The organism is Burkholderia sp. MSMB2157WGS (assembly GCF_001532755.1).
Classification (GTDB): Bacteria; Pseudomonadota; Gammaproteobacteria; order Burkholderiales; family Burkholderiaceae; genus Burkholderia.
On the sequence record NZ_LPJG01000007.1, the window covers coordinates 1 to 57671 of the forward strand.

Genomic DNA, 57671 nt, shown 5'->3' on the forward strand with positions numbered 1-57671 from the left:
TGCAAGACCTGCGACATCAAGGACCCGACGCAGAACATCGTGTGGGTCACGCCCGAAGGCGGCGGCGGGCCGAATTACCCGAACATGTAAGCTGCCGGAACGCGCCGCCACGAGCGGCGCGTTTCGTCTGGTCGCCGCACACCGCCGCAAACGAAACGGGGCGCTGCATCACGCAGCGCCCCGCTTGCATTCGTCGTTCGACGGTCGAGACGGTGCGCGCTGCGCCCCGCCCGCTCGTATCAGGTCGCGCTGCCGGCGATCTTCGGCGTCGGCGTCTCGACGTCGCCGCACTGCGCGCGGTGACGCAGCGCATGATCGATCAGCACCAGCGCGAGCATCGATTCGGCGATCGGCGTCGCACGAATGCCGACGCACGGATCGTGGCGACCGAAGGTTTCGACCGTCGCCTCTTCACCGCTCTTCGTGATCGAGCGGCGCGGCGTGCGGATGCTCGACGTCGGCTTGATCGCGATCGACACGGTAATGTCCTGCCCCGTCGAAATCCCGCCGAGCACGCCGCCTGCATGGTTGCCGACGAAGCCGGCCGGCGTCAGTTCGTCGCCGTGCACCGAGCCGCGCTGCGCGACGCTGTCGAAGCCCGCGCCGATCTCGACGCCCTTCACCGCGTTGATGCTCATCATCGCCTTCGCGATATCGGCGTCGAGCCGGTCGAACACCGGTTCGCCCCAGCCGACCGGCACGCCCGACGCGACGACGTCGATGCGCGCGCCGATCGAATCGCCGTCCTTGCGCAGCGCGTCCATGTACGCCTCGAGCTCCGGCACGACCGCCGCGTTCGGCGAGAAGAACGGGTTCTCGTGCACGTGCGACCAGTCGACGAACGGCACGTCGATTTCGCCGAGGCCGCTCATGTAGCCGCGCACCTCGACCCCGAAGCGCTCGCGCAGCCACTTCTTCGCGACCGCGCCGGCGCCGACGATCGGCGCGGTCAGGCGTGCGGACGAGCGGCCGCCGCCGCGGTAGTCGCGGATGCCGTATTTCTGCCAGTAGGTGTAGTCGGCGTGGCCGGGACGGAACGTCTCGACGATGTTGCCGTAATCCTTGCTGCGCTGGTCGGTGTTGCGGATCAGCAGCGCGATCGGCGTACCGGTCGTCACGCCTTCGAACACGCCCGACAGGATCTCGACCTCGTCGGCCTCCTGGCGTTGCGTCACGTGCCGCGACGTGCCCGGCTTGCGGCGATCGAGCTCGACCTGGATGTCGGCTTCGGTCAGCCCCATCCCCGGCGGGCAGCCGTCGATCACGCAGCCGATCGCGGGACCGTGCGATTCGCCGAAGGTCGTGACAGTGAAAAGCGTGCCGAGGGTATTGCCGGACATGATGGAACCGCCCAAAGAGAAATGGGCAAACCGATGCGCTGCCGGGGCCGCAGGCAGGTCGATCGTTTGCCGGTCGAGAAAAGAGGTAAACCGCTATTATGCCAGCCGTCCCGGACCCGCGGGCCGCCTGACCGCCGGCCGCGCCTAGGCATGCGTGCATGCGCGGCCCACGAAAGCGCATCCGGGCGCCCGCCCCAGCCCGGACGCAGCCGAATTCCCGCGCGTTGCCGGGTCCAGCGCTCGCCTACTTCCGCGCGCCGCGCAGCTCCGTCACCGCCGCCTGCAACGCCTCGGGCGTCGCCACCGACGCCGGGACCGGCTCGCCGACCGCCAGCGTCAGCCGGCTCATCACGCCGCGCTTGATGGGACGCGGCATCCGCGCATCGGTATGCCGCGAAAAATAGCTGCCCCACAGCCCGCGCAATGCCATCGGGATCACCGGCGCCGGCGTGCGGTTCAGGATCTCGGTGATGCCGTGGTGGAACGTGTTGATGTCGCCCGTCTTCGTCAGCTTGCCCTCGGGGAAGATGCACACGAGCTCGCCGTCCTTCAGCGCGGCCTCGCACAGGTCGTACGCGCGCGCGAGCATCGCGGGATCCTCGTGACGCGGCGCGATCGGGATCGCCTTCGCATGCCGGAATACCCAGCTCGCGAAACGCGTCTTGAAGATCCGGTGATCCATCACGAAACGAATCGGGCGCGGGCTCGCGGCGGCCAGCACGAGCGCGTCGACGTAGCTGACGTGGTTGCACACGAGTACCGCGGCCCCTTCCGCCGGGATTCGCTCCGCGTGCACGAGGCGAATCCGGTAGAAGGTGTGCACGAGCACCCACGCGACGAAGCGCAGCAGGAACTCGGGCACGAGCAGGTAGATATACGTCGCGACGACCACGTTCAGCAGCGCGGTGACGAGGAACAGCCCGGGAATGTCGACACCGGCCTTGGTCAACCCCATCGCCATCACGGCCGACAGGATCATGAACAGCGCGTTCAGGATGTTGTTCGCGGCGATGATCCGCGCGCGGTGGGTCGGCGCGCTGCGGCTCTGGATCAGCGCGTACAGCGGCACGCTGTAGAAGCCGCCGAACATCGCGAGCAGGAACAGGTCGGCCAGGATGCGCCAGTGGCGCGCACCGGCCAGGAATTCGCCGACCGACAGCAGATGGCCGGGCGACGGCAGCGCGTGGCTCGCGAAATACAGCTCGATCGCGAACACGCTGATGCCGATCGAGCCGAGCGGCACGAGGCCGATCTCGACGCGCCGCTGCGACAGCCGCTCGCACAGCAGCGAACCGAGGCCGATGCCGACCGAGAACGTCGCGAGCAGGATCGTGACGACGTCGGGGCTCGCGGACAGCACGTCCTTCGCGAAATTGAAGAACGACGTGAGGAACGTCGCGCCGACGAACCACAGCCACGAGATGCCGAGCAGGCTCAGGAACACCGTGCGGTTCTGGTGCGCGAGGCCGAGGTTGCGCCAGGTCTCGCTGACCGGGTTCCAGTTGATCACGAGGTCGGGCTGCGGCGCGGGCGTCGACGGCACGCGCTGCGCGACGAGCCGCCCGGCCAGCGCGATGACGACGACACTCACCGCGAGCACGCGCTCGCCGCTGCCTTCGATGCCGGCCGCCGCGCCGCCGATGATCGTGCCGATCAGGATCGCGATGAACGTGCCCATCTCGACGAGGCCGTTGCCGCCGACCAGCTCGTGTTCGCCGAGATGCTGCGGCAGGTACGAATACTTGACGGGCCCGAACAGCGTCGAGTGCATCCCCATCATGAACGTGCACAGATACAGCAGCGTCGCGCTGTGCGTGACGAAGCCGGCTGCGCCGACCACCATCAGCACGATCTCGAAGGACTTCACGAAGCGCGTGAGGGTCGCCTTGTCGTATTTGTCGGCGATCTGGCCGGACGTCGCCGAGAACAGCACGAACGGCAAAATGAAGATCGCGGAAATCAGGAACGCGGCCGTTTTCGCATCGACGCCGGAGAACCGCGCGGTGTGATACGTGACGAGCGACGTGAAGCCGATCTTGAAGACGTTGTCGTTCAGCGCGCCGAGGAACTGGGTCGTGAAGAACGGCGCGAAGCGACGCTCGCGCAGCAGGTCGAACTGCGATGCGTGTGCGCGCCGTTCGTCGCGCCGCCCGGAAGTGGCTTGCGTGTGATCGCTCATGCGGAATACGCGCGCATCGTCTGGGCGAAGCTGCGCGGGCCTCGTGTTGTTGTCGTTGAAAAAAAGGCGGCGCAGGACAAACCTGCGCCGCCGCATGCCGGATGGCGGCGCCCATGCATCGAGGTGCCGGGCGCGGCGGAATTCACGGCTTGTGCGCTTCGGCTTCCGATTCCGGCCAGTCGCGGATGTACGCCTTCAGCATCCGGTTCTCGAAGCTCTGCGCCTCGACGACCGTCTTCGCGACGTCGTAGAACGAAATGACGCCCATCAGCACCTTCTTGTCGAGCACCGGCATGTAGCGTGCGTGACGCTCGAGCATCATCCGGCGCACTTCGTTGACGTCGGTTTCCGGCGTGCACGTGAGCGGCTCGTCCATCACCTTGCGCACCTGCACGTCGCCGATCGCGCCGCCGTTTTCGCGCAGGCGCAGGATGATCTCGCGAAACGTCAGCATCCCGACGAGATCGCCGTACTCCATCACGACGAGCGAACCGATGTCGTGTTCGGCCATCGTATCGACCGCTTCGCGCAGCGGCTTATCGGGCGTCACGGTAAACAGCGTGTTGCCCTTCACTTTCAGAATATCGCTGACGCGCATCGTAGTCCCCTCATGCTTGAATGCAAAATCTCTTTCGATCCTATCGGAAAGCCTGTCAAAAGGAAAGCACGGGCCGGCGCGGCGGGCCGCCGCCGCTTGCGGACCCGGGCCGCCGGCCGCACAATGGCCTCATGAACGGCGGCCCGAGGAGACGGCCATGGCGCATACGCATACGGAGCAATTCGCCCGCTTCGCTGACTTCTACCCGTATTACCTGAACGAGCACCAGAACCTGACGTCGCGGCGGCTGCACTTCATCGGCTCGCTCGGCGTGATCGGCTGCGTCGCGATGGCGGTCGCGACCGGCTACTGGCTGTGGCTGCCGGCGGCGGTCGTCTGCGGCTACGGGTTCGCGTGGGTCGGACACTTCTTCTTCGAGAAGAACCGCCCGGCCACGTTCCGGCACCCCGTCTACAGCCTGATGGGCGACTGGGTGATGTTCAAGGACATCTGCACCGGCAAGATCCCGCTGTAACCGCCGGGCCCCGCCGTCAGGCAGGCCGCGGCGGCCGCGCGTGCGGGTCTGCCACGCCCGGCGCCGCACCGGCGCCGCCGGCCGGCTCCGCGCCCGCGAGCCGGTGCGCGGCGATCAGCGACGCGAGCGTCACGTCGAACCGGTCGCTCGACAGCACCGCGAGCAGCGCTGCGCCGTCGACGTGGCTGCGGCGCCGCTGGAGCTGGTAGGTCAGCTCCGTGCGATCGATCACCAGCACGTCGAACAGCTGCGCGAGCGTCAATTGTTCCGGGTTCGCGAGCAGGATGTAGCGCGGCGTGGCCTCGCCGTCGCCGTCGAGCCGCGCCACCCATTCCCGCTCCTCCATCGTCGTCAGCAGCCGCTGCGCGGTTTCCATGTCGCAGCGCAGCATCGTCGCGAGCCGGATCGCCGTGTGGCCGCGCTTGCCGGCCGCGCGCGCGTCGGCAAGCCGCGCGAGCAGCTCGAGCGCGTCGAGCAGGTCGCTGCCCGGATAGTGGATGCGGTGGAACTGGCCGACACGAATCGCGGGCAGCGCCGACGCGACCATCGCGCCGAGCAGCGCGATGAACCAGCTCAAATACACCCACAGCAGGAACACCGGCAGCGCCGCGAACGCGCCATAGACGGCCGTATAGGTCGGAATGCGCCGGACGTAGTAGCCGAAGCCGCGCTTCGCGAGTTCGAACGCGATGGCCGCGAACAGGCCGCCGATCACCGCGTCGCGCCATGCGACCGCGCAGTTCGGCAGGTACACGTACAGCAGCGTGAACGCGAGCACCGTCAACGGCAGCGACGCAAGCGCGAGCAGCCACTCGACGATCGACGTGGACGGCCCCGCGCCGGTGAACGCGAGCGACTGCGTGAACAGGTACGACGAGATCGACAGGCTCACGCCGAACAGCAACGGCCCGAGCGTGATCAGCGCCCAGTACGCGAGCACGCGCTGCGCGAACGGCCTGGGCTTGCGCACGCGCCAGATCAGGTTGAACGCCGATTCGATCGTCATCATGGTCATCACCGACGTGACGACGAGCACGATCAGGCCGGCCGTCGTCAGCCCCTTGGCCTTCGACGCGAACTGGTTCAGGTACTTGAAGATCTGGATGTTGAACTGCGCGGGCATCAGGTGATCCGCGAGAAACCCCTGCAGCGAGATCTGGAACGACGCGAACATCGGGAACGCGGTGAACAACGCGAACGCGACCGTCAGCAGCGGCACGAGCGACAGCATCGTCGTGAAGGTCAGGCTGCCCGCCACTTGCGGGATGCGATCCTCGGCGCTGCGCCGGGCCGCGAACTGCGCGAGGCGCTTGATGGTGACGAGATCGACGCTCAACTTCGGCAAACGGCTTCTCCTTCTTGATGCTGCGCGCGTCACGGCGCGCCGCCGCGCTGCGCGACGGCTTCAGCCCCTATAATAGCCGCTCGATTCCAGCAGGGGCCGACTGCACCGGGCACGCGCGCGGCCGCACGCGGCCCCGTCGCCCATGAAAGACATCCTCGTCCTCTATTACAGCCGTCACGGCGCCACGCGCGATCTCGCGCTCGCGATCGCGAACGGCATCGACAGCGTGCCGGGCATGCAGGCCCGCATCCGCACCGTGCCGCCCGTGTCGGCCGTCTGCGAAGCCACCGCCCCCGACATCCCGGCCGACGGCCCGCCGTACGCGGAACTGCGCGACCTCGAAGAATGCGCGGGCCTCGCGCTCGGCTCGCCGACCCGCTTCGGCAACATGGCCGCGTCGCTCAAGTATTTCCTCGACGGCACGACGCCGCAATGGCTGTCGGGCGCGCTGACCGGCAAGCCTGCGAGCGTGTTCACGTCGACGGGCAGCCTGCACGGCGGCCAAGAATCGACGCTGTTGTCGATGATGCTGCCGCTGCTGCATCACGGGATGATGATCGTCGGGATCCCGTACACCGAATCCGCCCTCAGCACGACGCGTACGGGCGGCACGCCGTACGGCGCGTCGCACGTCGCGCAGCACGACCGCGCGGCGTCCGGCGGGCTGTCGGCGGACGAGAAGGCGCTCGCGGCCGCGCTCGGCGTACGGCTCGCGCGCGCCGCCGCGGCCCTCGCCGGCGCCCGGGCCGCCGAGGCGGCATGAGCGCCCCCGCCCGCCCCGCCGTCGCGTCCCGGCCGCGCCATGCGCGGGCCGCCGCCGCGTGTCTCGTCGCGCTGATCGCGCTGTCGCTCGCGTGGGAGCTGTGGCTCGCGCCGTTGCGCCCCGGCGGCTCCGCGCTGATGCTCAAGGCCGTGCCGCTCGCGCTCGCGCTGCCCGGCGTCTGGCGGCGTAACATCTATACGATGCAGTGGGCGAGCATGCTGATCCTCGTCTATCTTGCAGAAGGCATCGTGCGCGGCATGTCCGATCGCGGGCTGTCCGCGACGCTCGGCTGGTGCGAGACCGCGCTGGCCGTCGGCTTCTTCGTGGCGGCGCTGGCTTACGTCGCGCCGTTCAAGCGCGCGGCGAAAAAGCCGCGCACCACGTCCTGACCCTTACGCGACAAGGTGATGATGTCCTCCGAAGCTTTCGTTTCCGCGTGCCGCGACGCGATCGGCGCCGACCACGTGCTGACCGATCCGCACGATACCGAACCGTTCCTGACCGACTGGCGCCGCCGCTACAAGGGCGCGGCATGCGCGGTGCTGAAACCCGCGAACACGGCCGAAGTCGCCGCGCTCGTGAAGCTCGCCAACGCGCACGGCGTCGCGCTCGTGCCGCAAGGCGGCAATACGGGCCTCGCCGGCGGCGCGACGCCCGATGCGAGCGGCAGCCAGGCCGTGCTGAGCGTCGCGCGCCTGAACCGCGTGCGCGCACTCGATCCGCACAACAACACGATCACCGTCGAAGCCGGCGTGATCCTCGCCGACGTGCAGGCGCGCGCCCGCGAAGGCGGCCGGCTGTTCGCGCTGAGCCTCGCGGCGGAAGGCAGCTGCACGATCGGCGGCAACCTGTCGACCAATGCGGGCGGCACCGCGGTGCTGCGCTACGGCAATGCGCGCGAGCTGTGCCTCGGGCTCGAGGTCGTGACGCCGCAGGGCGAGATCTGGGACGGGCTGCGCGGACTGCGCAAGGACAACACGGGCTACGACCTGCGCGACCTGTTCATCGGCGCCGAAGGCACGCTCGGCATCATCACGGCGGCGGTGATGAAGCTGCATCCGCTGCCGGCGGCACAGGTCACGGCGCTGGCCGCGCTCGAATCGCCGCATGCGGCGCTCGATTTCCTCGCGCTGGCGCAGCGGGCGGCCGGGCCGCTGTTGACCGGCTTCGAGCTGATGTCGGATTTCTGTATGCAGCTGGTCGGCAAGCACTATCCGCAACTGCGTTACCCGTTCGCGCAGACCCATGCGCAAACGGTGCTGCTGGAGCTGTCCGACAACGAAAGCGAAGCGCATGCGCGCGCGCTGTTCGAGAAGCTGATGGAAGAAGCATTCGAGGCCGGGCTCGTGGTCGACGCGGTGGTCGCGGAGAACCTCGCGCAATCGCGTGCGTTCTGGGATCTGCGCGAGCACATCCCGCTCGCGCAAGCCGACGAAGGGCTCAACATCAAGCACGACATCGCGGTGCCGATCTCGTCGATCGCCCGCTTCATCGACGAGACCGACGCAGCGATCCAGCAGGCCGCGCCGGGCGCGCGCATGGTGACGTTCGGTCACCTCGGCGACGGCAACCTGCACTACAACGTGCAGATGCCCGAAGGCGGCGATGCGAAGGCGTTCCTCGCCGCGTTCCAGGCGCCGATCAACCGGATCGTCTACGACAACGTGCACCGCCACCACGGCACGATCAGCGCGGAGCACGGCATCGGCCAGTTGAAGATCGACGACGCGCAGCGCTACAAGTCGCCGGTCGAAACGACGCTGATGCGCACGCTGAAGACCGCGCTCGATCCGCGCGGCCTGATGAATCCCGGCAAGGTCCTGCGCTGAAGCCGCCTGCTCCGGAGCGAATCCCGTGAAAGTCCGCGTCCTGTCCGACCTGCATCTCGAAAGCAACCTGCCCGACGCGATCCCGTATGCAGACGCCGATCTCGTCGTGCTGGCCGGCGACATCCACAATCACGCGGAGGGCCTGCGCTGGGCCGCCGAAACGTTCGACCCGGCCGTGCCGGTGATCTACGTACCGGGCAACCACGAGTACTACGACGGGGAATTCGGCGCGCTGGAGACGGCGATGCGCGACGCGGCGCACGCGCTCGACAACGTGCATTACCTGAACAACGGCGTCTACGTCGATCCCGCCCAACGCTTCCGCGTGCTGGGCACGACGCTCTGGACCGATTTTTCGCTGTTCGGCCGGGACGAAGCCAGCGTCGCGCGCGCGACCGACGCCGGCCTGCGCGTGATGCTCGATTTCAAGGGATTGATCCAGGTGACCTGGCCGCACGACGCGGCGGTGCATGCGACGGCAGAGGCGCCGGAACGGGATTTCGCGCCGGCCGACGCGATCGCGCTGCACCGGCAAGGCCGTGCATGGCTGGAAGCGCAGCTGGCGGCGCCGTTCGCGGGCAGGACGATCGTCGTCACCCATCATGCGCCGCACCGCCGCTCGCTGGCGGAACGCTATGCGGAAGATCTGGCGTCGGCGGGGTTCGTCACGGACATGGCGGAACTGGTGCGGCCGCCGGTGGACCTGTGGCTGCACGGCCACACGCATACGTCATTCGACTACGCTGCGGACGGCGGCACGCGCGTGGTGTGCAATCCGCGCGGCTACCTTCACCGGCGCACCGGCGAATGGGAAAACCCCGCGTTCGCGTGGGACAAGGTCGTCGAACTGGACTGAGCGCCAGCCGGGCGGCCGCATGGCGCGGCCTTCCCGACCTGGGGCGCGACGACAGGCTCGATCAGCGGCCGGGGCGGCGCGGGTCGCGCACGCGGACCGGCACGGGCTTCATCTGCGCCTTCGCCTTCATCGCACGCAGCAGGTCGCGGGTCGCCGCGGCGGCAGCCGCGCCCAGCAGGACGCCAAGGCCGATCATCAGGTGCGTATCCATCGCTACTCCGGTGTGGTGTATCTCGTTAACTTCAACAGTATCAAACTGTCCGACACACGTTCGTAAAAAAATGTTGCGTGAAGGACAAATCTCGTCAGATTGCGGTCGACTGCGCGGTCATGTCGCACGCGTGTACTGTTCGAGCTCGGCTTCGTCGGCTTCGAGCGTGAGCGGCAATTCCTCGCGCAGGAAATCGACCCAGGTCCGGATTTTCGCGTCGAGGTACTGGCGCGACGGATACAGCGCGTAGATGTTCATCACGTGCGACCGGTACTCGGGCATCACGCGCACGATGTGCCCGCTGCGCAGCCAGCCGATTGCCGAATAGACCGGCAACCCGCCGACGCCCATCCCCTCCCGCACGGCCACCGCGAGCGCCTCGGCGACGTTCACGCGGAACGGCGGCGCCGTGATCGACACGACCTCGTCGCCGTTCGGCCCCGCCAGCGCCCATTCGTCGAAGTGAAAGCCCGGCGCGACCATCCCGAGGCACACGTGCTGCGCGAGATCGGCCGGCCGCTGCGGCACGCCGTGCGACTCGACGTAGCCCGGCGACGCACACACGACGCTATAGCTCTCGCCGAGCCGCTGCGACACGAGCCCCGAATCGGGCAGATCGCGGCCGACGACGATCGCGACGTCGTACCCCTCGTCGAGCAGGTCGGGCATGCGCTGCGCGAGCGTCAGCTCGACGTGCACGTCCGGGTAGCGCTCGCGGTAGCGCGCGATGGCCGGCACCAGATAGTGCTGGCCGAGGCTCGTGAAGCAATGGACCTTCAGCTTGCCGGACGGGCGCGCATGCGCGTCGCCCGCCTCGGCTTCGGCCTGGTCGACGTACGCGAGGATCTGTTCGCAGCGTTGCAGATAGCGCTCGCCGGCTTCGGTCAGCGCGATCCGGCGCGTCGTGCGGTTCAGGAGACGCGTGCGCAGGTGTGCCTCGAGATCCGAGACCGCGCGCGACGCGTAGGCGGTGGTCGAATTCATCTGCTGGGCGGCCGCGGTAAAGCTGCCCGCGTCGACCACGCGGACGAATACCCGCATGTTTTGTAGCGTATCCATCCTGTTACCCCTGTGAATCCGGAGGGATTGTTGCACAGGGCCCAACAAATATTATCTCAAGATTCGTAAAAATGACTTGCACCGTTGTCCGTATATTCAGGAATCGCTGAAAAATATAATCGCTTCCGACTCATCTATATCCGAAAGGGAGAAAATCGTGCAGTCTCCGGCGACAAAAGGGACGCTCGCACTGGCGGTTCTTGCAGTCTCATTAATAATGGCCGGTTGCGCGAGCATGGGCGACAACACAACCCAGTCCACCCGTATCGACGCGAACGCGCTCGATGCCGGCGCGGCGATCCGCGCGGCCGACCGCGACGCGGGCTGGCCCGCCGCGGACTGGTGGCGCGCGTACCGCGATCCGCAGCTCGATGCGTGGATCGCCGCCGCCCAGGCCGGCAACCCGACCCTCGCGGCCGCCGAGGCCCGCGTGCGCGAAGCGCAGGCGATGGCGCGCGTCGCGCGTTCGGCCGAACTGCCGCAGATCAACGGCAACCTGTCGCTGATGCGCGAGCACTGGCCGGACAACGTGTACTACGGCCCGGGCCCGCTCGCGAACGCCGACACCTGGAACAACACCGGCACGCTCGGCCTGTCGTACCACCTCGATCTGTGGGGCAAGGACAAGAACGCGACCGAGCGCGCGCTCGACACCGCGCACGCGAGCGCCGCCGACGCACGGGCGGCGAAGCTCGAACTCGAGGTCAACGTCGTACGCGCGTATGTCGGCCTGTCGATGAACTACGCGCTGCTCGATCTCGCGCACGAAACCTTCGAACGCCAGCGCGCGCTCGCCGATCTCGCACGCAAGCGGCTGCAGGCCGGCCTCGGCACGCAGCTCGACGTGAGCCAGGCGGAATCGACGCTGCCCGACTATGAGCGCCAGATCGACAGCTACGAAGAAGCGATCCAGCTCGCGCGCCACCAGCTCGCCGCCCTCGCCGGCAAGGGCCCGGGCGCCGGCGACGCCATCAAGCGGCCGCAGCTTGCGCTCGACGCGCCGGCCAGCCTGCCGTCGGCGCTGCCGACCGACCTGCTCGGCCGCCGCCCCGACGTCGTCGCGGCGCGCTGGACGGTCGACGCGCAGGCGCGCGGCATCGACGTCGCGAAAGCGTCGTTCTACCCGAACATCGACCTGCTCGCGACGGTCGGCGGCTTCGGCGTGACCGCGCCGTTCACCGACTTCCTGCGCGCGATGAACGGCGGCTGGACGGCCGGCCCCGCGCTGTCGCTGCCGATCTTCGAAGGCGGCCGGCTGCGCGCGCAGCTCGGCGCCGCGAATGCCGGCTACGACCAGGCGGTCGAGCGCTACAACCAGACGATCGTCGGCGCGCTCAAGGACATCGCCGATCAGGTCGTGCGGATCCGCTCGCTCGATACGCAGAAGAAGGACGCCGCGCGGTCGGTGGCGGCCAACGATCGCAGCTATCGACTGTCGCGCGAAGGCTTCCGCCGCGGGCTGACCGATTACGTGAACGTGCTGGTCGCGCAGCAGCAACTGCTGCGCGCGCAGGAAACGGCCGCCCGCATCGACGCGGAACGCCTCGCCGCGCACGCGCAGTTGATGGCCGCGCTCGGCGGCGGGATCGAGACGGGCAAGGACGTTCCGGCGAACGACCGGCCCGCCGACGGCGCCAACCCGTCGGGCACGGCGCCCGCGGCGGCGGTTGCCCGGCCCGCGGAAGTCGCCGCCGCCGGCACGTCCGGGACGCCCCGGACGCCCGCCGTGCCGGCCGCACGGTAACGCGGAGCGCGCGCCATGTCAGCCTCCTCTCCCGCTTCCACGCCCGCCGGCGGTCCGCTCGCGGCCTGGTACGCCGCGTTCGGCGACTGGGCCCGCACCGACGGCGCCGCCTGGCTCTATCTGTTCAAGGCGCTGCTCGCCGCGTTCATCGCGACCGGCGTGTCGATGCGGCTCGACCTGCCCGCGCCGAAAACGGCGATGACGACGGTGTTCATCGTGATGCAGCCGCAAAGCGGCGCGGTGCTCGCAAAAAGCTTCTACCGCGTCGCCGGCACGATCTTCGGGCTGATCGCGACGCTCACCTTCGTCGGGCTGTTCCCGCAGCAGCCGCAACTGTTCCTGCTGGCGGTCGCGCTGTGGGTCGCACTGTGCACGGCCGGCGCCGCGCGCAACCGCAACTTCCGCAGCTACGGCTTCCTGCTGGCCGGCTACACGACCGCGCTGATCGGGCTACCTGCGTCGCAGCACCCGGACGGCGCGTTCATGAGCGCGATGACGCGGGTGGCTGAAATCATGGTCGGGATCGTGTCGGCCGGCGTGGTCAGCGCGCTCGTGTTTCCGCAGACCACCGGCGAGCAGATGCGCACGACGGTGCGCAAGCGCTTCGGCAGCTTCGTCGACTACGTCGCGGCGGCGCTGTCGGGCCAACTCGACCGCGCGCATATCGAAACCATCCATACGCGCTTCGTCGCAGACGTGGTCGGGTTCGAGGCCGCGCGCAGCATGGCCGTGTTCGAGGATCCGGACACGCGGATGCGCAGCGGCCGCCTCGCGCGGCTGAACAGCGAGTTCATGAGCGCGTCGAGCCGGTTCCATGCGCTGCACCAGTTGATGAACCGGCTGCATGCGGCCGGCGCGCAGGCCGCGATCGACGCGATCGAGCCGTACTTCCGCGAGATCGCACCGCTGCTGCTGACGCCCGCCGGCGAACCGGTGCGCACGTCGGCCGATGCGGGCCACGCGGCCGCGCAACTGCTCGCGTGGCGCGACGCGCTGCCGCGCCGCATCCGCGCGACGCGCGCCGCGCTCGAAACGCAGCCGGACTTTCCTCTGCTCGACTTCGACACGGCCGCCGAACTGCTGTACCGCTTCATCACCGACCTGCACGAGTACGCGGCCACCTATGCGTCGCTGTCGACCGCGACGCACGAGCGCGAACGCTGGATCGAGCGCTACGAGCCGCGCACCAATGCGACGGCGATGGTGATCGCGGCGATTCGCACCGCGACCGTGATTCTCGTGCTCGGCTGGTTCTGGATCGAGACCGCGTGGCCGAGCGGCGTGACGATGACGCTGACGGCGGCGGCCACCTGCGCGCTCGCGTCGTCGACGCCGCGCCCGACCGCGATGTCCGCGCAGATGGGCATGGGCACGGCGCTCGCCGTCTGCACGGGCTTCCTGCTGACGTTCGGCATCTATCCGCACATCGACGGCTTTGCGCTGCTGTGCGTCGCGCTCGCGCCGCTGCTCGCGATCGGCATCTTCATGACGCTGAAGCCGAAGCTCGCCGGCTACGGAATGGGCTACCTGATCTTCTTCAGCTTCCTCGCCGGCCCGGACAACATCACGCACTACGATCCGACCGGTTTCATGAACGATTCGCTCGCGCTCGTGCTGTCGATGCTGGTGTCGGCGATCGCGTTCGCGGTGCTGTTCCCGCCCACCGCGCCGTGGCTCAAGAAGCGGCTGTTCGCGGACCTGCGCCACCAGGCCGTCGCGGCCGGCCACGCGCGGCTCGCGGGCTTGCGCACGCGCTTCGAGAGCGGTGCGCGCGACCTGATGTACCAGGCGCACACGCTGTCGGCCGACCAGCCCGACGTGCAGCGCGACGCGCTGCGCTGGATGTTCGCGGTGCTCGAAGCCGGCAACGCGACGATCGACCTGCGTCACGAGCTCGCGACGCTGCCGTCCGAGCCGCGCTATGCGCCCGCGATGCCGTGGCGGCGCGCGATCGAGACGATGCGCACCGCGCTGTCGGCGCTGTTCTCGAAGCCGAGCGCCGCGCGTTTCGATGCGACGCTCGCCGCGACCAACGCGGCGATCGACGCGACCCGGCAAACGCTCGATGCGTTCGAGCCGTCGCGTGACGAGCGCCACCGGCTGCAGCGCATCCTGAGCCATCTGCATTTCGTACGGACCGCGCTGCTCGACCCGGAATCGCCGCTCGAGCCGCTCAACCGCAACCGCCCCGTGCGTCCTCAACCCGGAGCCTCGTCATGATGCCGCGTGAAATCGCCATTCTCGATGCCTACATGCCCACGGTGGTGCTGATGTTCGCGCTCGGCGCGATCGCGACCTGGGCCGTCGATCGCTTGCTCGCCTATACGGGCCTCTACCGTCTCGTCTGGCACCCGTCGCTGTTCCGGGCCTGCCTTCTCGTCTGCATTTGCGGCGGACTGAGTCTTGCCGTTTACCGTTGATTCCGAACCATCATGATGCTCAGAAAACTCCTCGGCTTCGTCGCGACCGCCGTCATCCTTCTCGTCGCGATCCTGATCGGGCGCTCGCTGTGGGTGCACTACATGGACGATCCCTGGACGCGCGACGGACGTGTGCGCGCCGAGATCGTCAACGTCGCGCCGGACGTGTCGGGCGCGATCGTCGACCTGCCGGTGCATGACAACCAGCTGGTGAAGAAAGGCGACCTGATCATGCAGATCGACCCGTCGCACTACCGGATCGCGGTCGAGCAGGCGCAGGCGGCGGTGGCCGCCCGTCGTGCGGAACTGCAGATGCGCCGCGACGACGCGGCCCGCCGCGCGGACCTCGACGCGCTCGTCGTGTCGAAGGAAAACCGCGAGAACGCGGTGCACAGCGCGTCGAGCGCCGATGCGCAGTACCAGCAGGCCGTCGCCGCGCTCGACGCCGCGAAGCTCAACCTCGAACGCACGCGCGTCGTCGCGCCGGTCGACGGCTACATCACGAACCTGCAGACGTTCAAGGGCAACTATGCGGTGGCCGGCCAGGCGAAGCTCGCGATCGTCGACAGCCACTCGTTCTGGGTCTACGGCTACTTCGAGGAAACCAAGCTGCCGCGCGTGAAGATCGGCGCGCCGGCCGAGATGCGGCTGATGAGCGGCGGCGTGATGAAGGGCCACGTCGAGAGCATCTCGCGCGGCATCTACGATCGCGACAACCCGCAAAGCCGCGACCTCGTCGCGGACGTGAACCCGACCTTCAACTGGGTGCGGCTCGCGCAGCGCGTGCCGGTGCGCATCCGGATCGACGAAGTGCCGGCCGACGTGGTGCTGTCGGCGGGCACGACCTGCACGGTCATCATCGATCCGGATCGGCGGAAGAAGTCGTGATCGCCCGGGCGCGCCGCGCGCTCACGCCGCGATACGGAAACGCCCGACCAACGCCTTCAACGCCTGTGCCTGCTCGTCGAGCGCGTTCGCGGCAGCGGCCGCCTGTTCGACGAGCGCCGCGTTCTGCTGGGTGCCGGCGTCCATCTGCGTGACCGCGCGGCCGATCTCGTCGATCCCCGCGCTCTGCTCGTCCGACGCCGCCGAGATCTCGCCGATGATGTCGGTCACGCGCTTGACCGCGCGTACCACGTCGCCCATCGTGCGGCCCGCGTCGTGCGCGAGCGCCGCGCCGTTCGCCACGCGCTCGACCGACGCGCCGATCAGTTCCCGAATCTCCTTGGCCGCCGTCGCCGAGCGCTGCGCGAGCAGCCGCACCTCGCCCGCGACCACCGAGAAGCCGCGCCCCTGCTCGCCGGCGCGCGCGGCCTCGACCGCCGCGTTCAGCGCGAGAATGTTGGTCTGGAATGCGATCCCCTCGATCGTGCCGATGATGTCGCGAATGTTCTTCGCGCTGTCGTCGATCTCGCTCATCGTCGCGACCACGCGCCCGACCACCTCCCCGCCCGTCTCCGCGACCGCCGACGCATTGGCCGCGAGCGTGCTCGCCTGCCGCGCGTTCTCGGCGTTCTGCCGCACGGTCGACGTGAGCTGCTCCATGCTGGCCGCGGTGCGCTCGAGCGCGACGGCCTGCTGTTCGGTACGCCGCGACAGGTCGAGGTTGCCGGTCGAGATTTCGCCGGACGCGGCCGCGATCGCCTCGGCGCTCACCGCGATCTCGCCCACGGTGGCCGCGAGCCCCGTCTGCATCTCGGCCAGCGCGCGCACCATGCTGTCGCGGTCGTGGCGGCCGAGCGCGATCGGCCGCGTCAGGTCGCCGCGCGCGATGTCCGCGGCAATCTCCTTCGCGTGCGCGGGCTCGCCGCCGAGCTGCGACGCGAGGCGCCGCACGACGCGCTCGGCGATCGCGACGGCCAGCACGATCAGCGCGGCCGTCATCGCCGCGATCATCGCGAACGACGACGAAAAAATGGTCGCGGACGCATCGAGCGTCGCCTTCGACTTTTCGCCGCGCGTCTTCACGAGTTCGGCGACGAGCTTTTCGAGCTTGCCGGTTTCGACCAGCAGCGACACGTCCTGCGTGCCGACCTGCCAGTTCATCTGCGACAGGTCGAGCGGCTGAGCACGCACGAGCGTGACGAAATCGCGCAGATGCGCGCTCCACGTGCCGACCGCCGTCGAGAATGCGTGCAGCCGCGCCGAATCGCCGGCATCGGCCGGATCCGCGTAGCGCTGCAGCGTGCCGAGCGCCTGGCCGATCGACGCGAGTCCCGCACTCACGTCGGCGCCGAGTTCGTCGCGCTCCTTCGCGGTGGTCGCGGTCAGCAGCATCTTCTGCGCGCGGCTCGCGCGCAGCACCTCGGCGCGGACTTCCTCGGCCGCACGGCTCGCGACGTGCCCCTGCGCGTAGACCGACGCGATCGACGCGTTCAGGCGGCTGATCTGCCACAGCGAAAACATGCCGATCGCGAGCGTGCCGGCCAGCAGGATCGCGAATGCGGCGCGCAACGTCGCCTTGACGGTCCACGGCCGGCGCGCGCGCCGCGCCGCGTGTGCGCGCCGAGCGGCGCGACCGGCGGCAACGTCGGGTGCGGCGGCGGCTGCACCGGGCTGTGGATGCAAAGATGCTGCTTTCATCGATCTACCCCGTATTGATCACGCTGCCGGAAAGGTCGGTCCCGGCGTTCCCGCGACGGCTGGCCATGCCGCGCGTCCTGCCCCCTGCCCGGCGGGTAGCCGGCGCCGGGCGCGGCGCGCCTGTTGTCATTGGGTCGTTCTACGGCCGCCACCGCCGTTTCTTGAGTCCGGTAAACCACCACCCGGCCCCGGCGCGCCGCCGCTGACGGGCCGACACGCCGCCAGCGTTATACCCGTTCAAAAAAGTACGCGCCGGCCGATCCGTCACACGAATGTCCGATTCACGACAAAACTTGGCCTGACATTCTCGATACGCCACATTACACTTCTTTGACGCAGCAACGATCCAGAACGCGCCGATCCCCAACAGAGCGCGCCAGCCACCTCAACTCGTTCAGCCCTCATGGAAACCAGCCTCGACTCCGGCTCCGCCGGCACAGCCGCCGCCCAGCCGTCCGCCCCGCCCGTCGCCCGCACCGTCTATCCGGTGCTCGGCGCGATCAGCTTCTCGCACATGCTCAACGACATGATCCAGTCGTTGATCCTCGCGATCTATCCGATGCTCAAGAGCCAGTTCGCGCTGTCGTTCGCGCAGATCGGCCTGATCACGCTCACCTACCAGATCACCGCGTCGCTGCTGCAGCCGCTCGTCGGCCTCTATACCGACAAGCGTCCGAAGCCGTATTCGCTGCCGGTCGGCATGGGCTTCACGCTCGCAGGCTTGCTGCTGATGTCGGCGGCGTCGAATTTCCCGATGCTGCTGGTGGCCGCCGCGCTCGTCGGCTGCGGCTCGTCGGTGTTCCACCCCGAATCGTCGCGGGTCGCGCGGATGGCGTCGGGCGGCCAGCACGGGCTCGCGCAGTCGGTGTTCCAGGTGGGCGGCAATGCAGGCTCGGCGCTCGGGCCGCTGCTCGCCGCGCTCGTGATCATTCCGCACGGCCAGCACAGCATCGCGTGGTTCTCGGCGGCCGCGCTCGTCGCGATGATCGTGCTCACGCAGATCGGCCACTGGTACAAGAAGCATCCGTCGATGAAGAAGAAGGCTGCGTCGGCCGGCCACCCGACGCTGTCGCGCGGCCGCGTGATGGGCGCGATCGGCGTGCTGGTGCTGCTCGTGTTCTCGAAGTACTTCTACCTCGCGAGCATCAACAGCTATTTCACGTTCTATCTGATCGACAAGTTCCACCTGTCGGTGCAGGCCGCGCAGATCCACCTGTTCGTGTTCCTCGCGGCGGTGGCGGCCGGCACGCTGATCGGCGGGCCCGTCGGCGACCGGGTCGGCCGCAAGTACGTGATCTGGGTGTCGATCCTCGGCGTCGCGCCGTTCACGATGCTGCTGCCGTACGCGAACCTGTTCTGGACGAGCGTGCTGACCGTGATCATCGGCGTCGTGCTGGCGTCGGCGTTCGCCGCGATCCTCGTCTATGCGACGGAGCTGATGCCCGGCAAGGTCGGGATGGTCGCGGGCCTGTTCTTCGGCTTCGCATTCGGCCTGGGCGGCGTCGGCGCGGCCGTGCTCGGCCAGCTCGCGGACGCGACGAGCATCCCGTTCGTCTACAAGGTGTGCTCGTTCCTGCCGCTGATCGGCGTGCTGACGGTGTTCCTGCCTAACCTCGAAAGCAGCCGGCGCAAGAAGGCCTGACGAACGACCGGCCGCGGCGTGCAAGCCGCGGCCGGTCGAATGGTACGAACGGAAGATTCGACGGCGGCTTCAGGCCGCCGTCGTCGCATGCAGCGTCAGGAAACGCTCGAGGATGCCGGACGAATAGCTGCTTGCGATCGCCGACAGGAAGTGCGAGAACGACTGCGTCGCGTGGTCGTCGGCCGTGTCGGAGATCGTGCGCACGAGCGCGAACGGCACGTCGTGTTCCGCGCATACCTGCGCGATCGCCGCGCCTTCCATCTCGACCGCGAGCGCGTCCGGCAGCGCGTCGCGCAGCGCGACGACTTCCCGCTCGCTCGACACGAAGCGGTCGCCGCTGATGATCAACCCGCCGTGCAGCGTCGCGCCGGCCAGCCCGAAGCGCTCGGCGAACTGCGCGCCCTCTTCTTCGACGAACAGCGCGCATGCGGCCTTCAGGCGGGCCGTCAGCGCCGCGTCGGTCGCGAAGCGCGTGATGCCGAGCAGCGGCACCTCGTAGCGCGGAAACAGCGGCGACGCGTCGAGATCGTGCTGCAGCAGCGTATCGGCCACGACGACGTCGCCGACCCGCACCGTGCGCGACACGCCGCCCGCGACGCCGGTGAACACGACGCCCGACACGCCGAACACGTGGATCAGCGCGCTGACCGTCGCGGCGGCCGCGACCTTGCCGACGCGCGCGAGCGTGACGACGCAGGCCGCACCGTGCACGGTGCCGACGTGATAATCGCGGCGGCCGAGCGTGACCGTCTTCATCGCGCCGTCGGCGCGCATCGCGGCGATCAGGTCGCCGAGTTCCTCGGGCAGCGCGGCCAGAATGCCGAGCGGCCGGGCGGCAGGCGTAACGGCCATGTCGACGTCCATCATTCCACCGCCTGCAGTTTCGCGACCGCGAGCGCGAGCCATTTCTCGCCGTGGCGCTTGAACTTCACCTGCGCCTTCGCATCGGTGCCGTTGCCTTCGAGCGCGGTGACCGTGCCTTCGCCGAATTTCGTATGGAATACCTGCTGGCCGACCCGGAAGCCGGCGTCGGCCGCGCGCTGCTTGTCCGCGAACGCCGGCAGCGGCGCGGACACGGCCGCATCGACGATCTGCTCGCGACTGCCGCCGCCCGGCCGCGCGAACCAGTCGCGCCCGTAACCGGCATTGTCCGACCGACCGCCCCAACGCGACCCGGCCTCGACCTTCGGCGTCAACCACTTCAGCACGTGCTCCGGCAGTTCGTCGAAGAAGCGCGAGCGCACGTTGTAGCGGGTCTGGCCGTGCAGCATCCGGCTTTGCGCGAACGACAGGTAGAGCCGCTCCTTCGCGCGCGTGATCGCGACGTACATCAGCCGGCGCTCTTCCTCGAGGCCGTCCGATTCGAGCACGCTGTTCTCGTGCGGGAACAGCCCCTCCTCGAGCCCCGTGATGAACACGGCCGAGAACTCGAGCCCCTTCGCCGCGTGCACCGTCATCAGTTGCACGGCGTCCTGGCCGGCCTGCGCCTGGTTGTCGCCGGCCTCCAGCGACGCGTGCGACAGGAAGCCCGCGAGCGGCGTCATCGTGTCGGGATTCTGCGCGGGGTCGGCGGGCGAAGCCGGATCGAGCACGTCGAGCGCCGGATCGTCCGTCGCGGCGCTCAACTCGGGCGCCGCGATCGCGCCCGCGCGCAGCGGGATCGAGCGGGCCGGCGTGTCGAGCCCGTAGCCTTCCTCGGCGATGAACGCGGTGGCCGCGTTCACGAGTTCCTGCAGGTTCTCGAGGCGATCCTGGCCTTCGCGCTCGCCCTGGTAGAAATCGGCGAGGCCGCTCGCGCGCACGATGTGCTCGACGGTGTCGGGCAGGTTCATGTGCTGCGTGTCGGCGCGCATCTTCGCGATCAGGTTCGCGAACCCGCCGAGGCTCGTGCCGGCCTTGCCGGTCACGTACGGAATCGCGGCGGCCATCGAGCAGCCGTACAGGCGTGCTGCGTCGGCCAGTTGCTCGACCGAGCGCGCGCCGATCCCGCGGGTCGGAAAATTGACGACGCGCGCGAATGCCGTGTCGTCGTTCGGGTTGTCGATCAGGCGCAGGTAGGCGAGCGCGTGCTTCACTTCCTGCCGCTCGAAAAAGCGCAGGCCGCCGTACACGCGGTACGGAATGCCCGACGACATCAGCGTGTGCTCGATCGAGCGCGACTGCGCGTTGCTGCGGTACAGGACGGCCACTTCGCTGCGCGCCATCCCGGTGTTGATCAGCGAACGGATCTCCTCGACGATCCAGCCGGCCTCCTGCGAATCGGTGCTGGCTTCGTACACGCGCACGGGCTCGCCGTGGCCGGCATCGGTGCGCAAATTCTTGCCGAGGCGGTGCGCGTTGTTCGAGATCAGCTGGTTCGCCGCGTCGAGGATGTTGCCGTGCGACCGGTAGTTCTGCTCGAGCTTGATCAGGTTGCGCACGCGGAATTCGTCTTCGAAGTCGCGCATGTTGCCGACGTTCGCGCCGCGGAATGCGTAGATCGACTGATCGTCGTCGCCGACCGCGAAGATCGCGTTCTCGCCGCCGGCGAGCATCTTGAGCCACGCGTACTGCAGCTTGTTGGTGTCCTGGAACTCGTCGACGAGGATGTGCCGGAAGCGCGCCTGATAGTGCGCGCGCAACGGCGCGTTGTACGCGAGCAACTCGTAGCAGCGCAGCAGCAGTTCGGGGAAATCGACGACGCCTTCGCGCTGGCACTGCTGGTCGTACGCCTGGTACAGCTCGACGAACTTGCGGTTGAAGTTGTCGGTCGCGTCGACCTTGTCCGGGCGCAGCCCCTGCTCCTTCGCGTTGTTGATGAAGTACTGGACGTTCTTCGGCGGGTACTTTTCGTCGTCGACGTTCGCCGCCTTCATCAGCCGCTTGATCGCGGACAGCTGGTCGGCCGTGTCGAGGATCTGGAAGGTCTGCGGCAGGCCGGCATCGCGCCAGTGCGTGCGCAGCATCCGGTTGCACAGGCCGTGGAACGTGCCGATCCACATCCCGCGCGTGTCGATCGGCATCATCGCCGACAGGCGCGCCATCATCTCGCGCGCGGCCTTGTTCGTGAAGGTGACGGCGAGCACGGTAGGCGGCGACGCATAGCCCTGCTGGATCAGCCAGGCGATGCGCGTGATCAGCACGCGGGTCTTGCCGCTGCCCGCCCCTGCGAGGATCAGCGCCGGTTCGTTCGGCAACGTGACGGCGGCGAGTTGTTCGGGGTTCAGATTGGCGAGCAGATCGGGCATGGAGCGGCAGCTGACGGGCGAGAAAAATGCGGACCCGTCATTATAAGTCGGCCGCGCGATACCGTTTCCGATCCGTTCGGCCGCCCGTCGCACGCGCAGTGCGGGCACGTTGCGGCCGCGCCCCGACCGGCCCGCGCCGGCTGCGCGATGGCTGGCCGATGGGCATCCATTTATAATTGTCAGATTCGGCATCCAATTCACGCATTTTTCGGCAGATTTCCAACATGAGCGACAACACGCTTGCGAAGAGCTTCGAGCCCCATACCATCGAGTCCCAATGGGGGCCGGAGTGGGAAAAACGCGGCTATGCCGCACCGGCATTCGATCCGTCCCGCCCCGATTTCGCGATCCAGTTGCCGCCGCCGAACGTGACGGGCACGCTGCACATGGGCCACGCGTTCAACCAGACGATCATGGACGGCCTCGCGCGCTATCACCGGATGCTCGGCGAGAACACGCTGTGGGTGCCCGGCACCGACCACGCGGGCATCGCCACCCAGATCGTCGTCGAACGCCAGCTCGACGCGCAGGGCGTGTCGCGCCACGACCTCGGCCGCGAGAAGTTCGTCGAGCGCGTGTGGGAATGGAAACAGAAATCCGGTTCGACGATCACCGGCCAGGTCCGCCGCCTCGGCGCGTCGACCGACTGGTCGCGCGAATATTTCACGATGGACGACAAGATGTCGGCCGCCGTGCGCGACGTGTTCGTCACGCTCTACGAACAGGGCCTGATCTACCGCGGCAAGCGCCTCGTCAACTGGGATCCGGTGCTGCTCACCGCGGTGTCGGATCTCGAAGTCGCGAGCGAAGAGGAAAACGGCCACCTGTGGCACATCCGCTACCCGCTCGTCGACGGGTCGGGCTCGCTCACGGTCGCCACCACGCGCCCCGAGACGATGCTCGGCGACGTCGCCGTGATGGTGCACCCGGAAGACGAGCGCTACGCGCACCTGATCGGCAAGCGCGTGACGCTGCCGCTGACGGGCCGCGAGATCCCGGTGATCGCCGACGACTACGTCGATCGCGAGTTCGGCACCGGCGTCGTGAAGGTCACGCCCGCGCACGATTTCAACGACTACCAGGTCGGCCTGCGCCATAATCTCGCGCCGATCGAGATCCTGACGCTCGACGCGAAGATCAACGACAACGGCCCCGAGCAGTATCGCGGCCTCGACCGCTTCGACGCGCGCAAGGCAATCGTGGCCGACCTCGACGCGCAGGGCTTCCTCGACTCCGTGAAGCCGCACAAGCTGATGGTGCCGCGCGGCGACCGCACGGGCGTCGTGATCGAGCCGATGCTGACCGACCAGTGGTTCGTCGCGATGACGAAGCCGGCGCCGGAAGGCACGTTCAATCCGGGCAAGTCGATCACCGAGACGTCGCTCGACGTGGTGCGCGACGGCCGGATCAAGTTCGTGCCGGAGAACTGGACGACCACCTACTACCAGTGGCTCGAGAACATCCAGGACTGGTGCATTTCCCGCCAGCTGTGGTGGGGCCACCAGATTCCGGCGTGGTACGGCGAGAACGGCGAGGTGTTCGTCGCGCGCAACGAGGAAGACGCGCGCGCGCAGGCCGCCGCGAAAGGCTACACGGGCGCGCTCAAGCGCGACGAGGACGTGCTCGACACGTGGTTCTCGTCGGCGCTCGTGCCGTTCTCGTCGCTCGGCTGGCCGAACGAAACGCCCGAACTGCAGCACTTCCTGCCGTCGTCGGTGCTCGTCACCGGCTTCGACATCATCTTCTTCTGGGTCGCCCGGATGGTGATGATGACCACGCACTTCACGGGCAAGGTGCCGTTCCATACCGTCTACGTGCACGGCCTCGTGCGCGACGCGGAAGGCCAGAAGATGTCGAAGAGCAAGGGCAACACGCTCGACCCGATCGACATCGTCGACGGCATCGACCTCGAAACGCTGGTCGCGAAGCGCACGACCGGCCTGATGAACCCGAAGCAGGCGGCGACGATCGAGAAGAAGACGCGCAAGGAATTCCCGGACGGCATCCCCGCGTTCGGCACCGACGCGCTGCGCTTCACGATGGCGTCGATGGCGACGCTCGGCCGTAACGTGAACTTCGACCTCGCGCGCTGCGAAGGCTATCGCAACTTCTGCAACAAGCTGTGGAACGCGACGCGCTTCGTGCTGATGAACTGCGAAGGCCACGACTGCGGCAACGACAAGCCGGAAGTGTGCGGCGCGGGCGACTGCGGCCCCGGCGGCTACCTCGACTTCTCGGCGGCCGACCGCTGGATCGTGTCGCTGCTGCAGCGCACCGAAGCCGACATCGCGAAGGGTTTCGCCGATTACCGCTTCGACAACATCGCGACCAGCATCTACAAGTTCGTGTGGGACGAGTACTGCGACTGGTATCTCGAACTCGCGAAGGTCCAGATCCAGAACGGCACGCCGGAACAGCAGCGCGCGACGCGCCGCACGCTGCTGCGCGTGCTGGAAACGGTGCTGCGCCTCGCGCACCCGATCATCCCGTTCATCACCGAGGCGCTCTGGCAGAAGGTCGCGCCGCTCGCCGGCCGCTATCCGCAAGGCAAGGCCGAGGGCGTTGCGTCGCTGATGACGCAGGCGTATCCGGTCGCGAACCTGCAGAAGATCGACGAGGCGTCCGAGCAGTGGGCGGCCGACCTGAAGGCGATCGTCGACGCATGCCGCAACCTGCGCGGCGAGATGAACCTGTCGCCGGCCACCAAGGTGCCGCTGCTGGCGGCCGGCGACGCCGAGCGCCTGCGCTCGTTCGCGCCGTACGTGCAGGCGCTCGCGCGCCTGTCGGACGTGCAGATCCTCGCGGACGAAGCGGCGCTCGACCAGCAAGCGCACGGCGCGCCGATCGCGATCGTCGGCCCGAACAAGCTGGTGCTGAAGGTGGAAATCGACGTCGCGGCCGAACGCGAGCGCCTGTCGAAGGAAATCACGCGCCTGACGGGCGAGATCGCGAAATGCAACGCGAAGCTCGGCAACGAGGCTTTCGTCGCGAAAGCGCCGCCGGCCGTGGTCGAACAGGAGCAGAAACGCGTCGCGGAATTCCAGAGCACGCTCGAAAAACTGCGCGCGCAACTCGATCGGTTGCCTGCGTAACAAACGGTAAGGTCGTTTGCGTTCACTATAATGCGAACGTGAACATAGACCGTCTGACAAGTCGATTACAGGAATAAAGGTTCGATCATGTTGAAAGTCACCAAGGCGGTATTCCCCGTTGCCGGTCTCGGCACGCGGTTCCTGCCGGCAACGAAGGCGAGCCCGAAGGAAATGCTGCCGGTCGTCGACAAGCCGCTGATCCAGTACGCGGTCGAGGAAGCGATCGCCGCGGGCATCACCGAGATGATCTTCGTGACCGGGCGCAGCAAGCGCGCGATCGAGGATCACTTCGACAAATCGTACGAAGTCGAGGCCGAACTCGAGGCGCGCGGCAAGGAAAAGCTGCTCGAACTCGTGCGCAGCATCAAGCCGAGCCATGTCGACTGCTTCTACGTGCGCCAGCCGGAAGCGCTCGGCCTCGGCCACGCGGTGCTGTGCGCGGAAAAGCTCGTCGCCGACAATCCGTTCGCGGTGATCCTCGCCGACGACCTGCTCGACGGCAATCCGCCGGTGATGAAGCAGATGGTCGACGTGTTCGACCACTATCACAGCTCGGTGATCGGCGTCGAAGAGATCCCGCCGTCGGAGACGAAGTCGTACGGGATCGTCGACGGCAAGGAATGGGAAGAGTCGATCGTCAAGATGTCGGCGATCGTCGAGAAGCCGGCGCCGGAAGTCGCGCCGTCGAACCTCGGCGTGGTCGGCCGCTACATCCTGAAGCCGCGGATCTTCGAGCACCTGCGCGCGCTGAAGCCCGGCGCGGGCGGCGAACTGCAGCTCACCGACGCGATCCAGGCACTGCTCGCCGACGAACAGGTGCTGGCCTACAAGTACCAGGGCACGCGCTACGACTGCGGCAGCAAGCTCGGCTACCTGAAGGCGACGGTCGAATTCGCGCTGCGCCACCCGGAAGTCGGTGCGGAATTCGATACGTACCTGCGCACGCGCGACGGCGCCCAACCCGCCGTCTGAACGCGGCAAGGGCGCGCCCCGACGGGTGCGCCCTCACCTCCCGGCCACCGCTCAGCGCGCGTCGGCCGGCTTCACCGAGACGACGCCCGGCATCCCGCCCGCGTCGTCTTTTTTCGTCTTGACCAGCCAGCCGCCGCCGTCGCCGAACGGCAGCTTCGCCAGCGCGCTCCTGACGAGCGCCGGTGCGGCCTGCTGCGTGCCCGGATCGCGGTCGCGCAGCGACGCCGACACGCGATAGACGTCGGCGCCCGATTGCGCATCGACGAAACGCAGCGTCAGCACGTGACGGTATACCTTGCCCGCGAACGGCAGCGCGAACGGCGCCGGCCCGTCGACCGTCACGCATGCGCTGCTGGCCGCACCGCACCGGTCGGCGCTCGTCGCGACCGTCGCCGGCTGCGTCGCATACGCGATCGACAGCCGGTAACGCGCGTCCTTGAGCGGCTGCGCATCGAAGCCGCGGCGCGCGAGTTCGTCGCGTACGAGCGACTCGATCCGCCGGTAGTCGGCGTCGTCCCGCTGCGCGGCCGTCCGCACGAAATCGTAGCCGTGCGCGCCGGATGCAAATGCATTCGGCTGCCCGACCGCACTCACGCCGCTCGTCACGCCGGCGCAACCCGTCAACAGCGACGCCGCCAGCGCGGTCGCTGCCCATTGCTTTCTCATGGCTTTCCCCAAATGCCTGCCGCCGCGCCCGGCCCTGTCAGGCGGACGGCTCGTCGATCGCGGGCAGCGACACCGTCACCGCGGTGCCGACACCCACTTCGCTGTCGACCGACACGCTGCCCCCATGGCGCGTGACGACCGTCTTCACGAACGCCATGCCGAGCCCGGAACCCGGGATGTCGGGCCGCTCGCCGGCATGGAATCGCTTGAAACGCTCGAACAGATGCCGCTGATCTTCCGGCGCAATGCCGTACCCCTGATCGCGAATCGTACAGAACATCCGCTTCGATGCGTGCTCGACCGTCAGCGTACACGTGATCACCGTGTCGGACGGACTGTATTTGACCGCATTGTTCAACAGGTTCACGAACGCGCGCGTGATCAACGAGCGATCCGCGCGCACCCAGCACATGTCGGCGCCCACGTCGGACTCGATGCGAATGTGCTTCGCCTGCGCCTGCGGCCACACTTCGTCGCTCGCATCGATCAGCACGTCGACGAGGCTCGTCACCTCGAGCTGGTACGCCTGCGACTCGGCGCGCGCCAGTTGCACGAACTCGTCGGCGAGCGACAGCGCGCGGTGCGCATAGCGCTCGATCCGCGCGAGCAGGCTGCGCATCGCGTCGCTCTCGACGCGATCGCGCTCGATCTCGACCAGCGCCAGGATCGACGACTGCGGCGAACGCATGTCGTGCGACAGCAGGTGCAGCGCCTCCTCGCGATGCCGCTCGGCCGCATGCAGGTCGGTCACGTCGACGAGGCCGGCGATCCAGCCCGTCACGCGCCCTTGCGCGTTCGTGCATGCCGCGTAGCGTAGCAGATGGTCGAGCCCGTCGCGATCGCGCACCTCGATGCCGCGCGCCATCGCGTCGTGCTCGGCCTCGAGCGTCGGGTCGAGCGCGGCCGGCCAGCGCTCGCGGATCGCCGCGTCGTGCTCGGCGTTGCCGTCGACGGTCTTCATGAACGTCAGCTCGCCGAGCGCGGTGCGCAGCGGCCGCCCTTCCGGCAACGGCAGCGCGAGCCGCGACCCGTAGCGTTTGGCCGCGTGGTTCGCGATCAGCACGGTGCCGGCGAGGTCGGTCACGAAGATCGGCTCGGGCATGCTGTCGAGGCTGTCCCACACGAAGCGCTTCATGTCCTGCACGCGCTGCGCGGCCTGCGCCATCAGCGCCATCTGCCGCTCGAGCACGTCGCCGCCGACGCTGCGCGTGCGCGGCGCCTCGGGCAACAGGTGCGGCTCGTCGGCGAGCCGCTGCAGCTCGCGGCGCAGGTACGACATCGTCATTTCCAGCCGCCGCCAGTTCCAGATCGGGTAGACGGCGATCAGCCCGAAGATCGCGGGCGCCGGCGTCAGCCAGATGCGCGCCTCGAACAGCAGCGTCATGCTCGCGATCACGGCCAGCGCGGCAAGGCTCAGCGTCAGCAGCAGCGCGCGCCACGGCGACAGCATCAGGAAGCCGCCCAGCAACACGGCGAGCGGCAGCAGCGACGCGACGAACAATCCCGTGCGCGACGCGGGCGAGATCGCGCTGCCGGTCGCCAGCATGTCGAGCACGTTCGCATGGATATACACGCCGGCCAGCGGGCCGAACTCGCCGGACACCGGTGTCGCGAAGCGATCGTACAGCCCCGACGCCGTCACGCCGACGACGACGATCTTGCCGCGCAGCGCGTCGGGCTTCACGCGCCCTTCGAGCACGTCGTCGAACGACAGCGTCGGATACGCGGGCGTGTTGCGGCTGAACGGAATCAGGTAGCGGCCGTCGCCGGCCGCATCGCGCGACAGGTCGTGCGCGTTCGCGCCGGGCACGCCGCCGACCGGGTGCAGCCGACCGGCCTGGATCGCGCGGTAGACGGGCACCATCAGTTGCGGCCAGCGCACGCGGCCGTCGCTTTCGAACAGCGCGACGCTGCGCACGATGCCGTCGCGATCGACTTCGAGATTGATATGACCGAGCCCCGTCGCGCGCGCGGCGAGCGCGGCGACCGGCGGATCGACCGATCGCGTGCCGTCCGGCTGCTCGGGGCTCAGCAGCACCGGCAGGAAGGTCGGCACGCGGCTCATCGCGTCCGCGAACGTGCGATCCTCGGACGACGGCTCGGTAAACAGCACGTCGTAGACGACGGCGGCCGGCTGCGCGCGCGCGAGCGTGTCGAGCAACCGCGCATGCACGTCGCGCGGCCACGGCCAGCGGCCGAGCGCGGACACGCTCTGGTTGTCGATGTCGACCACCACCACGTCGGGCGACAGCGGCAGGCTGCGCAGCATCAGCAGCCGGTCGTAGATCAATCCGTCGACGCTCGACGACAGGCGGCCGAGCGCGCACGCGAGGATCACCGCGATCCCGAGGCAGCCGATCGCGATCCACTCGATCAGAAAGCGGCGGCCGAGGCGCCGCCGCGGGGAAACGGAGTCGGGTTTCATGCGCCGCGGGTCAGCGCGACAACGTGAACGCGCTGACCGGACTGGTCTTCTCGTAGAACTTGCCGCCTTCGAATTCCTCGACGGTCACGGCCCAGAAGTAGTCGCCCGCCGGCAGGTGCGCGACGGTGATCTGGCGCGCGTGCAGGCCGACCTGGTCGACGACCGGCGCGCTCAGGTCCTTCGAACGCGACAGCACGAACCGGTAACGCGCATTCTTGCCCGACCCGTTCGGCGACCAGCGGAACTCGTAACCGCCCGCGCCCTGCGACGCGCTCGCGTCGAGCCCCATCACGCGGCGTTCGAACGCGTAGGTGCGCGGCTGCCCCTCGAGGCCGTTCGCATCGATCGCGGCGATCCGCACGAAGTAATTCCCGTTCGGCACGTCGCGGAACACCGCGTGCGGGGAATCGATACGCGTTTCGCGGAACAGGTCGAGCAGCCCCGCGTCGTGCGCGAGCTGCACGCGATACGCATGCGCCTGCGCGAGCGGCGTGAGGTCGAATGCGACGTCGGGCTCGTCCTGCACCTTGTCGGGATGCGCGAGCGTGGGCGCGCCCAGCAGTTCGACGGGCGCGCCGACCGCGCCGGACGACGTCGCGACGCTGCCGAAGTTCGCATGCACGAGCGTCGCGCCGGCCGGCTGCCGGCCGCCCGCGACGCCGACGGTGCCGTCGAGCACTTCGACGCGGGTCGCCGCGGTGCCGGCCGCGTCGTAGTTCACGCGAAAGCGCGTGCCGCGCACGCCGGCGACGACCGACGGCGAGCGGATCTGGAAGCGATCGTCGCGTTTCTTCAGGTGGGTGACTTCGCTGTCGACCGAGCCGCGCGTGAGTTCGAACTCGCGATCGAGCGTGCCGGTCAGCACCGTGCGGCGCAGCGACTTCAGCTCGAGCTGGCTGTCGGGCGGCAAGCTCATGTGCGTGCCGTCGGCCAGCTCGATCGTCACGAAGCCGTTCGGGCCGGTGCGCACGCGATCGCCCTCGGCGAGCGTCGCATCGTTCGCGAGCGGCGCGAACGGGGTGCCGGACGTGGCGCCGGACGCGCGCTCGGCCGTGCCCTGCACCGCGATCACGCGGGCGGTGAGCTTTTCCTTGCGCAGCCGCGCGACCGGCAGCTTCAGCGCGACGCCGGGCTGCAGGCGCTTCGGCGCCGGCACGCCGTTGATCTGCTGGAGCAGTTGCCAGTCGTCCGCGCCTTGCAGGTAGCGTGTGGCGACGTCGTACAGCGTGTCGCCCGCCTGCGTGCGATAGACGACCGTCTTGCCCGCGGCGGCGGGCGGCTGCGCCGCGGCCTGCTGCGCGGCGAACGCGAACGCGAACGCGACCGCGCAGGCCGCGCGCAGTGCCGCCGTGCGCAGGCTCGCCGTACGCTGCGTGATTCGCGCGGTCACTCCGGTTCCCCCTGGCCGACCCGTTCGAGACGGTAGCCGTACCCGTAGATCGGCGCGAGACGGTAACCGTTCTCGGGCCGCAGGCCGAGCTTCGTGCGCAGCATCGAAATATGCGTATCCATCGTGCGCGACGGAATGTCGGTCGCCTGCTTCCACACGAGGTCGAGAATGTGCGCGCGCGACAGCGGCCGATCGAGATGCTGGAACAGCAGCAGCGCGAGCTCGAATTCCTTTTGCGTGAGGCTCACGGCCTTGTCGCCGACGTACGCCTGCTTCAGGTTCACGTCGAAACGGAACTGATCGAATTCGCGGACGGTCGCCTCGGCGTTGACCGGATACGCGCGGCGCAGCAGCGAGCCGATGCGCGCGCGCAGGATCGGCCCAGACACGGGCTTGACCACGTAATCGTCGGCGCCGGCGTTGAGGATCTGCGTGATCCCCGCCTCGTCGTCGCGGCTCGTCATGAAGATGATCGGCAGGCTGTGCTCGGTCTGGTTGGCGCGCACCCATTTGAGCACTTCCTCGCCGGACATGTCGGGCACGTTCCAGTCGAGCACCAGCAGGTCGAACGTCTCGCGCTGCAGGCGCTTCTTCAGGGCCTTGCCTTCCTTGAACGCATAGCACGTGTGGCCGACGGCCGTCAGCGTTTGACTGACGAAATCCGTCTGGGCCGGATCGTCATCCAGTACAGCAATTCTCATAGCACCCCGCAAATCGAAATCGATCCGTCCATTCGGCTCCCGCGCCTGCCCCGGCCGCGCAGCCTGCGCGCGGCGCCGGATACCGGCCGGCGAGCCGTCGTTCGCCGCTCGCGCCTCCTGCGCAAACCGGCGACCCCGGGCAAATATCTCAAAAACGGGGCACGGACGAACCGGCGATTTCATCATAGTAGTATGAAATTCGCCAAGAAATTGCGCGGACTATCGCCCTTTCTTCGAATAATCCTTTCTGCTGCGCAACCGGACGTCTATTCGGCGCCCGCGATGCCGGCCACCGGCTCGGCAAAATCGTCTGTCGGCACGCGCGGCGACGGCCGTTGCGCGAGCATCCGCTGCAACTGGTCGCGCACGCGCTCCCATGCGCCGGCCGCATAGTCGGGCTGGCCTGCCGCCCATGCCTGCGCCAGATCGAACACGCGTTCGATCGTCGCACCGCAGTAGGTCGGGCCCGCGCCGTCGTCGCGCGCGGCATCGCGCAGCCGTTCGTCGAGCCACTCGGCCAGCCACGGCATCTCGGCCGCGGCCGAATCCGCGTAGGCTTCCAGCGCGGCACGCGCGTGGCGGTCCTGTTGCGGATCGAGCTCGATCCGGTTCAATTCCGAGGTGCGCACGGGCGCAATGCTTTCCGCTCCGGACGGACTTCGAAGGGTCCCTGGTCTGAAGGACATGTCCTCTCCCCGTTGTACGACGGTAGCGTCAGGCATGGCCCCCGAGCCCGCCGTGCGACGTACCGTGGCCGGCGCCTCCGCTGGGAGCGGACGACCGGCCGCGTCAGTATACGCAGCCGGTCACGCAACGAGGTTTAAGAATTGTCAGAGAGGCGCGGAACCGGCCGGCCAAGGGCGGCCGGCCAGGTGCGGCGGGCTAAGCGGGCCGGCTAGCGGGTCGGCAAAGCGCGGTCAGCCAGGCGCGCCGGCCGGGAGCCTGGCGCGGCGGGACGTCCGATGCGCGCCTTCAGCGGCGACGCATCAGGAACACGAAGGTCTTGTCCTGGGTCGTCGATTCGACGATCTCGTTGCCCGTCTGCTTCGCGAACGCGGCGAAATCGCGCTGCGAGCCCGGATCGGTCGCGAGCACCTTGAGGATCTGCCCGCTTTCCATATCGGCAAGCGCTTTCTTGGCACGCAGGATCGGCAACGGGCAATTGAGCCCGCGCGCGTCCACTTCCTTGTGAATCTGCATCGGCTGTCGACCTTCGAATGACGCGCCCACACGGCGCGGATGGAAGCCGCGATTTTACCGCAGCGCCGCCGCGCCTGCCCGGCCCGCCCACGGCCCGGCGCCCGCCGCCGCCCGGCTCACGCGCCGGAGAAGCCGCCCGCGAGCCGCTCGCGCAGGTGCCGCACGAGCGCGCGCACCGCGCTCGGCACGACCGGGCTGTACGGGCGGATCGCGAAAATGTGGTCGCCGAACGCGCCCGACGGCCGCCAGCCGTCGAGCAGCGCGACGAGCCGGCCGGCGTCGAGATCGCGTCGCGCGCTGAAATCGGGCAGCAGCGCGATGCCGAGCCCGCCGAGCGCGGCCTCGCGCATCGCCTCGCTGTTGTTCGCCGCGAAACTGCCGCGCACCGGCACGCTCACGCGCTGGCGCCGGCGGCCGTCCGGCTCGAAGCTCCACGCGGCCGGCTCGTGCTCGCGCAGGTAGCACAGACAGCTGTGATCGACGAGTTCGCTCGGGTGGCGCGGCTCGCCGCGCGTGTCGAGATAGTCGCGGCTCGCGACCAGCAGCGAACGCGTGTCGCACAGCTTCCACGCGACATGGGTCTGCGGCGCGGTGGTCGTATGGCGGATCGCGAGATCGAAGCCCTCCTGCGTCAGCGAATGCAGGCGGTCGGACAGGTCGAGCTCGATCTGTACGCCCGGATGCTGGCGCAGAAAATCGGGCAGGTGCGGCACGATCTGCTGGCGCCCGAACGCGACCGGCACCGTCAGGCGGAGCAGCCCGCGCGGCTCGCCGGCGAGATCCTTCACGCGCGCGAAATGCTGGCCGATCGACTCGAACGCGTCGCGCGTGCTGTCGACGAGCGTCTGGCCCGCATCGGTGAGCCGCACGCTGCGCGTGGTGCGCCGCACGAGCGGCACGCCGGCCGCCTTTTCGAGATCGGCGATGCGCTGGCTCATCGCGGCCTTGCTGATGCCGAGCCGCTGCGCGGCAGCCGTGAAACTGCCCGCCGCGGACAGCACCGTCAGCGAATGGATATGCGGCCAGAGCGCCTGGACATTTTGCTGATTCATCCGCCGATTATTCAGAATTCTGAACAGTGAATCAAGCTGCGCGGCCTTCTCCCGCCCCGCCGCTTTGCCTAGACTAGGTTCCGTCCACCCTCCCATTCCCCTCCGCAGGAGACACGCATGACCACGGTTCCCGCCTATACGTCCGACGCCGACGTCGGCCACTACATCGACGGCGCGCCCGTCGCCGGCCGCAGCGGCCGTTTCCAGGACGTCTTCAATCCGGCGCTCGGCCGCGCGGTGCGCCGCGTCGCGCTCGCGGGCGATGACGAAGTCGAGCGCGCCGTCGCGTCCGCCCGTGCGGCGTTCCCGGCCTGGGCCGACACGCCGCCGATCCGCCGCGCGCGCGTGCTGCACCGCTTCCTGCAACTGATGAACGAGCACCGCGACACACTCGCGGCGATCATCACGGCCGAGCACGGCAAGGTGTTCTCGGACGCGCAGGGCGAAGTCGCGCGCGGCATCGACATCATCGAATTCGCGTGCGGCGTGCCGCAACTGCTGAAGGGCGACTTCACCGACCAGGTCAGCACCGGCATCGACAACTGGACGATGCGCCAGCCGCTCGGCGTCGTCGCGGGCATCACGCCGTTCAACTTCCCGTGCATGGTGCCGTGCTGGATGTTCCCGGTCGCGCTCGCGACGGGCAACACGTTCGTGCTGAAGCCGAGCGAGCGCGACCCGTCGGCCGCGCTGTTCATCGCCGACCTGCTCACGCAGGCCGGCCTGCCGGCCGGCGTGTTCAACGTCGTCCAGGGCGACAAGGGCGCAGTCGATGCCCTCCTCGACCACCCGGACGTGCAAGCCGTGAGCTTCGTCGGCTCGACACCGATCGCAGCCTACGTGCAGCAGCGCGCGGTGCAGTCGGGCAAGCGCGTGCAGGCGCTCGGCGGCGCGAAGAACCACCTCGTCGTGATGCCCGACGCGAACATCGAGCAGGCCGTCGACGCGCTGATCGGCGCCGCATACGGCTCCGCGGGCGAGCGCTGCATGGCGATCAGCATCGCGGTGCTGGTCGGCGACGTGGCCGACAAGATCGTGCCGGCGGTCGCCGAGCGCGCACGCAAGCTGGTGATCGGCGACGGGATGTCGCCGGAAGTCGAGATGGGGCCGATCGTCACCGGCGACGCGCTCAAGCGCATCGAAGGCTATATCGAGCAGGGCGTGAACGAAGGCGCGCAACTGGTGGTCGACGGCCGCGGGCTGCGCGTGCCGGGCCGCGAAGCCGGCTTCTTCACCGGCGGTACGCTGTTCGACCGCGTGACGCCCGACATGCGCATCTACAAGGAAGAGATCTTCGGGCCGGTGCTCGGCTGCGTGCGCGTGAAGGACTTCGGCGAAGCGGTCGACCTGATCAACGCGCACGAGTTCGGCAACGGCGTGTCGTGCTTCACGAGCGACGGCGGCATCGCGCGAGAATTCGCGCGGCGCATCCAGGTCGGCATGGTCGGCATCAACGTGCCGATCCCGGTGCCGATGGCGTGGCACGGCTTCGGCGGCTGGAAGAAGAGCCTGTTCGGCGACATGCACGCATACGGCGAGGAAGGCGTGCGCTTCTACACGCGTCAGAAGTCGGTGATGCAGCGCTGGTCGTCGAGCATCGGCAAGGGCGCCGAATTCGCGATGCCGACCGCGAAGTAAGCCGCCCGGTGCGCCGTCCGCCGATCCGTTCGGCGGGCGGCGCACCGGCAGTCGCGATCAACCGGCTTTCGTGCCGTGCGCGCCGTCGGCGGTCGGCATATAGGACAACTCGAGCCGGTACGCGAGCGCGACGAACAGACTCTGCGCGAGGCCCATCGTGGCGGTCAGCGCACGAAAGCCGAACGTCGCGCTGTCCTGCACCATCAGCGTCACTTCCGCCTCCCGCGCGAGCGGGCTCATCCGGCTGTCGGTGATCGCGATCAGCCGCGCGCCGCGCTGCGCGGCCTGCTGCGCGACCTGCACGGTCTCGTCCGCATACGGCATGAACGAGATGGCGATCATCACGTCGCCGTCGCGCACCGACCGGATCTGGCCGAGATGCATGCTGCCGAGCGCGCTGAACAGGCCGATCCGCTTGTCGGTATGCTGCAGCGCATAGTCGAGATACACGGCGATCGGAAACGCGCGCCGCGACCCGGCGATCCAGATCGCCTGCGTATCGGCGAGCAAATCCACGGCCTGCGCGAGCGCCTGCGAATCGAGCGTCTGCCGCAACTGCTGCATCCCGGCAATGCTGCCCTTGATGAATTCGTCGGCGATCTGTTCGGGCTGCAGGCTCGACGAGCCGGCTTCGATCACGTCGCGCAGCCGCAGGTTGTACGCACGCCCCGGCGCGATCTGCTGCGCGAGCCCCTCGCGGAACAGCCGCTGCATCTCGGAGAACCCGGAGAAGCCGAAGTGCTTCGCGAAGCGCACGACGGCCGACGGCTGGACGCCGCATGCCTCCGCGAGCGACTGGATGCCTTCCAGCCCAAGCTGGTCCCGATGCGTTTCCACGTGACGCGCAATCACCTTCAGGCGATTGCTGAGACCGTCGTACTCCTGCGTCAGATGCTGCAGGAACTGCTCGACGGTGGCGGGAGGTTTCTCGGATGAACTCATCGGATAGCGCGAAGTTGACGGCCCCGATGCGCGTGCGATGCTGGCGGACGCGGCCCGGGGCTCGGCTGGATACATGCATGAAGGGCGAATTTAATCACGTTTGCGGCACGGCCCGCGCCGCCTGCTCGCTCCCACGCGCTCGATCATCGCTTGCATACGCTCCACGGCAAGACTGGAAACGATTGTCCAACGCCCTCGCGGCGTCGTAAAGATCAGGGTGTCTACCAAGCCGGCCGGCGCGACCACACGCGACGGCCCGCGGCGGCGCCGGCCTGCCCCCTCGTTCAACGATAGTCGACCCACACGCCGCCCGCATCGGCGGACCGCACGCAGTTCTCGACCCACCGCACGCCTTCGACGCCCGCATGGACGTCCGGAAAGCGGATCTGCTTCAACGTCTGCGCGTCGCCGCGATCGGCCGCGTCCATCGCGAGCGCGAAGCGTGCGTACAGGTTCGACCACGCTTCGAACAGCCCTTCCGGATGCCCGGCGCCGATGCGGTCTTCGCGCGTCGCGTTCGGGTGCAGGTACGGCATCCCGCGATCGAGCACCTGCGCGGGCTGCCCCTGGATCTCGTAGCGCAACTGGTTCGGATGTTCGTCCCACCATTCGACGCTCGCCTTCGAGCCGATCACGCGCACCTTCTGCCCGTGCATCGAGCCGGCGTTCACCGCGCTCGACCACACGTAGCCGATCGCACCCGTGTCGTATTCCATGATCGTGAACGCGTTGTCCTCGAGCGGTGCGCGGCTCTTCACGAAGCTCTGCCGCGAACACATCAGCCGTTTGATCTTCAGGTCCGGCGCCATTACTTCGGAGATGTACAGCGGGTGCGTGCCGATATCGCCGAGCACGTAGCTCGGCCCCGCGAACTTCGGGTCGACGCGCCAGCGTGCGGCGGCGCTCGCGGCTTCGACGCCGTCGCTGTGGAAGCCGTGCGCGAACTGCATCTGCACGATGCGGATCTCGCCGAGATCGCCGCGCGCAATCATTTCGCGCGCCTGCTCGATCATCTGGTGTCCGGAATAGCCGTACGCGACGCCGACGATGCGGTTCTTCTCGACCGACAGCCGCTGCAGCGCCTCGGCCTCCTCGGTCGTGAAGCACAGCGGCTTCTCGCATACGACGTGCAGCCCCGCGTTCAGCGCCGCGCGGCAAATCTCGAAGTGCGTGTTGTTCGGCGTCGCGATCGACACCGCGCGGATGCCGTCGGCACGCTTCGCCTCGGCGTCGAACATCGTCCGGTAGTCGGGATAGCAGCGGTCCGCGGCGACGCCGAGCTTCACGCCGAACTGCCGCCCGCGCTCGGCATCGATGTCGAACGCGCCGGCAACGAGCTGGAAACTGCCGTCGCGCAACGCGGCCGACCGGTGGCTGTAGCCGATCTGGCTGCCGAGGCCGCCGCCGACCATGCCCCAGCGAATCGAATGTCCGAGCAGAATCTGTCCGTCGATCATGATTGTCGTGTTCCTGTCCGTGTTCAGTGTTCAGAGTGTGTGCAAAGGGTCGGGCCGACGGCCGATCACGCGAACCCGGCCGATGCGAGAAACGCGCGGCTCGCCGCGACGTCGCGCAGGCTCGTGCCGGCATTGCGCGGATCGCGCTCCTGTTCGATCGTGATATAGCCCGCATAGCCGATATCGTCGAGCGCGCGGCGAATCGCGCGATAGTCGAGCACGCCGTTGCCGATCGGGCACATCACGCCGCGCGCGCACGCCGCGAAGAATGCGATGTGCTCGCGCATCACCGCGTCGTACACGGTGGCGTCGATATCCTTGAAATGCACGTAGTCGAGCCGCGCCGCGTGGCGGCGCAGCCAGGTCTCGGGATCCATCCCCGAGTAGTACAGGTGGCCCGTGTCGAGACAGAGGCCCGCCGTCTCGGCCGCGACGTCGGCGACGATCCGGTCGATCTCGTCCGCGAACTCGATGTAGCCGCCCGCATGAGGATGGATCACCGCGCGCACGCCGAATTCGTCGCGCGCGAGCGTCGCGATCTGCCGGATATGGTCCACCATCCGCGCCCAGCGCTCGTCGGACAGCCGCGGCGCGCGATCGCCGTGACCGGCCGCATAGTCACGCTCCTCGTGGCCCCAGTCCATCACGACCAGGTACGGCGCCGCGTAGCGCTGGCCGTCCTGCGTCGGCAGCTTCGGCAGCCGCGTGATCAGCGCGCAGATGTCGCGCGTCTGGCGCAGCAGGTTCGGCAGGTTCTCCGGCGACACCAGGTCGTCGAAGATCGTGCCGGCGGTGATGCTCAGGCGCTGCCGTTCGAGCTCCGCGCTCACCACGTCGAACTCGAGCGGGATATAGCCGTACGGGCCGAGCTCGATGCCCGAATAGCCGGCCTGTGCGGCTTCGGCGAGCACGTGCCGCCACGGCGGCAGGTGCGGATTCTTCACGTCGTCGACGCCCCAGCAGCACGGCGCGCAGCCAATCTTCATCGTCATGTCGGTCAGTCCATCAGGAAAGCGGCGCGCGGCCTCGAGCGTGGCCGCGTGGCACGATGTCAACGTGTCCGGCCTGTTCAGCCGCGATAGAACGCCGGGCGTTCGGCCATCGCGATCGACTCGACCGCCCCGCTCTGCTGCGCGCGCACGCACGCATCGGCCGCGACCGCCGCCGCATAGCCGTCCCACGCGGACGGGCCGGTCAGCGCGCCCTGCCGCACGCCGTCGACGAACGCCTGCAGCTCGACGTCGTACGACGCGATGAAGCGCGCCTTCCAGTCGGTCATGATCTCGACCGACTGCCGCGCCGCATGCTTGAGCCCGACCGCGGGCGGATCGGGCAGCTTCGCGATGCCGTTCTCGCCGACCACCTCGCACTGGATGTCGTAGCCGTACTGGCAGTTCACGAAGATCTCGACGTCGATGCGCACGCCGCTCGCGGTTTCGAGCAGCACGATCTGCGGATCGGCGAGATGCGCACTCGCATGGCGCGTCTTCTTCGGGTAGACGACCTGCGCGCTCGTGTAGTCCTCGCCGAGCAGCCAGCGCAGCACGTCGAGCTCGTGGATCAGCGTGTCGGTGATCGCCATGTCGGTCGTATAGCGCTCGCCGACCGACTGGTTGCGATGCGCGCAATGCAGCATCAGCGGCGCGCCGATCTCGCCGCTGTCGATCACGCGCTTGAGCGCACGATAGCCTTCGTCGTACGGACGCATGAAGCCGACCTGCACGAGCCGCTTGCCGTGCGCGATCTCGGCCTCGACGATGCGCATGCAGCCGTCGGCAGTCACCGCGAGCGGCTTCTCGCAGAACACCGGCTTGCCGTGCGCGATCGCGTCGAGCACGAACGCTTCGTGCGTCGGCCCCCACGACGTGACGAGCACGGCCTGCACGTCGGCGGCCGCGACCACGTCGTGGCCGTCGCCGTAGATTTCCGCGTCGAGCCCGTACTTCGTCACCGCATCGCGCGCCTGCTGCGGGTCGATGTCGTTGACGGCCACCACGCGTGCGCCGGACAGCGTACGCGTCAGCCTGCGGATATGGTCCTGGCCGATCGCGCCGCAGCCGATCACACCGATTTGCAACGTCATTCGAATATCTCCAGTCGTTCGTTCATCAACGGCGCGGCCCGTGCCGCGCCGGTCAGCAAGGGTGCCCAAAACGGCTCAGCGCGCGGCCGCCCGCTCGAAATGGCGTTCGACGTAGCGCTGGATCGTGTCGCGCATGTAGCGCGACGACGCTTCCGCGCGGTCCTCCCACGCGAACACGCACGACGACATCACGCCATCGAAGCCGGCCGCGCCGAGCGCGCCGAAAAACACGTCCCAGTCGATCTCGCCCTGCCCGATGTCGAGATGCTGGTGCACGCGGATCTGGTTCGAGCCCGGCGGGTTCACGATGTAGCGCAACTGACTGCTCTTGCGGTGGTCGAACGTGTCGGCCACGCGCACGTGCGCGAGAATCGGCGCGGCGGCCGCGATCATCGCGGCCATGTCGTCGCCGTAGTAGAACGTGTGCGGCGCGATGTACGACAGCTTCAGCGACGGCGAGCCGATGTTCGTGACGATGTCGATCGCCGGCTGCAACTGCTCGATCCAGTCTTCCGGATGCGGCTCGACCGACAGCACGATGCGTTCGCGCTCGAGGATCGGTAGCAGCGCGTCCATCGAGCGAAACCACGCGGCTTCGCACAGCTCCTTCGGGTTCGCGCCCGGCCGCTCGCCGACCGAACGCTCCGGCGACGCGCCGCGCCCGAACTCGGACACCATCAGCGGGCACTCCATCTCCACTGCGACCTCGATCGCCTTCTGCCAGCAGCGCACGGCCCATTGCCGCTCGTCCTCGAACGGGCTCGCCCAGCGGTACATCGGCTGCAGCGACGCGAGACCGACGCCGCTCGCGCGCATCGCCTGTCGGAACGCGGCCATGCGCTCGCGCGTCGCGCGCGGCATCACCCACCAGTCGAGAAAGTCGCTGCGTGGCGACAGCTCGATCTGGTCGTAGCCGAGCTCGGCGACCGCATGCGGCAGCCGGTCGAGCGGCAGGTGGCGAATCATGTAGGGATCCAGAGCGATCTTCATCTTCTTCCCGGAAGGTTGCGTGGTGTCGGCCGCGTCGGAATCGGTCAGCGGCGCGACTTCTTGTTGCGGTACTGGTCGGCGATCACGGCCGCGACGATGATCGCGCCCTTCACCATCTCCTGGTAATACGCGTCGATCCGGATGAACGTGAAGCCCGACGTCATCACGCCGAGGATCAGCACGCCGATCACGGTGCCCGTCACGCGCCCGAGGCCGCCCGACAGCGACGTGCCGCCGATCACGACGGCCGCGATCGCATCGAGCTCGTACATCACGCCCATGCCGGACTGGCCGGAGATCGCGCGCGCGGCCGTCACGGTACCGGCGATCCCGCTCAGGAGGCCCGCGATCGCATAGACGAAGATCAGGTGGCGCGTCACGTTGATGCCCGATACGACGGCCGCGTGGCGGTTCGCGCCGATCGCATAGGTGTATTTGCCGAAGCGCGTGTAGCGCAGCACGACGTGGAAGATCGCGGCGATCACGAGAAAGACGATCACCGGGTTCGCGCCCGCGCCGATCGCCGCGAACGAGTCGGTCAGCATCGACACCGGCATCCCGTTGGTGAACCACTTCGCGAAGCCGCGCGCGGCGACCATCGTGCCGAGCGTCGCGATGAACGGCGGGATGCCCGTCATCGCGATCAGCGTGCCGTTCAGCAGGCCGACCAGCAGCCCGACGCACACGCCGGCCAGCACCGGCCAGATCACCGGCAGATCGGTGAGATGCGGAAACACCGCGCGCGGGAAGTCGGACACCTGCGCGAGGCTCGCCGACACGACGGCGGCCGCCGCGACCACCGACCCCGACGAGAGATCGATCCCGCTGGTGATGATCACGAGGTTCACGCCGACCGCGATGATGCCGATCACGGCCATCTGCAGCACGATGATTTCGAGCCGCTCGGCATTGAACAGAAAGCTCTGGCCGACGACGATCCAGCCGAGAATCTCGAAGAACAGGCTGATGCCGACCAGCACGAGGAAGATGCTCAGTTCGGGCGGCCACTTCGTATGCCGCGACTTGAGTGTCATGGTCTGCGCATCCGCGACCGGGTTCAGGTTGCCCATTTCAGTTGTCTCCAATCTTATTTCGGCTCAGCGCGACGCGAGATCCATGATGCGAACCTGGTCGGCGTCCTTGCGATCGACGATGCCGGTCATGCGCCCTTCGTGCATCACCATCACGCGATCGCTCATCCCCAGCACTTCCGGCATTTCCGACGAGATCATCAGCACCGCGACGCCCTTGCCGGCCAGCGCGCTGACGAGCCGGTGAATCTCGGCCTTCGCGCCGACGTCGATGCCGCGCGTCGGTTCGTCGAGGATCAGGATGCGCGGCTGCGTGAGCAGCCAGCGGCCGATCAGCACCTTCTGCTGGTTGCCGCCCGACAGGTTCTGGATTTCCTCGTGCAGGCCGGGCGACTTCACGCGCAGCATCCGGCTCATTTCCTCGCAGTCGCGCTTCAACTGCGCCTGCTGCACGAAATTGAACTTCACGTAGCGGCGGCTGAGCACCGCCGCTTCCATGTTCGCGAGCAGGTCGAGATTCAGGAAGCAGCCGGAGTCCTTGCGGTCCTCGGTGAGGAACGCCATCCCGTGCTTCATCGCCTGCGCGGGCGTCGAAATACGCACCGGCTTGCCGTCGATGCGGATCTCGCCCGACGTGGCCGGCACGACGCCGAACAGCGCCTCCGCGACGTTCGAGCGCCCCGAGCCGACGAGGCCCGCGACGCCGAGGATCTCGCCCGCGCGCAGCTCGAAGCTGACGTCGCGAAACACGCCGTCGACGCAGAGATCCTTCACCGACAGCACGACGTCGCCGATCGGCACCGCTTCCTTCGGAAACATCTGCGTGATCTCGCGCCCGACCATCATGCGGATGATGTCGTCGCGCGTGACGTCGCTCGACGCATGTGTGCCGATGTACTTGCCGTCGCGGAACACCGAGAACTCGTCGGCGATCTCGAACAGCTCGTTCATCTTGTGCGTGATGTAGACGATGCCCTTGCCCTGCTCGCGCAGCTGGCGAATGATCCGGAACAGGTGCGCGACTTCCTTTTCGGTCAGCGCGGAGGTCGGCTCGTCCATGATCAGCACGTCCGAGTCGAACGACACGGCCTTCGCGATCTCGACCATCTGGCGGCTCGCGACCGACAGCGTGCGCACGTCGGTTTCCGGATCGATGTCGATCGACAGCCGCTCGAACAGCGCGGCCGTGCGGCGGCGCAGCTCGGCGTGATCGATCAGGCCGAAGCGGTTCTTCGGTTCGCGGCGGATCCAGATGTTCTCCGCGACCGTCATGTACGGCATCAGGTTGAGCTCCTGATGGATCATCGCGATGCCGCGGTCGAGCGCATCGAGCGGGCCGTTCAGCACGACCGGTTCGCCGTTGATCAGGATTTCGCCCTGGTCGGGCGTATAGACGCCGGCGATGATCTTCATCAGCGTGGATTTTCCGGCACCGTTCTCGCCCATCAGCGCATGAACGGTGCCGCGGCGCACGCGGAACTGCACGCCGTCGAGCGCGACGACGCCGGGAAAGGACTTGCCGACGCCGCGCACCTCGAGCACGCAGTCGGCCGTGGAAGGAGGCGGCGAGCCGGACGAGCCGGCCGCCCCGGACGAAGCGGCCGGCGCGTCGCCGCCGGCCATCGGGCGCGCGATCCTGGCTGTAAACATGGACGTTCCTCGACAAGTCGCGCGCGAACCCGGCCGTGCCGGGCCCGCGCAGTTCAACGGGACAACCGGTCAGTGCTTCGCGTACTGGTTCATGTTGTCGGGCGTCACGAGCTCGAACGGCACGTTCACATAGCGATCGACCGGCTGCTTCTTCGCGAGCTTCAGCGCGGTGGCGACGGCCTGCGCGCCCTGCCCGGTCGCGTTCTGGTAGACGGACACCTTCAACTCGCCGGCCTTCATCGCCGCGAGGCCGTCCGGCGTCGCGTCGATGCCCGCGACGACCGTTTTCGGCGTCAGCTTGCGCGCGGCCTTCAGCGCGTTGATCGCGCCGATCGCCATTTCGTCGTTGTTCGACACGATCGCGTCGAACTTGGTCCCGGAGCTCAGCCAGTTCATCGTGATGTCCTGGCCCTGCGTGCGGCTCCACTTGCCTTCGCGCTTGTCGACGATCTTCATGCCCGCGCATTCCTTCGTCGCGATCACGTCCTCGATGTCCTTGGTGCGGGCGCGCGCCGATTCGTTGGACAGCTCGCCCATCAGCACGAGGATGTCGCCCTTGCCGCCGAGCAGCTTGCACACCTGGCGCGCCTGCAGCGTGCCCGACTGCTTTTCGTCGGAGGCGACGACCGCGACGCCGGCCGGCAGCTTGTCGAAATCGACCGGCTTGCGGTTCACGTAGACGAGCGGGATCTTCGCCGCGGTCACCATCTTCGTGATCTTCGGCGTCGCGTCGGTATCGACCGCGTTCACGATGATCGCGTCGACTTTCTGCGCGATCATGTTCTGGACCTGGCTCAACTGCTTGCCGACGTCATTGCCGCCGTCCTCGATCTGCACCGTCGCGCCGTCCTTCTTCGCCGAATCGGCGATGCTGTTGCGCAGGATGGTCAGGAACGTGTCGTCGAACGATGCCATCGTCACGCCGATCTTCTCCGCATGCGCAAGCGGCGCAGCCAGGATCGCGGCGGCCGCGACGGCCATCAGCTTGGTCTTCATGATCAATCTGTCTCCTCATCTCCGGGGGCGGAAGACGGCGCATTGCGCGCCGCCGGGCCGAGTCCGATCTGCTCCGATCGGGACTGAAGCATCCGGATGAAACTGTAGATCACTTCCTCGAAAATTTGGAAATTTATTTCTACGTGATTTCACCTAGGGAACTGGATTTCCAAAAAGTCTAGACTGCGTCCGTAGCCCGAATCCCGGCGGCAGGCAGCCTCGCGTCGTGCGGCACATGCCGCGGACAGCCGCCGCCGGATCGGTCCCCTAATCCGCCGGCAGCGCCGAACGCCGGCCGCGAGCGTGACACGTGATATGAGCCTGCTGAACTTTCCGAGTGACCGCCCCATCGATCTCGCCTGCCTCGGCCGCGTGGCCGTGGATCTCTATGCGCAGCAGTACGGCAGCCGCCTCGAAGACGCGCGCAGCTTCCAGATGTATCTCGGCGGCTCGTCGGGCAACGTCGCGTTCGGCGTCGCGCGGCTTGGGCTGAAGACCGCGATGATTTCGCGCGTCGGCGACGAGCAGATGGGCCGTTTCCTGCGCGAGACACTCGAGCGCGAAGGCTGCGACACGAGCCAGTTGCAGACCGATCGCGAGCGTCTCACCGCGCTGGTGCTGCTCGGGCTGAAGGATCGCGATACGTTCCCGCTGCTGTTCGTGCGCGAGAACTGCGCGGACATGGCCGTGCGCGCCGACGAGATCAGCGAGGACTTCATCGCCGGTTGCCGCGCGCTGGCGATCACCGGCACGCATCTGTCGACGCCGGGCACGCGCGAGGCGTCGCTGACCGCGCTCGGTTACGCGCGCCGCCACGGCGCGGTGCGCATCCTCGACATCGACTACCGGCCGGTGCTGTGGGGGCTGACCGCGCGCGGCGCCGGCGAGAACCGTTACGTACCCGACGCGCAGGTGACGCGGCAACTGCAGCAGGTGCTCGACGAATTCGATCTGCTGGTCGGCACCGAGGAGGAATTCCTGATCGCGGGCGGCGTGCCGCACGACCTGATCGCGTCGTTGCAGGCGGTGCGCGCAATCACGGACGCGACGCTGGTCGTCAAGCGCGGCGCGCTCGGCTGCTGCGTGATCGAAGGCGACGTTCCCGCGCGCATCGACGCCGCGCCGACCTTCGTCGGCGAACGCGTCGAGGTGCTCAACGTGCTCGGCGCGGGCGACGCGTTCCTGTCGGGCCTGCTGTCGGGGCTGCTGCGCGGGTGCGACTGGGCCGAATCGACGCGCATCGCGAACGCATGCGGCGCGATCGTCGTGTCGCGCCACGCGTGCTCGGCCGCGATGCCGACGCCAGCCGAACTCGCGCACTGGTTCGGCGGCAGCCGCAATCCGGCGGTCGATGCCGACCGCACGCTCGCGCACCTGCATCGCGTGACGGTGCCGCGCCGCGAATGGGACGACCTGTGCGTGATGGCGTTCGACCATCGCAGCCAGTTCTACGAGCTCGCGGTGCAGGCCGGCGCGGACGAGGCGCGGATCAGCACGTTGAAGCGCCTGCTCGTGCGCGCGGTCGAACAGGTCGAGCGCGACCGCGGCATCGCCGGCCACGTCGGCGTGCTGATCGACGGCGGCGCGTACGGCCGCGACGCGCTCGCGTCGGCCACCGGGCGCGGCTGGTGGGTCGGCCGGCCGGTCGAGCTGCCGGGCTCGCGGCCGCTGCGGTTCGACGAGACGCGTTCGGTCGGCTCGTCGCTCACGCACTGGCCGACCGAACAGGTCGTGAAATGCCTCGTTCACTATCACCCCGACGACCCCGTCGACCTGCGCGTCGAGCAGGAGCAGCGCGTGCTCGAACTGTGGGAAGCCACGCGCGCGAGCGGCAACGAGCTGCTGCTGGAAATGATTCCGCCGCGCGCGGTCACGCCGGCCGGCACCGAGGACGACGCGGTGCTGCGCACGGTCGCGCGCTTCTACAACCTCGGCGTGAAGCCCGAATGGTGGAAGCTCACGCCGCTCACCGCCGACGGCTGGGCACGGCTCGCCGCGCTGATCGCCGAGCGCGACCCGCACTGCCGCGGCGCGGTGATCCTCGGGCTGAACCAGCCGCTGCAATACCTCGTCGACAGCTTCCGCTCGGCGACCGACCCGATCGTCAAGGGCTTCATGGTCGGGCGCACGCTGTGGGCCGATGCCTCGCTGAACTGGTTCGCGGGCCGGATCGACGATCAGGCGCTGATCGACGAAGTGGCCGGCAACTTCGCGCAACTGGTCGACGCGTGGCTGGGCCGCCGGGCCGCCGCGCGCGCCGCCGCAGCCTGATGCCCGTGTTCGCGACGACCACCCGACTTCTCTCTATCGACCGACGATGACCACCACCGTAAGACTGACCGTCAGCCAGGCGCTCGTGCGCTACCTGGCCGCCCTGCGCGCCGAAGTCGTCCAGCCCGACGGCCGCACCGAGATCCTGCCGTACTGCGGCGGCGTGTTCGCGATCTTCGGACACGGCAACGTGGCCGGGCTCGGCGAAGCGCTGCATGCCGAGAAGGACCGGCTGCCGACGTTTCGCGCGCACAACGAGCAAGGGATGGCCAACGCGGCCGTCGCGTTCGCGAAAGCGAATTTCCGCCAGCGGATGATGGCCGCGACGTCGAGCATCGGCCCCGGCGCGACCAACATGCTCACGTCCGCCGCGCTCGCGCACGTCGGCCGCTTGCCGCTGCTGCTGCTGCCCGGCGACGTGTTCGTGTCGCGGCTGCCCGACCCGGTACTGCAGCAGGTCGAGGATTTCGAACAGGGCGACGTCAGCGCGAACGACTGCTTCCGGCCCGTGACGCGCTACTTCGACCGCATCGCGTCGCCCGAGCAACTGCTCGTCGCGCTGCCGCGCGCGATCCAGGTAATGACCGATCCCGCGCAGTGCGGCCCCGTGTGCCTCGCGCTGCCGCAGGACGTGCAGACCTTCGCGTACGACTGGCCCGAGGATTTCTTCGCGCCGCCGGTGATCCGGATGCGCCGGCCGCCGGCCGACCCGCTCGAACTCGCCGATGCGCTCGACGTGCTGAAGGCCGCGAAGAAGCCGCTGATCGTCGCCGGCGGCGGCGTGCTGTACAGCCAGGCGTGGGACGCGCTGCGCACGTTCGCCGACACGCACGGCGTGCCGGTGGCCGAATCGCAGGCCGGCAAGGGCAGCCTCGCGTGGGACCACCCGCTGAACCTCGGATCGATCGGCGTGACGGGCTCCCCCGCCGCGAATCGCGCGGCCGCACAGGCCGACGTCGTGTTCGCGGTCGGCACGCGGCTGCAGGATTTCACGACCGGCTCGCACGCGCTCTACGGCGACGCAACGTTGTTGAGCCTGAACGTGCAGCCGTTCGACGCGGGCAAGAAGCGCGGCCGGCAACTGGTTGCCGATGCGCGTACGGGCCTCGGTCAGTTGTCGGCCGCGCTGGCCGGCTGGCGCGCCGACGCGGCGTGGACGGCCGCGAACCGCGACCAGGCCGCCGCGTGGAACGCGCGCGTGACGACGCTGACCACCCGGATGCCGACCGACACGCTGCCGTACGACGCGGAAGTGATCGGTGCGGTGCGCGACTCCGCGGCCGACGCGGGGCGCGACAGCGCGCGCGACGACCTCGTCGTCTGCGCGGCCGGCACGCTGCCGGCCGAACTGCACAAGCTGTGGCGCAGCGGCGTGCCGGGCAACTACCACATGGACTATGCGTATTCGTGCATGGGCTACGAGGTCGCGGGCGGTCTCGGCGCGAAGCTCGCGCGGCCCGAGCGCGAAGTGATCGTGATCGTCGGCGACGGCTCGTACATGATGCTCAACGCGGAGCTCGCGACCTCCGTGATGCTCGGCCGCAAGATCATCGTCGTGATCCTCGACAACCGCGGCTACGGCTGCATCGAGCGGTTGCAGCTCAACTGCGGCGGCGCGAGCTTCAACAACATGCTCGACGACTGCGTGCCCGAAGGCGGCGAACGCTCGACGATCGACTTCGCGATGCATGCGCGCGCAATGGGTGCGGAAGCCGTGCACGTGCGCGACGTCGGCGAGCTGCGCCGCGAAATGAAACGCGCACGGGCGGCGACGAAGAGCCAGGTGCTCGTGATCGACACCACGCATCGTCGCACCACCGACGACGGTGGCGCGTGGTGGGAAGTCGCGGTGCCGCAGGTCTCCGCACGCGCCGATGTCGAACGCGCGCACCAGACGTATCTCGACGCGAAAACCCGGCAGCGGCGCTGATCGCGCACGCTGCTCCACGAACACGCCCCGCCCCCATCATCCGAATCGAGGAAGCAAGTCATGAGCTGGAACGTCCGCATCGGCATCAATCCCCTGTCGTGGATGAACGACGACCTGCCGTCGCTCGGCGGCGAGACGCCGCTCGAAACGGCGCTGAAGGAAGGCGCCGAAATCGGCTATGCGGGCTTCGAGCTCGGCAACAAGTTTCCGAAGACGGGGCCCGAGCTGAAGGCGAAGCTCGCCGAATTCGGGCTCGTGTGCGTGTCGGGCTGGTATTCGGGCTTCCTCGCGGAAGTCGCGCCGGGCATGACCGACGCCGATGCCGTCGCGGCGGAGATCGAGCGCTGCCGCGCGCACATGACGAAGCTGCAATTCAACGACGTGACAGTCGTCGTGTACGGCGAATGCGCGGGCACGATCCAGGGCAGCATCGACACGCCGGTCGCGAAGCGGCCGCGTTTCGTCGACGACGACGCGTGGCGGCGCTACGCGGCGCGCCTCGACGCATTCGGCGCGCATCTGCTCGACACCTACGGGATCCGGCTCGCCTACCATCACCACATGGGCGCGTACGTCGAGTCGCCGGACGACGTCGACCGGCTGATGGCGCTGACCGATCCCGCGAAGGTGTTCCTGCTGTTCGACACCGGCCACGCGTATTTCGGCGGCGCGGCCGACCCGGTCGCGCTGCTGAAGAAGCACGTGTCGCGCGTGGCGCACGTGCATTGCAAGGACGTGCGGCCGCAGGTCGTCAACCAGGCGCGCAACGACGGCTGGAGCTTCCTGAACGGCGTGATCAACGGCACCTTCACGGTGCCGGGCGACGGCGCGCTCGACTACGACGCGACGCTGCGCACGCTGAAGGACGCCGGCTACGAAGGCTGGCTCGTCGTCGAGGCCGAGCAGGATCCGGCCGTCGCGCCGAGCTATGCGTATGCGAAGAAGGGCTACGAGTCGCTGCGCGCGATCGTCGACCGGTTGAGCGCGTGAGCTCGCGCGCAAGCGCCCGAGCATTCGCGTCCTACCCTATTGCGGAGACCCACTTCATGACGATTTCTCCCCTGCTGGTCAAGGCATCCGCCGACCGCGAAATCTGCAACGTCACGCCCGAATCGGCCGGCTGGAAGCACGTCGGCTTTCGCGCGCTGCGCCTGAAGGCCGGCGACGCCGAGACGCTCGACACGGGCACGCGCGAACTGTGCGTCGTCGTGCTGACGGGCACGGTGCGCGCGGACGTCGACGGCGAAACCTACGACGCGCTCGGCAAGCGCGACAGCGTGTTCGAAGACGTATCGCCGGACGCGCTGTACGTGCCGGGCGGCAAGCGCGTCACGCTGGTCGCGACGCGCGATGCGGAAGTCGCGCTGTGCACCGCGCCGTACGCGAGCGGCGACAAGCCCGTGCGGCGCCTCGACGGCGAACGGATGCGCCGCTCGGTGCGCGGGCAAGGCACCAACACGCGCTACGTATGCGACATCCTGATGGGCGACAACCCGGCCGCCGAGCGCCTCCTCGTCGTCGAAGTCGTCACGCCGGCCAGCCATTCGAGCAGCTATCCGCCGCACAAGCACGACCGCGACGCGGCGCCCGACGAAACCTCGCTCGAGGAAACCTACTATCACCGGATCGATCCGCCGCAGGGTTTCGCGTTCCAGCGCGTGTACACCGACGACCGCAGCCTCGACGAGGCGTGCGCGGTGGAGAACCACGACGTCGTGATGGTGCCGCGCGGCTACCACCCGGTCGTGGCTCCTCACGGCTACAACCTGTACTACCTGAACGTGATGGCCGGACCGAGCCGCGCGTGGGCGTTCAAGAACGACCCCGCGCACGAGTGGATGCTCGATGCGGCGCCGAAACGCTGACGTGCCGACGCGCCGAAGCACTGAACGGAACACGGGCCCGCGCGGCCCGTGACGATGCGACGCCCGGCACGCGTATCGAGCCGGCCACGCCACGGAGCCGCCATGGTGACGTCCCCCTTTCGCCTCGAACCCCACGCCTTCGACGACGATACGTCGACCCCGGCGCTGCCGCACTTCGATGCGGCCGTCGCGCGCCGCATGGGAGAAATCGCGGTCAACCTCGCGTCGCGACGCGGGCTGCCGATTGCGGTCGGCATCGTCGGCGAGCAGGCGCTGCTGTTCTACTGTGCGCTCGACGGCAGCGGCGCACACGACGGCGATGCGATCCGCCGTCGGCAGAACACGGTCCTGCGTTTCGACGAGAGTTCGCTCGTGGTCGGCGCGCACTTTCGACGTGCCGGCTGGTCGCTGCGGTCGCAGGGCCTGTCGGACGACGACTACGCGCTCGACGGCGGCGGCGTGCCGTTGCGGATCGCCGGCGCCGGCATCGTCGGCGCGATGGCGATCGCGGGCCTCGGCTCCGAACGCGATCACGCGCTCGTCGTCGAATGCCTGCGATGGCACGTCGGCGCGAATGCGCTGGCGATGAGCGCGTAGCGGCGTGAACGGCGCACCCGCACCGCTCGCGCCGACCTGCGGACGATCAGTTCAACCCGCCGCTCACGACGAGGTGCTCGCCGGTCATCCAGCGTGCATCGTCCGATGCGAGGAACACGGCGACCGACGCGATGTCGTTCGGCTCGCCGAGGCGGCCGAGCGGCGTCTGGCCGCGCACCTGCGCTTCGAGATCGGAACCGATGATGCCCGCGCTGTGCGTGCCTTCGGTCACGATCATCCCCGGGTTGATCGCGTTCACGCGGATCTTGCGCGGGCCGAGTTCGAGCGCGAGCACGCCGGTGATCGCGTCGACCGCACCCTTCGTGCCGCTGTACACGGCGCTGGCGGGCGGCGTGATGCTGGTCACGACCGAGCTGATGTTGATGATGCTCGCGCCTTCGCCGAGATGCTTGACCGCCGCCTGCGTGGTCAGCAGCACGCCGAACACGTTCGTGTCGAACTGCCGGCGGTAGTGTTCCTCGGTGATCGCTTCGATCGGCGCGAATTCGTACACGCCGGAGTTGTTGACGAGCACGTCGAGACGACCATACGTCTCGATCGCGGTATCGACGATGCGTTGCGCGTCGGCGGCCTTCGACACGTCGCCGCCGACCGCGACCGCGCGGCCGCCCGCTTCCGTGATCGCGCTCACGACCGCATCCGCGCCTGCCTTGCTGCTCGCGTAGTTGACGACGACCGCTGCACCTTCGTCGGCCAGTGCCTTCGCGATTGCCGCGCCGATGCCCTTCGATGCGCCCGTGACGATCGCTACCTTGCCTGTCAGCTTGCTCATGATTTCATTCCTCAGTCCGAAGACGTTCGATGGATGGCGCCGGTTGCCGCGACGATGCGTCGATGCGTTGCGACGGCGACCGGCCTGACTGGCAATGTACGGTGCGGCGCCGCGACGATAAAGCGGCTCGACGCGAATTGACTGGCGGAGTTTGCCGAACAATCGACGGGATGCCGTCAGCCGGCGCTCAGCCACGCGCGTGCGACCTCGCCGCCCAGCCCGTCGAGCCCGCCGTCGTAGACGATCCGTCCGCGCCCCATTACCGCCGCGCGCCGCGCGAGCCGCGGCGCAAGCTGCAGCCGTTGCTCGATCAGCACGATCGACACGCCGTCGGCCTGCAGCGCGGCGAGGCACGCGCCGACTTCGTCGACCGCGAGCGGCGCGAGCCCTTCGGCCGGCTCGTCGACGATCAGCACGCGCGGCCGGCCGGCGAGTGCGCGCACCAGCGCGAGCACCTGCTGCTCGCCGCCCGACAGCCGCCCGGCTTTCACGTCCGCGCGCGCGGCCAGCAACGGAAAGCGCTCGAACAAGCGGTCGAGCGCCGCGCGTTCGATGGCGCCGCTCGCGCCGCGCAAACCGAGCCGCAGGTTGTCGCGCACGGTCAGCAGCGGAAACACGTCGCGGCTTTCGGCTACGTAAGCGACGCCGCGCCGCGCGATCTCGAACGTGCGCGCACCCGCGCATTCGGCGCCGGCGATGCGCACCGAGCCGGCCGTGCGCACGAGCCCCATCACGGCCTTCGCGAGCGTCGAGCGCCCCGAGCCGTTGCGGCCGAGCAGCGCGAGCGTCTCGCCCGGCGCGAGCGCGAGATCGACGCCGTCGAGCACGGGCTGCACCCCGTACCACGCACGCAGCCCGCGAATCTCGAGCACGGCGCTCATGCCGCGCCCTCGCCCAGATAGGCGGCCCGCACGCGCGGATCGGCGCGGATCGCGTCGGGCGCGCCGGTCGCGACCACCGTGCCGCGCACCAGCACGGTGATGCGTTCGGCGAAACCGAACACGGCGTCCATGTCGTGCTCGATCATCAGCACGGTGCGGCCCTGCGTCGTCGCGCGGATCAGCGCGATCATCCGCGCCGCCTGCGCGCGGCTCATGCCGGCCGTGGGCTCGTCGAGCAGCAGCGTACGCGCGCCGCTCGCGAGCGCGATCCCGAGATCGAGCGCGCGCTGCTCCGCATAGCTCAGCGCGGCGGCCGGCGTGTCGCGCCGCGCGTCGAGGCCGACGTCGTGCAGCACGCGTGCCGCCGCGCGATCGATCGACGCCGATTCGCGCAGCCGGTTCCACCAGCGCCGCCGTTCGGCCGGCGCATGCAGCGCCGCGCAGCGCAGGTTGTCGAACACCGTCAGGCGCGCGAACGCGCTCGTCTGCTGGAAACTGCGGCCGATGCCGAGGCGGCTCGCGACGACCGGCCCGCGCCCGCGCAGCTCGACGCCGTGCAGCACGACGCGCCCGCGCGTGGGCCGCGTCGCCCCGGCGATCACGCCGAACAGCGTCGATTTGCCCGCGCCGTTCGGCCCGATCAGCGCGTGGCGCTCGCCGGCCGCGATGCTCAAGTCGACCCCGTCGAGCACGGTCTGCGCGCCGAAGCGCTGCACGACGCCGTGAAGCGCTATCGCGTTGCCGTTCATCGCGCGTCCTCCTGCATGGCCACCGCCGCGTCATGCGCGAGCCGCGCGCGCCAGCGCCACAGCAGCGTGCCGATGCCGGCCGCCGAGCACGCGACGGCCCAGCCGGCCGGCGTATCGGCGTCGATGTTCCACGCGCCGAACGCGAAGCCCGTGCCGTCGTCCTGCGCGAAGCGCCATGCATAGCCGAGCTCGGCCGCGCAGACGATCGCGACGCCCCAGAACGCGCACCCACCGACGGCGCACAGCACGCGCCACCGCTCGACGGCCGGCGCGCCGCGCCGCAGCGCAGGCGCGAGCGAGCGCGCAATGCCCGCGATCCCGCCGGGCGCGGCGACGACGATCGCGACGAACAGCACGCCGAGATACAGCGCCCACGCGCGCGACACGCCCGCGACGACGATACTCAGCGCGGTCAGCACGGCCGCGCCGGCCGCCGGCCCGAAGAAGGCGCCGGTGCCGCCGATCACCGCGGCGATCAGCACGGTCGCCGAGCGCGCCATCGACACGCTGTCGGGCGTCGCGATCTCGACGTCGATCAGCGTCAGCGTGCCGGCGATGCCGGCGAAGAACGATGCGCAGGTGACCATCGCGAGCCGCACGCGCCGCGGATCGGTGCCGAGCGCGGCGACGCGCGCCGGGTTGTCGCGCACCGCGTTCGCGAGGCGCGCGAGCGGCGTGCGCGTCAGCGCATGCATCGCCCACGCCGACACGATGCACCACGCGGCGATCAACGCATACGCGTGCGTCGGCGCGCCGAAATGCGCGTTGCCCCACGGCGCACCGCTCGCGCGATCGATCGGCACGCCGCCGAGGCCGCCGAACCACGCGGGCACGCTCCACGCGGCGGCCGCGACGCATTCGCCGAGGCCGAGCGTGATCATCGCGAACGCGGTGCCGGAACGGCGCGTCGCCAGCAGCCCGGCGACGAACCCGAAGCCCGCGCCGGCCGCGCCGCCGACGAGCGGCAACAGCGGCAGCGGGCCGCCGATATGGTTGAACCAGTGGGCGGCCGCGAACGCGCCGAGGCCCGCGAATGCCGCATGCCCGAACGACAGCAGCCCGGTCGTGCCGAGCTGCAGGTTGTACGACAGCGCGAGCACGACGAGCGCGGCCGTCTGCGCGAGATAGCCGAGCACCGCGCCATGCGGCCACAGCCATGCGGGCAGCGCGACGCACGCGGCGAACAGCGCCCAGCGCACGCATCCGGCCAGTGCGCGGCTACGCATCGGCACGCTCGCCGAACAGCCCGCGCGGCCGCGCGACCAGGACCGCGACGAGCAGCAGATACGGCACCAGCGGCGCCAGTTGCACGATCGACACGGTGGCCACGCTGTCGGGCAGCGCGATGCCCGTCCATGCCGCGAGGTCGCGCAGCGACGTGCCGCTCGCGGCCGCGAAGGTCTGCGCGAAGCCGACCGCGAGCGACGCGACGAACGCGCCGCCGAGCGAGCCGAGCCCGCCGATCACGACCACCGCGAACACGACCGATCCGACGGTTTCAGCCAGCGCGGGCTCGATCACCGCGAGCGGCGCACCGATCACGCCGGCCAGCGCCGCGAGCGCGGTGCCCGCGCCGAACAGCGCCGTCATCACACGCGGCACGTCGTAGCCGAGCGCCTCGACCGCCGCGCGATGCGTGAGCGCCGCGCGCACGACGAGCCCGAGGCGCGACGCGCGCAGCAGCCCGCCGAGCGCGACCAGCATCGTTGCGGACATCGCCATCATGAACAGCCGGTAACGCGGCAACGCGAGACCGAACACGGTCACGGGCGCGCCGTCGAACAGCGGCGGCACGGGCGCCGGCAGCGGCGCGAGACCCCATGCGAGTTTCGTGCCCTCGCCGATCAGGTACGCGAGACCGAAGGTCAACAGCAGTTCGCTCGTATGGCCGCGCGCCTGCACGCGGCGCAGCAGCGCGCGTTCGCAGCCGGCGCCGAGCAGCCCGACGGCCAGCGGCGCGAACACGAGCGCGGGCCAGAAGCCCGCCGAGGCCGCGATGCCGTAGCCGACATACGCGCCGAGCATGTAGAAGCTCGCATGGGCGAAGTTGAGCACGCCCTGCACGCTGAAGATCAGCGTGAGGCCGGCCGACAGCATGAACAGCAGCAAGCCGTAGCTGAGGCCGTTGAACGCCTGGAGCGCGAACGCGTGCACCGCGTATCGTCAGGCGGCGAGCGGTTCGAGCGCGGCGCGCAGCGCATCGGGCAGCGGCACCGGGCGACGCGTGCCGCGATCGACGTACACGTGCACGAAATGCCCCTGTGCGGCGGGCGCCGCATCGCCTCGGGCGAACAACCCGACCTCATAGCGCACGCTCGACGTGCCGAGCTTCACGACGCGCAGGCCCGCGTCGACCGATTGCGGGAACACGAGCGGCGCGAAGTAGTTGCATTGCGTCTCGACGACGAGCCCGATCGTCTGCCCATGCTCGACGTCGAGCACGCCCGCGCGGATCAGGTACTCGTTCACGACGGTGTCGAAGTAGCTGTAGTAGACGACGTTGTTCACGTGCCCGTAGACGTCGTTGTCCATCCAGCGGGTCGTGATCGGCAGGAAGTGGCGATAGGCGTCGCGCGGACGCGGCTGCGGCTTGTCGGACATGGCGATGGCGGTCAGGACGATGGGAGCGAAGGGAACGACGGGGACGGCGCGTGACGGCCGCACGACGCGGCGCGCCGGCCGGCGACGAAGCGCCGCGACGCGCGCGCCACGGCGGACGGCATGCTGCGGGCAGGCCGGTGCGTCACTGCCCCGGCCGGTCGACGAATTCGAAATCGAGGCCGCGCGCGCGCATCCAGTCGGCGAGCGCGACGCCCGTGCCGGCGCGCCACGGGCGCAGCAGCGGCGGATCGACGAGCTTGTATTCGAGCAGTTCCGGCGACAGCGACACCGTGCCCGACGCCCGCACGTGGTACGCGATGATCAGCTCGTTCTTGCGCATGAATTCGTACACGCCGACGAGCGATACGTGCTCGGCCTTCAGCGCGGTTTCCTCGAATACCTCGCGCGCGATGCCGTCCTCGGGCGTCTCGCCGTTTTCGAGAAAGCCGGTGATCAGCGCGAACATCCCTTCGGGCCACGCCGCGTTGCGCGCGAGCAGGACCTTGCCGTCGAGTTCGACGATCGCGGCGACGACGGGCAGCGGGTTGTTCCAGTGCACGTAGCCGCAGGACTCGTCGGGGCAGGCCTGGCGGATGCGGCCGCCCTCATGGTCGGGATCGGCCCGCTCGGTCAGCGGGCTCGCGCAGCGCGGGCAAAAGCGATAGTCGGCGGTGGTCATCGGTGGCAATCTGGCGAGCGCCGGACGGCCGTGTGCCGGCTGCCCGCGCACCCGCTCGGCGCGGGAAAGGCTTCATTCTAGCGAGTTTGCCCGCGCCCGAGACGATCCGGCCCCACCGGCGTCAGGGCGACCGGCGCCCGCGTGCGGCGGTCGCCGCGAAGCCGGCGGCGCCGATCAGCAGCGCGGCCGCCGCGACCCACAGCGCGGGCGTAAACGACCCGAAGCGCGCGGCGAGCGGCGCCGCGACGAGCGGCCCGAGTATCTGCCCGACGCCGTACGATGCGGTCGCATAGCCCATCAGCCCGGCCGCACGCTCGCCGTGCAGGCGCCGCGCCTCGCGCATCGCGAACAGCGTGATCGCGGTGAACGGCAGGCCGAGCAGCGCGCTGCCGATCGAGAAGCCGGCCGCGTTCGGCCATACGATTCCGGCCGCGATGCCGAGCGCCTGCGTCGCGCAGCCGGCCGCGAGCAGCAGCCGGTTGTCCCAGTGCCCGGGCAGCCGCGCGGCGGTGATCGCGCCGACGATCAGCGCCGCGCCGAACATCGGCCAGAACAGGTCGGGCCACGGCGAACCGGCCGGCAGCGCGGCGCGCGCGATCACCGGCAGGAACGTCGCGGTGACGATGTAGCCGAAGCCCGGCGCGCCGTACAGCACGACGAGCCACGCGGCGTCCGCGCGACGGCTGCGCGTGGCCGCCCGTGCCGCCAGGGTGGCGGGCGCCCCGACGGCCGGCGGCGCTGCCTGCGCG

General features: G+C 68.8%; 51 protein-coding genes (1 of these 51 running past the window's edge). 19 read left to right on the plus strand and 32 right to left on the minus strand.

Annotation, left to right across the window (positions count from 1 at the left end):
• Window positions 1-90 (plus strand): 4Fe-4S dicluster domain-containing protein (locus WT53_RS31775; RefSeq protein ID WP_143031905.1); only part of this gene is annotated, 90 nt, incomplete at its 5' end.
• A gap of 149 nt (window positions 91-239) precedes the next feature.
• Here WT53_RS31775 and aroC read toward each other — a convergent pair.
• From aroC to WT53_RS03015, 3 genes are all read right to left on the minus strand, one after another.
• Window positions 240-1340: a chorismate synthase gene (gene aroC / locus WT53_RS03005; protein WP_034207095.1), complete on the minus strand. Its 1101-nt coding sequence runs from the start codon at window positions 1338-1340 to the stop codon at window positions 240-242.
• 244 nt (window positions 1341-1584) lie between these two features.
• Window positions 1585-3519: an MFS transporter gene (locus WT53_RS03010; protein ID WP_034207094.1), complete on the minus strand. Its 1935-nt coding sequence runs from the start codon at window positions 3517-3519 to the stop codon at window positions 1585-1587.
• A gap of 142 nt (window positions 3520-3661) precedes the next feature.
• Window positions 3662-4117, minus strand: coding sequence for a CBS domain-containing protein (locus WT53_RS03015; RefSeq protein ID WP_034207093.1), 456 nt, complete (start codon window positions 4115-4117; stop codon window positions 3662-3664).
• A gap of 157 nt (window positions 4118-4274) precedes the next feature.
• Here WT53_RS03015 and WT53_RS03020 point away from each other — a divergent pair, with 157 nt between their 5' ends.
• The gene (locus WT53_RS03020; RefSeq protein WP_034207092.1) at window positions 4275-4592 is read left to right on the plus strand and encodes an Mpo1-like protein; all 318 of its coding nucleotides are present in this window, start codon (window positions 4275-4277) and stop codon (window positions 4590-4592) included.
• Window positions 4593-4608: 16 nt separating this feature from the next.
• Here WT53_RS03020 and WT53_RS03025 read toward each other — a convergent pair whose 3' ends face one another.
• On the minus strand, window positions 4609-5937 hold the full coding sequence (locus WT53_RS03025) for a YihY family inner membrane protein (protein ID WP_034207091.1): 1329 nt from the start codon (window positions 5935-5937) through the stop codon (window positions 4609-4611).
• Between the two features lie 142 nt (window positions 5938-6079).
• Between WT53_RS03025 and wrbA the strand changes: the two genes are divergently transcribed.
• The 4 genes from wrbA to WT53_RS03045 are packed head-to-tail and all read left to right on the plus strand — an operon-like array spanning window position 6080 to window position 9385.
• Window positions 6080-6700, plus strand: coding sequence for an NAD(P)H:quinone oxidoreductase (gene wrbA, locus WT53_RS03030; protein WP_034207090.1), 621 nt, complete (start codon window positions 6080-6082; stop codon window positions 6698-6700).
• Window positions 6697-7089, plus strand: a complete 393-nt coding sequence (locus WT53_RS03035; RefSeq protein ID WP_034207089.1) for a DUF2069 domain-containing protein — start codon at window positions 6697-6699, stop codon at window positions 7087-7089. The genes wrbA and WT53_RS03035 overlap by 4 nt, the downstream gene beginning before the upstream one ends.
• A gap of 18 nt (window positions 7090-7107) precedes the next feature.
• A complete protein-coding gene (locus WT53_RS03040; RefSeq protein WP_034200667.1) occupies window positions 7108-8529 on the plus strand; it encodes an FAD-binding oxidoreductase in 1422 nt (473 codons plus the stop codon).
• Between the two features lie 25 nt (window positions 8530-8554).
• Window positions 8555-9385, plus strand: coding sequence for a metallophosphoesterase (locus WT53_RS03045; RefSeq protein WP_034207088.1), 831 nt, complete (start codon window positions 8555-8557; stop codon window positions 9383-9385).
• A 61-nt stretch (window positions 9386-9446) separates the two neighbouring features.
• On the opposite strand, the gene WT53_RS33755 is transcribed toward WT53_RS03045, so the two are convergent.
• Window positions 9447-9596, minus strand: a complete 150-nt coding sequence (locus WT53_RS33755; RefSeq protein ID WP_179948984.1) for a hypothetical protein — start codon at window positions 9594-9596, stop codon at window positions 9447-9449.
• 117 nt (window positions 9597-9713) lie between these two features.
• Complete coding sequence (locus WT53_RS03050; protein WP_034207087.1) at window positions 9714-10655, minus strand: LysR family transcriptional regulator; 942 nt, start codon at window positions 10653-10655, stop codon at window positions 9714-9716.
• 157 nt (window positions 10656-10812) lie between these two features.
• Here WT53_RS03050 and WT53_RS03055 point away from each other — a divergent pair, with 157 nt between their 5' ends.
• The 4 genes from WT53_RS03055 to WT53_RS03070 are packed head-to-tail and all read left to right on the plus strand — an operon-like array spanning window position 10813 to window position 15707.
• Window positions 10813-12399 carry an efflux transporter outer membrane subunit gene (locus WT53_RS03055; protein ID WP_034207086.1) on the plus strand — a complete coding sequence of 529 codons (1587 nt, stop codon included), beginning with the start codon at window positions 10813-10815 and terminating at the stop codon, window positions 12397-12399.
• A gap of 15 nt (window positions 12400-12414) precedes the next feature.
• On the plus strand, window positions 12415-14619 hold the full coding sequence (locus WT53_RS03060; protein WP_034207085.1) for an FUSC family protein: 2205 nt from the start codon (window positions 12415-12417) through the stop codon (window positions 14617-14619).
• Window positions 14616-14819, plus strand: a complete 204-nt coding sequence (locus WT53_RS03065; RefSeq protein WP_034207084.1) for a DUF1656 domain-containing protein — start codon at window positions 14616-14618, stop codon at window positions 14817-14819. Before WT53_RS03060 ends, WT53_RS03065 begins: the two co-directional genes overlap by 4 nt.
• A gap of 12 nt (window positions 14820-14831) precedes the next feature.
• Window positions 14832-15707, plus strand: coding sequence for an HlyD family secretion protein (locus WT53_RS03070; protein WP_034207083.1), 876 nt, complete (start codon window positions 14832-14834; stop codon window positions 15705-15707).
• 21 nt (window positions 15708-15728) lie between these two features.
• Here WT53_RS03070 and WT53_RS03075 read toward each other — a convergent pair whose 3' ends face one another.
• Complete coding sequence (locus WT53_RS03075) at window positions 15729-17402, minus strand: methyl-accepting chemotaxis protein (protein ID WP_034207082.1); 1674 nt, start codon at window positions 17400-17402, stop codon at window positions 15729-15731.
• Window positions 17403-17805: 403 nt separating this feature from the next.
• Here WT53_RS03075 and WT53_RS03080 point away from each other — a divergent pair, with 403 nt between their 5' ends.
• Window positions 17806-19044, plus strand: coding sequence for an MFS transporter (locus tag WT53_RS03080; RefSeq protein WP_034207081.1), 1239 nt, complete (start codon window positions 17806-17808; stop codon window positions 19042-19044).
• A 69-nt stretch (window positions 19045-19113) separates the two neighbouring features.
• On the opposite strand, the gene WT53_RS03085 is transcribed toward WT53_RS03080, so the two are convergent.
• Both WT53_RS03085 and WT53_RS03090 read right to left on the minus strand, forming a co-directional pair.
• Complete coding sequence (locus WT53_RS03085) at window positions 19114-19908, minus strand: 5'-methylthioadenosine/adenosylhomocysteine nucleosidase (RefSeq protein WP_373557166.1); 795 nt, start codon at window positions 19906-19908, stop codon at window positions 19114-19116.
• Complete coding sequence (locus WT53_RS03090; RefSeq protein ID WP_034207079.1) at window positions 19908-22271, minus strand: UvrD-helicase domain-containing protein; 2364 nt, start codon at window positions 22269-22271, stop codon at window positions 19908-19910. Before WT53_RS03090 ends, WT53_RS03085 begins: the two co-directional genes overlap by 1 nt.
• 224 nt (window positions 22272-22495) lie before the next feature.
• On the opposite strand from WT53_RS03090, the gene WT53_RS03095 reads away from it, so the two are divergent.
• Both WT53_RS03095 and galU read left to right on the plus strand, forming a co-directional pair.
• Entirely contained in the window at window positions 22496-25363 is a 2868-nt protein-coding gene (locus WT53_RS03095; RefSeq protein ID WP_034207078.1) for a valine--tRNA ligase, read from the plus strand.
• Between the two features lie 87 nt (window positions 25364-25450).
• Complete coding sequence (gene galU / locus WT53_RS03100) at window positions 25451-26335, plus strand: UTP--glucose-1-phosphate uridylyltransferase GalU (RefSeq protein ID WP_034207077.1); 885 nt, start codon at window positions 25451-25453, stop codon at window positions 26333-26335.
• A gap of 51 nt (window positions 26336-26386) precedes the next feature.
• Here the strand turns inward: galU and WT53_RS03105 are convergent, their stop codons facing one another.
• The 7 genes from WT53_RS03105 to WT53_RS03135 all read right to left on the minus strand — a co-directional run bounded on the left by WT53_RS03105 (window position 26387) and on the right by WT53_RS03135 (window position 33769).
• The gene (locus WT53_RS03105; RefSeq protein WP_034207076.1) at window positions 26387-27001 is read right to left on the minus strand and encodes a DUF4136 domain-containing protein; all 615 of its coding nucleotides are present in this window, start codon (window positions 26999-27001) and stop codon (window positions 26387-26389) included.
• A 37-nt stretch (window positions 27002-27038) separates the two neighbouring features.
• Window positions 27039-29426 carry a CHASE2 domain-containing protein gene (locus tag WT53_RS03110; protein ID WP_059826413.1) on the minus strand — a complete coding sequence of 796 codons (2388 nt, stop codon included), beginning with the start codon at window positions 29424-29426 and terminating at the stop codon, window positions 27039-27041.
• Window positions 29427-29436: 10 nt separating this feature from the next.
• Window positions 29437-30816, minus strand: a complete 1380-nt coding sequence (locus WT53_RS03115; RefSeq protein ID WP_034207075.1) for a FecR domain-containing protein — start codon at window positions 30814-30816, stop codon at window positions 29437-29439.
• Window positions 30813-31517: a response regulator transcription factor gene (locus tag WT53_RS03120; protein ID WP_006490421.1), complete on the minus strand. Its 705-nt coding sequence runs from the start codon at window positions 31515-31517 to the stop codon at window positions 30813-30815. Before WT53_RS03120 ends, WT53_RS03115 begins: the two co-directional genes overlap by 4 nt.
• Window positions 31518-31783: 266 nt before the next feature.
• A complete protein-coding gene (locus tag WT53_RS03125; protein ID WP_034207074.1) occupies window positions 31784-32203 on the minus strand; it encodes a hypothetical protein in 420 nt (139 codons plus the stop codon).
• A gap of 286 nt (window positions 32204-32489) precedes the next feature.
• Entirely contained in the window at window positions 32490-32717 is a 228-nt protein-coding gene (locus WT53_RS03130) for a sulfurtransferase TusA family protein (protein WP_006402122.1), read from the minus strand.
• 116 nt (window positions 32718-32833) lie between these two features.
• On the minus strand, window positions 32834-33769 hold the full coding sequence (locus WT53_RS03135; RefSeq protein WP_034207073.1) for a LysR family transcriptional regulator: 936 nt from the start codon (window positions 33767-33769) through the stop codon (window positions 32834-32836).
• 117 nt (window positions 33770-33886) lie between these two features.
• Between WT53_RS03135 and WT53_RS03140 the strand changes: the two genes are divergently transcribed.
• Window positions 33887-35407: a CoA-acylating methylmalonate-semialdehyde dehydrogenase gene (locus tag WT53_RS03140; protein WP_034207072.1), complete on the plus strand. Its 1521-nt coding sequence runs from the start codon at window positions 33887-33889 to the stop codon at window positions 35405-35407.
• Between the two features lie 57 nt (window positions 35408-35464).
• Here WT53_RS03140 and WT53_RS03145 read toward each other — a convergent pair whose 3' ends face one another.
• The 8 genes from WT53_RS03145 to WT53_RS03180 all read right to left on the minus strand — a co-directional run bounded on the left by WT53_RS03145 (window position 35465) and on the right by WT53_RS03180 (window position 44556).
• Window positions 35465-36349: a MurR/RpiR family transcriptional regulator gene (locus WT53_RS03145; protein WP_034207071.1), complete on the minus strand. Its 885-nt coding sequence runs from the start codon at window positions 36347-36349 to the stop codon at window positions 35465-35467.
• A gap of 284 nt (window positions 36350-36633) precedes the next feature.
• Window positions 36634-37806 carry a Gfo/Idh/MocA family protein gene (locus WT53_RS03150; RefSeq protein ID WP_059780245.1) on the minus strand — a complete coding sequence of 391 codons (1173 nt, stop codon included), beginning with the start codon at window positions 37804-37806 and terminating at the stop codon, window positions 36634-36636.
• Between the two features lie 65 nt (window positions 37807-37871).
• Window positions 37872-38798: a TIM barrel protein gene (locus WT53_RS03155; protein WP_060258455.1), complete on the minus strand. Its 927-nt coding sequence runs from the start codon at window positions 38796-38798 to the stop codon at window positions 37872-37874.
• 77 nt (window positions 38799-38875) lie between these two features.
• Complete coding sequence (locus WT53_RS03160; RefSeq protein WP_060258458.1) at window positions 38876-39889, minus strand: Gfo/Idh/MocA family protein; 1014 nt, start codon at window positions 39887-39889, stop codon at window positions 38876-38878.
• A gap of 75 nt (window positions 39890-39964) precedes the next feature.
• A complete protein-coding gene (locus WT53_RS03165) occupies window positions 39965-40879 on the minus strand; it encodes a sugar phosphate isomerase/epimerase family protein (protein ID WP_059826428.1) in 915 nt (304 codons plus the stop codon).
• A 44-nt stretch (window positions 40880-40923) separates the two neighbouring features.
• A complete protein-coding gene (locus WT53_RS03170) occupies window positions 40924-41949 on the minus strand; it encodes an ABC transporter permease (protein WP_034207066.1) in 1026 nt (341 codons plus the stop codon).
• A gap of 27 nt (window positions 41950-41976) precedes the next feature.
• Complete coding sequence (locus tag WT53_RS03175; protein WP_059837184.1) at window positions 41977-43560, minus strand: sugar ABC transporter ATP-binding protein; 1584 nt, start codon at window positions 43558-43560, stop codon at window positions 41977-41979.
• 69 nt (window positions 43561-43629) lie between these two features.
• On the minus strand, window positions 43630-44556 hold the full coding sequence (locus tag WT53_RS03180) for a sugar ABC transporter substrate-binding protein (protein WP_034207064.1): 927 nt from the start codon (window positions 44554-44556) through the stop codon (window positions 43630-43632).
• 315 nt (window positions 44557-44871) lie between these two features.
• Between WT53_RS03180 and iolC the strand changes: the two genes are divergently transcribed.
• The 5 genes from iolC to WT53_RS03205 all read left to right on the plus strand — a co-directional run bounded on the left by iolC (window position 44872) and on the right by WT53_RS03205 (window position 51219).
• Window positions 44872-46827 (plus strand): 5-dehydro-2-deoxygluconokinase, encoded by a 1956-nt coding sequence (iolC, locus tag WT53_RS03185; RefSeq protein WP_060258461.1) that lies wholly within the window; start codon window positions 44872-44874, stop codon window positions 46825-46827.
• Between the two features lie 46 nt (window positions 46828-46873).
• Window positions 46874-48757, plus strand: a complete 1884-nt coding sequence (gene iolD / locus WT53_RS03190; RefSeq protein WP_059780239.1) for a 3D-(3,5/4)-trihydroxycyclohexane-1,2-dione acylhydrolase (decyclizing) — start codon at window positions 46874-46876, stop codon at window positions 48755-48757.
• A 60-nt stretch (window positions 48758-48817) separates the two neighbouring features.
• Window positions 48818-49747 carry a myo-inosose-2 dehydratase gene (gene iolE / locus WT53_RS03195; protein WP_060258465.1) on the plus strand — a complete coding sequence of 310 codons (930 nt, stop codon included), beginning with the start codon at window positions 48818-48820 and terminating at the stop codon, window positions 49745-49747.
• Window positions 49748-49803: 56 nt separating this feature from the next.
• Complete coding sequence (gene iolB / locus WT53_RS03200) at window positions 49804-50622, plus strand: 5-deoxy-glucuronate isomerase (protein WP_059505638.1); 819 nt, start codon at window positions 49804-49806, stop codon at window positions 50620-50622.
• A gap of 102 nt (window positions 50623-50724) precedes the next feature.
• Complete coding sequence (locus tag WT53_RS03205) at window positions 50725-51219, plus strand: heme-degrading domain-containing protein (RefSeq protein ID WP_059826439.1); 495 nt, start codon at window positions 50725-50727, stop codon at window positions 51217-51219.
• Between the two features lie 46 nt (window positions 51220-51265).
• Here the strand turns inward: WT53_RS03205 and WT53_RS03210 are convergent, their stop codons facing one another.
• From WT53_RS03210 to WT53_RS03245, 8 genes are all read right to left on the minus strand, one after another.
• Window positions 51266-52012: an SDR family NAD(P)-dependent oxidoreductase gene (locus tag WT53_RS03210; protein WP_034207058.1), complete on the minus strand. Its 747-nt coding sequence runs from the start codon at window positions 52010-52012 to the stop codon at window positions 51266-51268.
• A 176-nt stretch (window positions 52013-52188) separates the two neighbouring features.
• Window positions 52189-52893: an ABC transporter ATP-binding protein gene (locus tag WT53_RS03215; RefSeq protein ID WP_060258467.1), complete on the minus strand. Its 705-nt coding sequence runs from the start codon at window positions 52891-52893 to the stop codon at window positions 52189-52191.
• Window positions 52890-53642 (minus strand): ABC transporter ATP-binding protein, encoded by a 753-nt coding sequence (locus tag WT53_RS03220; protein WP_060258471.1) that lies wholly within the window; start codon window positions 53640-53642, stop codon window positions 52890-52892. Before WT53_RS03220 ends, WT53_RS03215 begins: the two co-directional genes overlap by 4 nt.
• Window positions 53639-54868, minus strand: coding sequence for a branched-chain amino acid ABC transporter permease (locus WT53_RS03225; protein WP_060258473.1), 1230 nt, complete (start codon window positions 54866-54868; stop codon window positions 53639-53641). The genes WT53_RS03220 and WT53_RS03225 overlap by 4 nt, the downstream gene beginning before the upstream one ends.
• Window positions 54861-55796, minus strand: a complete 936-nt coding sequence (locus WT53_RS03230) for a branched-chain amino acid ABC transporter permease (RefSeq protein ID WP_060258476.1) — start codon at window positions 55794-55796, stop codon at window positions 54861-54863. Before WT53_RS03230 ends, WT53_RS03225 begins: the two co-directional genes overlap by 8 nt.
• Window positions 55797-55805: 9 nt before the next feature.
• Window positions 55806-56243, minus strand: coding sequence for a thioesterase family protein (locus WT53_RS03235; RefSeq protein ID WP_059826447.1), 438 nt, complete (start codon window positions 56241-56243; stop codon window positions 55806-55808).
• Between the two features lie 142 nt (window positions 56244-56385).
• A complete protein-coding gene (locus WT53_RS03240; RefSeq protein ID WP_059780231.1) occupies window positions 56386-56922 on the minus strand; it encodes an NUDIX domain-containing protein in 537 nt (178 codons plus the stop codon).
• A 121-nt stretch (window positions 56923-57043) separates the two neighbouring features.
• A protein-coding gene (locus tag WT53_RS03245) for a YbfB/YjiJ family MFS transporter (RefSeq protein ID WP_060258495.1) crosses the window boundary here: on the minus strand, window positions 57044-57671 show its 3' end. It continues 695 nt past the right edge of the window; the window shows 628 of its 1323 coding nt (coding positions 696-1323); its start codon lies beyond the right edge, outside the window — the gene reads right to left on this strand; its stop codon occupies window positions 57044-57046.

Coding starts and splice junctions, on each gene's coding strand:
- aroC (WP_034207095.1), bottom strand. CDS start 1,340: ATGTCCGGCAATACCCTCGGCACGCTTTTCACTGTCACGACCTTCGGC.
- WT53_RS03010 (WP_034207094.1), bottom strand. CDS start 3,519: ATGAGCGATCACACGCAAGCCACTTCCGGGCGGCGCGACGAACGGCGC.
- WT53_RS03015 (WP_034207093.1), bottom strand. CDS start 4,117: ATGCGCGTCAGCGATATTCTGAAAGTGAAGGGCAACACGCTGTTTACC.
- WT53_RS03020 (WP_034207092.1), top strand. CDS start 4,275: ATGGCGCATACGCATACGGAGCAATTCGCCCGCTTCGCTGACTTCTAC.
- wrbA (WP_034207090.1), top strand. CDS start 6,080: ATGAAAGACATCCTCGTCCTCTATTACAGCCGTCACGGCGCCACGCGC.
- WT53_RS03035 (WP_034207089.1), top strand. CDS start 6,697: ATGAGCGCCCCCGCCCGCCCCGCCGTCGCGTCCCGGCCGCGCCATGCG.
- WT53_RS03040 (WP_034200667.1), top strand. CDS start 7,108: ATGATGTCCTCCGAAGCTTTCGTTTCCGCGTGCCGCGACGCGATCGGC.
- WT53_RS33755 (WP_179948984.1), bottom strand. CDS start 9,596: ATGGATACGCACCTGATGATCGGCCTTGGCGTCCTGCTGGGCGCGGCT.
- WT53_RS03050 (WP_034207087.1), bottom strand. CDS start 10,655: ATGGATACGCTACAAAACATGCGGGTATTCGTCCGCGTGGTCGACGCG.
- WT53_RS03060 (WP_034207085.1), top strand. CDS start 12,415: ATGTCAGCCTCCTCTCCCGCTTCCACGCCCGCCGGCGGTCCGCTCGCG.
- WT53_RS03065 (WP_034207084.1), top strand. CDS start 14,616: ATGATGCCGCGTGAAATCGCCATTCTCGATGCCTACATGCCCACGGTG.
- WT53_RS03070 (WP_034207083.1), top strand. CDS start 14,832: ATGATGCTCAGAAAACTCCTCGGCTTCGTCGCGACCGCCGTCATCCTT.
- WT53_RS03075 (WP_034207082.1), bottom strand. CDS start 17,402: ATGAAAGCAGCATCTTTGCATCCACAGCCCGGTGCAGCCGCCGCCGCA.
- WT53_RS03080 (WP_034207081.1), top strand. CDS start 17,806: ATGGAAACCAGCCTCGACTCCGGCTCCGCCGGCACAGCCGCCGCCCAG.
- WT53_RS03085 (WP_373557166.1), bottom strand. CDS start 19,908: ATGGACGTCGACATGGCCGTTACGCCTGCCGCCCGGCCGCTCGGCATT.
- WT53_RS03090 (WP_034207079.1), bottom strand. CDS start 22,271: ATGCCCGATCTGCTCGCCAATCTGAACCCCGAACAACTCGCCGCCGTC.
- WT53_RS03095 (WP_034207078.1), top strand. CDS start 22,496: ATGAGCGACAACACGCTTGCGAAGAGCTTCGAGCCCCATACCATCGAG.
- galU (WP_034207077.1), top strand. CDS start 25,451: ATGTTGAAAGTCACCAAGGCGGTATTCCCCGTTGCCGGTCTCGGCACG.
- WT53_RS03105 (WP_034207076.1), bottom strand. CDS start 27,001: ATGAGAAAGCAATGGGCAGCGACCGCGCTGGCGGCGTCGCTGTTGACG.
- WT53_RS03110 (WP_059826413.1), bottom strand. CDS start 29,426: ATGAAACCCGACTCCGTTTCCCCGCGGCGGCGCCTCGGCCGCCGCTTT.
- WT53_RS03120 (WP_006490421.1), bottom strand. CDS start 31,517: ATGAGAATTGCTGTACTGGATGACGATCCGGCCCAGACGGATTTCGTC.
- WT53_RS03125 (WP_034207074.1), bottom strand. CDS start 32,203: ATGTCCTTCAGACCAGGGACCCTTCGAAGTCCGTCCGGAGCGGAAAGC.
- WT53_RS03130 (WP_006402122.1), bottom strand. CDS start 32,717: ATGCAGATTCACAAGGAAGTGGACGCGCGCGGGCTCAATTGCCCGTTG.
- WT53_RS03135 (WP_034207073.1), bottom strand. CDS start 33,769: ATGAATCAGCAAAATGTCCAGGCGCTCTGGCCGCATATCCATTCGCTG.
- WT53_RS03140 (WP_034207072.1), top strand. CDS start 33,887: ATGACCACGGTTCCCGCCTATACGTCCGACGCCGACGTCGGCCACTAC.
- WT53_RS03145 (WP_034207071.1), bottom strand. CDS start 36,349: ATGAGTTCATCCGAGAAACCTCCCGCCACCGTCGAGCAGTTCCTGCAG.
- WT53_RS03150 (WP_059780245.1), bottom strand. CDS start 37,806: ATGATCGACGGACAGATTCTGCTCGGACATTCGATTCGCTGGGGCATG.
- WT53_RS03155 (WP_060258455.1), bottom strand. CDS start 38,798: ATGACGATGAAGATTGGCTGCGCGCCGTGCTGCTGGGGCGTCGACGAC.
- WT53_RS03160 (WP_060258458.1), bottom strand. CDS start 39,889: ATGACGTTGCAAATCGGTGTGATCGGCTGCGGCGCGATCGGCCAGGAC.
- WT53_RS03165 (WP_059826428.1), bottom strand. CDS start 40,879: ATGAAGATCGCTCTGGATCCCTACATGATTCGCCACCTGCCGCTCGAC.
- WT53_RS03170 (WP_034207066.1), bottom strand. CDS start 41,949: ATGGGCAACCTGAACCCGGTCGCGGATGCGCAGACCATGACACTCAAG.
- WT53_RS03175 (WP_059837184.1), bottom strand. CDS start 43,560: ATGTTTACAGCCAGGATCGCGCGCCCGATGGCCGGCGGCGACGCGCCG.
- WT53_RS03180 (WP_034207064.1), bottom strand. CDS start 44,556: ATGAAGACCAAGCTGATGGCCGTCGCGGCCGCCGCGATCCTGGCTGCG.
- iolC (WP_060258461.1), top strand. CDS start 44,872: ATGAGCCTGCTGAACTTTCCGAGTGACCGCCCCATCGATCTCGCCTGC.
- iolD (WP_059780239.1), top strand. CDS start 46,874: ATGACCACCACCGTAAGACTGACCGTCAGCCAGGCGCTCGTGCGCTAC.
- iolE (WP_060258465.1), top strand. CDS start 48,818: ATGAGCTGGAACGTCCGCATCGGCATCAATCCCCTGTCGTGGATGAAC.
- iolB (WP_059505638.1), top strand. CDS start 49,804: ATGACGATTTCTCCCCTGCTGGTCAAGGCATCCGCCGACCGCGAAATC.
- WT53_RS03205 (WP_059826439.1), top strand. CDS start 50,725: ATGGTGACGTCCCCCTTTCGCCTCGAACCCCACGCCTTCGACGACGAT.
- WT53_RS03210 (WP_034207058.1), bottom strand. CDS start 52,012: ATGAGCAAGCTGACAGGCAAGGTAGCGATCGTCACGGGCGCATCGAAG.
- WT53_RS03215 (WP_060258467.1), bottom strand. CDS start 52,893: ATGAGCGCCGTGCTCGAGATTCGCGGGCTGCGTGCGTGGTACGGGGTG.
- WT53_RS03220 (WP_060258471.1), bottom strand. CDS start 53,642: ATGAACGGCAACGCGATAGCGCTTCACGGCGTCGTGCAGCGCTTCGGC.
- WT53_RS03225 (WP_060258473.1), bottom strand. CDS start 54,868: ATGCGTAGCCGCGCACTGGCCGGATGCGTGCGCTGGGCGCTGTTCGCC.
- WT53_RS03235 (WP_059826447.1), bottom strand. CDS start 56,243: ATGTCCGACAAGCCGCAGCCGCGTCCGCGCGACGCCTATCGCCACTTC.
- WT53_RS03240 (WP_059780231.1), bottom strand. CDS start 56,922: ATGACCACCGCCGACTATCGCTTTTGCCCGCGCTGCGCGAGCCCGCTG.